Here is a 41,471-nt window from a genome sequence, read left to right as displayed (position 1 = left end):
AAAAATGTGCCTCAAATTTTAAGACTGAGATGTGCGTATTTAAATAATGACATCAAGCTAGGTGTTTCTACTTAGTCAAAAAGTGGGATGCTCCCAATTGTATATTTCAATCAATGGCGCAAAAGCATCAAATTCTTTCGCGTTCTTGGTTTCTTCCCTGGACTTACCTACAGGCGATCGATCTAGGTAGCTGCTGAGTATAGCTTGGCGATATGTTGTGTAGAAATTAGGTATAGCCTTTCTCAAAAAGATGAGGTATGACTGACAGCTTATATGACCACTAAATCAAGAGGGCCCAAGCCCAACAACGTACCTCACTTTTTTGGGAAAGGCTATAAAAAAAAACCGAAAATCAGATATAGTGCGAAACCATTTTTCTTGTGATATGTTTTGAGAGAAGGGCAAGTTTACGAACCAACAGATCAGTCCTTACCCGTAGAAAAGTATTAGGGCGGGCTTTGGCTCTAATTTATGCAGGAGATTTCTCTATTATGTTGCAAGAAAAACGTCTCAAGCCGTGGACTGTAGTTCGATCGCTTCCGAATGTGGAAAAGGTGGTTGTGGGTCAGTTTCGTAGTTGGTCTGATGCAGACGGTCACTTGCAAATTCTGAAGCGGATGGTTCCGGCCGACCGGTTAACTGTTGTGTTCGATCCGGTAGTTCCAGCGTAATATTGCTGCTTAGGAATGAAAATTAAATAACTTACATTTTTGATTGTTCTTGTGGGATGGGCGTCCCGCCCGTCCCGGAAAGACGGGCGGGACGCCCATCCCACAAATATGTGTAAATTATTTAATTTCTATTCCTTAGTTTAGTAGCGTGCGATCGCTCGCGCGAACTCAGCGGTCGCCTCTTTTTTTGAGCTAATAAAAATTTACATAAAAAAATACATAAAAATTGCGATCGCACGCGCGGGCGATCGCAACTAAAATCATTAGATATATTGCAAAAATACCTAAGACGGGCGAGACGCCCATCCCACACACAATTTTTTTGCTTGTGGAATGGGCGTCCCGCCCGTCCGAAATTTTGATTAAAAAGACTCAGGCAATCTTGTTTATTGTCGTTAACTGCGACGAATTTCAGTAACTTGGTCGGCAACATCCAAAATTGCTGGCGGCATCGAGGGCCCAGTCAAAATAATATCCAAATCGTGCGGCTTGTTGTCAATCAATGCGAGCACTTCTGTCTCCCGAATCAAACCTAAATTGACCGCCAAACTCAACTCGTCGAGAATAACTAAGGCGTAACTGCCGGAGAGCACCGCATTTTGAACGTACTCCCACAATTGTGCGATCGATCGCGTTTCGATCTCATCTAAATCCGCATTCTCAATGCAGCGGGGCAAATCGCACCGCACCCAATCTAAATTTTGCCCGAGTCGCACGGGATGTTGATGCCCTTGATTGATTCCCCCTTTGAGGAACTGCACTGCCAACACCGGAGATCCCTGTCCTGCAATTCTCAGGGCTTGAGCCATAACATTTGTAAAAAAGCAGCGGTGCGGGCCTGTAAAAACTTGCACCAGCCCTTTAACTGTGTAGGGCAAGCTGTGGGTCAAATTGAGTTTAGGGGTTTGTAACTGAGCAACCATAGGGCAATATTTAATTAGTAACTAAGTCTTGACTGCTGCTCCGAGCTGCACGTGGCTGGAGCCTGCTTAACAATATATAGTGTACTTGGCCGATCGCAGATCCGATCGAACGCTAGATATACAAATTGTCAAAAGCTAGCGGCAGTAGCATTCGGAGCCGTCAATTAGATTTTGAACTCAAGCAAGCACTTGTGCAGAAGCCTGCTTTTTTAGCGAAATATAGCAGGGAAGCCGACAGTTATGAAGTTATAGATCCAAAAACCCGGGCGATGAGAGTCTTGGTGGCTCCAGGATTGTCAATAAAAGGTACAGATCGCATAGAATTTGAATGTCGTGGCACTAGGAGCAGGCACTGTGAGATTGGTGATTCTGGGAGGGCCAGGAGCGGGAAAGGGAACTCAAGCACAACTATTGTGCGACAATTTGAGCATTCCTTTGCTTGCAGTAGGGGACATTCTGCGTGCGGAAATCGCAGGTGAGACAGACTTGGGCAAGTTGGCCGTGTCTTATGTGGAAAAAGGCGAGTTAGTTCCCGATGAAATTTTGATTCGATTTATCGGCCGCCGGCTGCTGCTGTGGGATGTTTTTAATGGCTGGGTGTTGGAGGGATATCCGCGAACGGCTTTTCAAGCTGAGGAATTGGATTTTTTGTTAGACGATTTGGCGCAGGAGCTAGATTGGGCGGTTTGGTTGAAGGTTCCGACTGAGGTGTTGCTGAGTCGATCGATCGAACGCGATCGATCGGACGATGAACCGGAAATTTTGCAGCGCCGGCTCGATTTGTACGAGGAACGCACTATGCCGATTTTAGAGTATTACGAACATCGGAACAAGCTGTTAACTATCAATGGCGATCGATCTCCCGAAGAAGTGCAGCAGGATATTCTTAAAATGGTTAATAGTTAGTTGTTAGCTGTTATTTGTTATTTGTTGGCAAAAAACCAATGCCCGATGCCCAAGGAGTGTCAAGTTAAGACTGAAAGCCTTGAGAAATCTAGTTGTTACCTCAGTCTAGATCCCCCTAAATCCCCCTTAAGAAGGGGGACTTTGAGAAGGTTCCTGTCCCCCCCTTCTTAAGGGGGGCTAGGGGGGATCTAGGTTTAATAGTTAAACCGCAGTCTGTAACTGGCTTAGAAGTTAAATTGACACCAATTCCCAATTCCCAATTCCCAATTCCCCATTCCCAATTCCCCATTCCCAATTCCCCATTCCCATTTTATGTCCATAAAACGTGCCGACGGTAGACAACCAAATCAACTTCGTCCGATTAGTTTCGATCGCGAATTCAACAAATTTGCTAGCGGTTCGGTGCTAGCAAAAAGTGGCGATACTCAGGTACTGTGCAGCGTTACGATTAAGCCGGGAGTGCCTAGGTTTCTGGAGAATACCGGAAAAGGTTGGCTGACGGCGGAGTACCGAATGTTACCAGGCTCTACACCGCAGCGACAAGAGCGGGAGTTTATGAAGTTATCGGGGCGCACTCAAGAGATTCAGCGGTTGATTGGCCGGAGTTTGCGATCGTGCTTGGATATGGAACTTTTGGGGGAACGAACGATTCTTGTAGATGCTGATGTGTTGCAAGCGGATGCTGGGACTCGCACGACTTCTATCAATGGCGCGTTTGTGGCTGTGGCTGATGCTTTGAATAAGTTGGTGCAAAAAGGTGATTTAGTGCGATCGCCTTTGATTCGCCAAGTGGCGGCCGTGTCTGTGGGACTTTTGGAAGGCGAGCCGTTTTTAGACTTGAATTATCTGGAAGATGTGGCGGCGGAAATTGATTGTAATGTGGTAATGAATGGAGATTTGGACATTATTGAAATTCAGGGAACTGCGGAGGAGGGAAGTTTTAGTCGGAGTCAGTTAAATCAAATTTTGGATTTGGCAGAAACTGGGATTCAGGAATTGTTGGAGGCTCAGCGACAGGCTTTGGTTTAGTAGGAATTACGCATGGGAGTCCAGAAACCGGGTTTTTTTGAGAATACTTCGTCGCAGTCGAAAGATTTGGTAAAAACCCGGTTTCTTTGGTCGGAGTGCGCGATACTAAATCTGGGCAAATTTATCTTCTTTATGACTCGGCGGTTGAAACCGCGTCTACACAAACGAAGTCCGCCTCCGCGGACTAAGAGGGTATTTGTATATCTAAAACTCAACTTCATCGCTCTTACCTCTGGCTTTTCGCACTTTCTCAACTTGGTTCGGTGCTTCCATTGCATTGAAGAGTCGAATCGCCTCTTGAAACGGAGTCTGACTCTTTTCGGCATCACCCATCTTTTGGTAAGTTAAGGCACGCTGATAATGAGCCTCAGCTAGATCGCATTTTGCGCCGATTTTCTCTAGAAGTGCGATCGATTCTGAATGATGGGAAAGCGCTGTTGTAAAATCGGATTGTTCTCGATAAAGCTCTGCTAAACCACTTAAAGCTTTAGCCTTAACCTGAGTGTAGTGAGTTTTTTCGGCAAATGCGATCGCTTGGCGGAACTTTTCAAAAGATTTGTCGAATTCTCCTAAATTTTTATAAGTTAGACCCATAAATAATAAGCTATATCCTTGACTCCAACAACAGTAATCTATTTGATCGATTACTACTTCTGCTTGTTTTACATAACTCAAAGCGCTCTCTTTAAATCCTAAAAATGAGTTTAAAAATGCTAAGCAATATAAATAATCTTTCTCATTGTTATATAAACCATGTTCTAAATCGTTATAATTCTTACAAATAAATTGTATTTTTTGAAAAAAAAACCTAGCTTCTTCAAGTTCCCACAAATCAATTCTACAAAGCCCTGTATTAAATAAAGACCAAGTTTTCAACCTTTTTGCATAAAAATATATTGAAGAACTTAAATCTGTAGATAAAAGGGTTGTTTCCGCTGCTTTGAATGATAAATTGTGACATTCTATTGCTGCGTTTATATTTCCAGTTAGCCTGTGTAAATCCCCTAAAGAACTATACAGACCGATCAGTATACGGTCGTCTTTAACTTTGTTAATAATTGAATTGATTGAGTAAAGCATTGGTTGTAACAAACCCAATCTATAAAACGCAGCCCCCAAAGATTCTCCATCTCTCCAACTGGTATCTCTTCTGCTGACAATTACATAGCCAGCTTGCTCAAAGTCATTAATTTCTACATAGTGATAGTAAGACTCAAAAGCCCTCAGTCCATCTTCTAGAGTTTCAACTGTCTTAACACTGTCCGTCCAAAACTCTGCTGCTTTGCGATTTGCATCTTCCCAATCTTCACTTGCTCTCAAACGTGCGATCGCCTCTTCCCGAATCATCGGATGCAACCAATATTCTCCATTATTAAACTCTACCAAAGAGCGATTTCGCAAAGATTCAATCACCCGTCTGCGCTGTCCTTCTGGCACATCCCACAACAAACACAACAATCCCTCAGTCGGGACAGTCGGCACATCCTGATAGCGATAGCATCCCAAACGGCAGAGGAGTTGATAAGCTTTTGAGCCAAGTTCTTGGAGGCGATCGAACTGAGTAGTTACTAAGTTTTTCAAGTCAGTCTTAACCAACAGATCGCCACTATTCTCCCCCCAATAACCTACCATATCTCCATCAAAATCTTCTCGAATTGCACCGCAGAGGATACCCATTACTTTGGCATTTCCTCCATAGGCTTTGTGCATCGCGTTCAGTATGGAAATATCTATATTAATATGGCGATTCATAAAAAATTGCTGCCACGCTTGCTCATCCAATCCGGGCAATAAATAGCGAGCAACATTTACATCAGGTTCGCACAGACGAACGCGGCTGGTTATGAGCGTCACAGACTGCACTGTTGGATCGGCCAAAACTCGCAATAGTTCAACATAGCGGTGATGGGGTTTAATAAATCTGCCTTGTCCATCTAGTGCGGGTTCTAAGTTATCAATTAACACGCCTATTTTGCGAGTTTGAAGTTGCCATTTTAGCCGCCGCAACATCTCCCAAAACTCTCGCCCTGGTTCTTCATCAAAGTCTTGTTTCAGCCATCCTTCAATTACACTATCGACAAGTTGAATATTATCTTTTTCCTTGGCCATTGGGAGGTCTAGCACTAAGTCAAAACCCTGAGAGTTGAGATATTCGTGGGCCAATGTGGTTTTGCCGACACCGCCGGTAGCTTGGATGACGATGATTTTTGCGCCTTGGTTGATATGGGTGTTGAGGGAGGCGATCGCCCCTTCGCGTCCCACAAAATTCTGGTTTGGTATTGAGGGATGTGCCTTTGCCGTAGACACCACAGGTAAATCTGTTTTCTGAATTTGGCTGGGTTCAGCAATTTCTTTCCAGTTAACACCTACAGCTTCACAAATTGCAATAAAGGCATACCGGTCAATGAAAGATTTTCTTGCCCAAAACCGTCTCAGTGTCGCTTCTGAGGTTTTGGCAGCTTGTACCCATGTTAAAGAATTTTTCTGCCAGCGTTTCTTGCGTCTAGCTTGGTCAACAATTTGTAGCCCATCTTCTGATGCCTTCAGAGAATCAACCATACTTCACCATTACCCCCAACAGTGCTCCGATTCAATTGTAGCTCAGTTTGGTTCAGGAACAGAAGCAGTGAACTATTTACTGAGCTATTTACTGAGCTAAAAAGATGAGCAAAACTGAGACGCTAAGCCAATTTGTATCTGAGATATTAGAAATCTGGGAAGCAAATAGTGGAAGGACCTGGACAATAACGAAGAGCGATTAATTGCCTTGGATTGAGAATGTCTCGCACATTGCTCTTTCCAATTCGGTCGATCGAACTTTCCCGCTTGCATTCTCTATTAGACTGATAGTTTTCTGTAACTTGAGAGGGCATCTACCATGAATATCTTCAAAAATACAATTCTTTTCGGTGCTACTACAGCAACAATTTTCTTAGGAACTACTCTCCAACAAACGGCTATTGCTGGAACTTTAAATTTGGGTTGGAATTATGCGATCGACCCCAGCAATGACAGTCTTGACAGCGATGGCAGGGGTGGAATCACCGCAGGAGGAACGATATTTGAAATTTATGGTATGGCGGTCAAAGATGATGTATCTACCAATACTATTTGGGTAGCTATTAGTGCCAACTTACCACTGACGGGAAAACCTACTGAAGAATTTGTGAATGGCTATCGAGTTAGTAATCGCAATATTGGTTTCGGGGATTTGTTCTGGGATTTTTCCGGGAAAAGAAACTTTAAAGCTGCCAGCGATAGCAATAGCCTATTTGGGATTCGCTTTACGCCTAATAATGATTCAAACGCAGCAAGTACGGGTGTCTACAGTGGGGTAAAAGCAAAAAGTGTTGTGGCACAAAATGCAGGTTGGTCTAATTTATACAATCACAACATCAACGGCATCTTTCCACGAGTCGGTATGGATGCGAGGATGGGAGATTTAGCCTGGAACGATTCTTATTATAGCCCTTACTTCACGCAGGGTTCTCACAGTCAACCAGAAACTTTAATTCCCAATATTATAGAATCCGGCACTAAAGTTGGCGACATTACGATGGTTGGCGATGCAGAGTTGGCAGCGGCTGGATTTGCTCTAGGTGTATTTCCAGCGCGTGGCAGCCAAACTATTGGGTTTAAGTTTGATAAATCTTTGCTGCCAGTTGATGATTATGTTGCTACTTTAATTCTTGAATGCAACAATGACGCGATCGCTCTCGAAGGAAAAACCGAACCACTTCCACCTCAGGAAGCAGTACCAGAACCTTCTACTTTATTGGCGACATTTTTAGGATTTGGTGCGATCGCTACTTGGCGCAAGCGCAAGCAAAAGTTAGCGGTGTAATTTTGCAGTAAGGGCGTCCCGCTTGTGTTTCCAAAGCAGTTAAAAAGCGCGATCGCCCTTTCCTCCATCCGCCTCCCTCGTGGCACGGGCGTCCCGCCTGTGCAATAGATTGGTTCAAAAAAGAGTGATCGCCGATAAACTGTTTATGGGTTTTGCTAATTTACAATTCTGCTGTTGAAATATTGAGCGATCGCCCTCCTTCATTCCCCAGACTGAATCCGACTCCTCACCCACCGCCTAAACCCTCGAATCATCGACGTTTCCCCCACATTTTTTTGCGTTTCCACAAATCCCATAATCTCAGTTGGCGACAAAAAAGGAAAGTGAGGAGAAACTTCCCGTTCTACATATTCCTGACCTTCTAACTGATAGAATATCAAACGCGAACCGTCATAACGCCAAACCTCGGACACGCCCAAACTCGCATACAATTCCATGCGGTTAATAAAACTGCTAGTGATGTCAATCTCGATTACTAAATCAGGCGGCGGATATTCATTTAAGTCAATTTGCTCTACATCTCGGACAACTCGCTCATTTTCGATATAGTAGCACTGATCCGGTTCTAAACCTTTGAGCAAATCTTCGCGCTTGCAAGTTCTCGAACCCAGGCTGCGAATTTCTACATTCAATTCTTCAGTTACTGTTTCTACAAAACGTCCTAAAAATTTTTTGTTACCTTCATGCGAGTCTAAGGGAGTCATGATTTCTAAAGTACCTCGATCGTAATTCAAACGAATTCCCGCTTGTTCTGCTAGTTCGTTTACGAGAGATTCGTAAGTTTGCCAGCTAATATTTTTCAGCAAAACTCCCGAAGTTTGACTTTCAATTAGGGTGGCTGTCATGGCTACCTGCTTGCTTTTTAGCTTATTTATTTAGTCCTCGACATACGGGCGGTCAGAAACCGGGTTTTTGCGATATACTTCGTCAGAGCTTGCAAAAACTGCAAAAAACCCAGTTTCTTGGATTTTGATACGTCAGTCTGATTAGATTTTAGCAAAACTCAGCTTAATTGTCGATCGCACTTTTTCCACTTCCATGAAATGCGATCGCCCTTTTTGAGCTATTGTAAAAACCGACTTTGCGATCGCCGATTTATACCGCCAAATACAATTTTCTTTAGTCCGCGGAGGCGGACATCGTTTGTGTAGACGCGGTTTCAACCGCCGTCTAATCTTTCCAGCCGCTGACGCTGGTAAATCCAAAATCCAAAATCTAAAATTCAAAATCTAAAATCCAAAATCGGTTGACGGCGGGCCCCCTATGCGGCTACGCTGTGAATTGAGAGGTTGCTTTGCTTGCACAGGAGGCAACCCGCGTCGCCCGAAAATCTAGTTGCACTGCCCAAAGCTGCGCGAACAGCTAAGGACAGCATAACCGCCAAACTGGTATCAGCAGTCTGGAGGCTAACGGAGTATCTTAACATTCTCTGTGGCCGCCCTGCTATCTGTTGAATTGCGGGGCGGCTGGATTTTTGGGTTTTTCTAGAAAACCCAAAGTCAGGAGAACATAATATGTCACAGGAATTCGTGCCCGACGAAGACTCATCCGATTGTCCAGATTCGGATTCAGGGGCGGTATCGGAACAGGATATTCTGCTGGTAACGCTTGTGGGTTCGCCCCAGGGTGTCCGGGAAACGATTCTTACTTTGTACCGATTGGGATTTGCTGAGGTTGGTGACTGGAGTCCCGTACAACGCGCGGCAAATGCTGACCAGGTGATGAGTGTGCTGATTCGTCGGAAAGTGCGATCGGACAGTAAGCAGTCAGGAAGGTAAGCTGGGAGGTTGAGTGCTTTGATGAAGGAGGCGATCGTCTCCTTCATTAACCCACACTTTAAGCCTTGAAATAAAACCGAATTTCCCAACTATCTCGAAGAAACGGAGAAAAACTAATGCAGAAGTACATTGTTTTTCAGGCTGAGTCAGGTGAAGATGAAGGCTGGAGACAGAGAAAACTTCAACACAGCCAAGCTCTAACTTTTATCATTGCAGAAAACTGGGATTCTTCTCAGGAACCGATTCCTGAACCGGGATATCGCCCTGTAGAATTTGTGCGGGTGGAGTCAGAACACGATCCAAACGAGCACGCACATAATACTCATTATCGTGTCAGTGATTGGGAAGTTGTGCGGGTGCAAACATATACGCCTGATATTCCAACTCCGATGAGCGATTATGATGTAATTGTGATGTGTTACTGTCGGTACAGTCCGATCGATGCTCCTCTGAAATCGATGCCGAAACGAGAAGTATCGATCGATTCTTTTGGTGGCGATGAGGTGGCTTACAAGCAATACCTGGAATCGGAAAAGAGCAAGAATTATGCGCCGTCAGGTATCAAGTCTTAGGGCTGACGCATGGGGGCCAGAAACCGGGTTTTTTCGATAATACTTGGTTGTGATGCGTAGATTCGGCCAAAAACCCGGTTTCTTTGTCGGAGTGCGTAAATCCTGTGAACTTTCGGTGTAAGTTAACTGGACAAATCCGCCTCCTGAATGCCACACCTTTACTAATTGCGATCGGGCTAACTGCTGACAGTATCTTCACCCAAATTATCGAGAGATTCTTGCAGCGCATCACGTCTATTCCGAACCCAATCGTCATTAGGAGCGATGGCTAAAGAGCGATTAAACATTTCCAGTGCTTCTTGCCAATTTTTGAGTGCTTCCTGTCTTTCAAATAATTGTTCTTGCAAATCACCCAGACTTTGCAGCTCATTCCCTTTGTTGTTGAGAGCATTGATATAATCCGGTGCAATAAGTAAAGCAGAATTCGAGGCAGCGATCGCATCCGAGTAAGACTGTTTGGCAGCCTCAAATTCACTTAGCTTTGCTTGCAAATCACCCAGACTTCCCAGCGCAATCCCTTTGTTGTTGAGAGCAGCGATATCATCCGGTGCAATAAGTAAAGCAGAATTATAGGTAGCGATCGCATCTGAGTAAGAAAGTTTGGCAGCCTCAAATTCACTTAGCTTTGCTTGCAAATCACCCAGACATTGCAGCGCAAGCCCTTTGTTGTTGAGAGCAGCGATATCATCTGGTACAATAAGTAAAGCAGAATTCAAGGCAGCGATCGCCTCTGAGTAAGACTGTTTGGCAGCCTCAAATTCACTTAGCCCTGCTTGCAAAGTACCCAGACTTAGCAGCACACTTCCTTTGTTGGTGAGAGCCATAATAAAATTCGGTGCAATAAGTAAAGCAGAATTAAAGGCTGCAATCGCCTCTGAGTAAGACTGTTTGGCAGCCTCAAATTCACTTAGCCTATATCATTTGGCGCAATTTGTAAAGTAGAATTAAACGCAGTGATTGCCTCGGAATAAGACTGTTTGGCAGCCTCAAATTGACTTAGCTGTGCCTGTAAATCACCCAGCTTCAGCAGCACACACCCTTTTATGTTGAGAGCAGCTATATCATTTGGCGCAATTTGTAAACTAGAATTCAAGGCAGTGATTGCCTCGGGATAAGACTGTTTGGCAGCCTCAAATTGACTTAGCTGTGCCTGTAAATTATATCATTTGGCGCAATTTGTAAAGTAGAATTAAACGCAGTGATTGCCTCGGAATAAGACTGTTTGGCAGCCTCAAATTGACTTAGCTGTGCCTGTAACTCACCCAGATATCGCAGCACAGACCCTTTGGCGTTGAGAGCAGCTATATCATCCGATGCAATTTGTAATGCAAAATCATAGGCAGCGATCGCCTCACAATAAGAAAATTTGGCATCCTCAAATTGACTTAGATATTTCTGTAAAACACCCAGACTTAGCAGTGCATTCCCTTTGCCGGTAAGAGCATTGTTATGATTCGGTGCAATAACTAAAGCAGCATTGAAGGCAGTAATCGCATCTGAGTAAGACCGTGAGGCAGCCTCAAGCTCACTTAGTTTTGCCTGCAACTTACCCAGATCATGGAGCGCAATCCCTTTGTTCTGCATACAATAATTATCATCTGGTGCAATTTGTAATGCAAAATTATAAGTATTGATCGAATCTAAGTAAGAAAGTTTGGCCGTCTCAAACTCACTTAGCTGTGCTTGTAAATCACCCAGACTATTCAGCGCAATCCCTTTGTTCTTGAGATAATTGATATCATTTGGTGCAATAAATAAAGCAGAATTAAAGGCAGCGATTGCCTCTGAGTAAGACTGTAAGGCAACCTCAAACTCGCTTAGTTGTACCTGCAACTTACCCCTAGCGACTAGCACAATTCCTTTATTGTTAAGAGCCTGGATATAATCCGGTGCAATAAGTAAAGCAGAATTAAAGGCAGCGCTCGCATCTGAGTAAGACTGTTTTGCAGATTCAAACTCACTTAGCTGTGCCTGTAACTCACCCAGACTTTGCAGTGCATTCCCTTTGCCATTGAGAGCCCAAATATAATCCGGTGCAATAAGTAAAGCAGAATTAAAGGCAGCGCTCGCATCTGAGTAAGACTGTTTGGCAGATTCAAACTCACTTAGCCGTACCTGCAACTTACCCAGACTATGGAGCACATTCCCTTTGTTGTTGAGAACCCAAATATAATCCGGTGCCATAAGTAAAGCAGAATTATAGGCAGCGATCGCCTCTGAGTAAGACTGTTTGGCAGCCTCAAACTCACTTAGTTGTGCCTGCAACTCACCCAGATATTGCAGCGCACTCCCTTTGCTATTGAGCGTAGCATCCTGATTTGGAGTTATGATGAGATCACGATCGTAAGCTGCAACTGCCTCTAAATACTCTTGTTTTGCCTCTGCGTATCGAGCCAAGTTAGCATAGTAATTGCCCTCCGATTCTGAAATTCTGCCAAGCCTAAAATCACTTTTAATCCACAACTCATCCCTAACACCTAGCAGCGACTTGCATTCCCCATAGCGACTCTTTCCCAAAGCTTCATCAAACACCTCTACCCATTCCTTCACACCCCGCTCCCAATCCAAGCGATTAGCATGAAAAATTGCCTCAGCCCCATCCCCCACTTCCCGATAATGCCCCTCCAAAACCTCATGAGCCCTGCGAGTTTTCTGATTATCTCTTTCCGCATCCAAGCGCCGCAATAAATCATGAATCCGATACCAATTATCCCCCCGCTTCTCCGATTTCCACACAAACGAAAAACCAGTCAAAACCTCAAAATTTGCACTACTTGCCTGGAAGTGACAACCCGCCCCCAATTTCACGTACAAATCCTCATCAAAAGCGCGACAAGCACTCAGCGAATGCACCGCCGATCGCACTTCGCGATCCACATACAAAAGCAACCGATCCATTAACTCCGCAGTCTTATTTTCCAACTTCGGAATCCGCGCAAAATCCGACGCCAGCAACTCAATTCCCCGCCTTCTTTCTGCCAGCACCACATCCGCGCACAAACCCAAATAAAACGGATGTACTTGCAAATCCTCGCAACTCTCATCAGGATTGACGCTGGCATATTTAATTACAGCATCTGCCAAATCAGCCTTGTCAATCTCCACTTTGTGCAAGTAATCCCTAGCATCGGGGGGCGACAAATGCCAAACCAATTGGGCATCTATATAATCTTCGGGAATCGGAAACTTCGACGCATTCGGCCACCGCAGTTGTGTGACTGGACAATCTCGCCCCGCCACAGCAACCACAATCCCCAATTTGTAATCCAATGCCCTCAACAACCGCCGAAACCACTCATCTTGATACCAAAAAGTTGCACCTTGAGAATTGCGTTTTTCATCCCACATTTTCTCGTGAGTATCGAACAGCATCACGAGGCGATCGGGTTTATTTCTGCTAGCCATTGCCGCATTCAAATCCCCTGCAAACAATTTTGGTAAACAGTCGATTAACTCAGTATCAATATCTTTACGGCGAATTTCATCAGCCGTTTCGTCGCTGACACCCAGGCGCGTTTGAATTAATTTCATCGTTCGCTTAATGCCACCGAATTTATCGATTAATTTCAGCCCCGCCGCCACTTGCGACACCACGGGAAATCCGGCAAAGGTTTCAACTACAGGTGTCAAAAAATCAATTAAATCGTTGGGAAAAAGTTGGTTGAGAGTTGCCTCTGACTCGCCTTTGTTCAGCAAATACCAAAAGCAAGCAAAGTCATAATTAGGCAATTTAAATTTATATTTCTTGGCTGACTCTGCGATATTTCGCCGCAACATCAGCAAGCCGTAAAATCTATCTTGCGGTTTATCTTCTTTAATCGGTATCAATCCGAAATCGTGTCTGACTACGGGGATGGGAGTGTAGGTTTTGGGTTTGGCGTGCCAGACAAAATCGGCAACTTCGGCGGCTTTTGCTTCTGGGAGTGCGCGCAATTGTTGCCAAACCTGCGGCGGAAATCTTTTGCAGCAGTGAAACTCCAAGTGTTTGAGGAGCAATGACTTGCCGTTGCCTCCATCGCCGAAAAAATACAAAATTTGTTCGCGGGGCTGGTCTTCGTTTAAATAAAAGGCAAATCGGCGGGTAAATTCGTGTCTGTCTGTGAAGAGTTGCAGTTTGCGATCGTCGCTGATTTGGATTTCAAAATCTTCGTCGTCTATTGGCATATTTGTTCGGATGTGGTGGTAGTTTAGGTTTTGCCGATTGGTGTCAACTTAAGCCTAGAATACTTGAAAAATCTCGCTTCTAGCGTAGTCTAGATCCCCCTAAATCCCCCTTAAGAAGGGGGACTTTGATCGCGCTTCCGGTTCCCCCCTTCTTAAGGGGGGTTAGGGGGGATCTGGGCCTCGTCGTCAGTCTGACGCACCTGACAACTTGTTGATTGAAGTGTGACACGCAGGGTAAGTCTTATCTATTTTAGCCGATCGACAACTGCTCTAATTATATCAACAAAAATTAGATAAAATCATTCGTTAGGGCGGTGCGTGAGTCCAAATAGTTTTATCGTGTGGATTTATAAATTTCTAAAGCTCTCACACCCTACAGATTAATTATTCGGAATTACTCGATATTTCAAACTCAAAGTATTTAAGCCTGATTTGATAAATTATACTGTATTTATTTTTTAGATTTGGGACGGGCTAGAAGCCCATCCCACTCATTGTTTTAAGGAAAATACGGGACGGGCTAGAAGCCCATCCCACTCGTTTTAAGGAAAATATGTTCATTGGATACCTCGGCCATCTTCCCTCAAGATCCGTGACATCCCGTACATTGCTAGTTGCCGAAGTGCCTTCGGGTGAGGTTATCTTAGACAAGACGCGATCGCAATCACAGTTATGGCATCTCCAAACAATCAAAATTCGGCGGATTCATCTCTGAAACAGTCTCTAGAGGCTGGGTTAGCTGCTTTGAAACAAAAAGATTACCAAAGCGCGATCGCCCTTTTAGAATCCGTCAGCCAAACCGCAGCAAATCAACCGCCCGGAATCCGCGCCCAAATGGGATTAGTCGTGGCATACAAAGCAACCGGAAATCTCAAAAGCGCGATCGCCCTTTGCACTTCCCTCACCAACATCCCCAACACCCAAATCAAAACCTGGGCCGATCGCACTTTAAAAGAATTAACCCCCCCAAAACCCCCAGAAACTCCCCCAGAAACCGGCTTTGTCGCCTTTGATTCAGCAACGGAATCGCGGAAGGAAACGCTTAAGGGCGCTCGACCAACCGCAGACAAAAAAACCGGATTTTCACCCTTAGAGCCGACTAACGCCCCAGCAAACACCAAATCCACACATATTTCACCGCCACCTCCACCCCCCAAACCGCCGATTCACCCGACACAAGAGGGCGAGCACGGGGACACCGCCCCTACAACAACCGCAACCGATACAGAAACTAGCGGCGAAAACAGTTCCGGTTCCCCAACAGATATCCCCGGATTCGCCACCCCAGATACCTACGAACTTACTTGGCGCCAAGCGGGGCGCACCAAAAGTCCGCGCCCCCTCAAACCGCTAAAGTTGCTGAATTTTCGGATCGAAGCAGTTGGAAGTGCGATCGCCCTATTTTTCCTAGCCCGATTAGTCCTACAATTCCTGCTGACAAACATCAATGCTCTATTAGTTCAGCTTTACATATTTACTAGATTGCCAATTTTTCAGCCAATTCAGCTTTTTTACCGAGATCCAACTCCCTTCCTCCAGATTCTTTTCGGATTGCTTTTGGCATCTTCTCCCTGGCTGACAGACGCCCTGCTAAAACTTTTTTGCGGTATCGAAACCCTGCGCGGCTCAGTTTTATCCAAGCACAGCAAGGAAGCGACGCGCGTACTCCGCAGTTTTGGCACCAAGCAAAATATGCCAACGCCTGTACTGAAACTCTTACCGCTCAATGTTCCTGTAGCTTTCAGTTACGGCTGTTTGCCCCGTTTTGCTCGGATTGCTGTCAGTCAAGGGCTGTTAGATCAATTGACGGATGATGAAATTGCCACTATTTTCGCGCGGGAGTTGGCGCATATTTCTCACTGGGATTTTGCGCCGATGTCGCTGGCGATGTTGGTGCTTCAGATTCCTTACCTTATATATTGGCAGACTGCATACTGGGGCGAGCGGTTGTGCGATTTAATGACGATCGACTTTTTGCGTCGTACTGTGAGAGTTGTCACCGCCGCAATTTCTGCTACCAGTTACGGAATTTATAAATTACTGCGTTGGCCGATGTTGTGGTTGTCGCGCCGTAGAGTATATTTTAGCGATCGCACTTCCGCAGAAATTACCGGCAATCCCAACGGTTTGACGCGAGCACTAACTAAAATTGCGATCGGCATTGCTGCAAATATTGAACAGCAAAAACAAACTAGCTTTTTCCTCGAAAGTTTCGATTTGTTGTTACCCGTCGGCGTCGCACAAGCTGTAACCTTTGGTAGTGCTGCATTACGCGCGCCCCTAAAACAGATTTTGTTGTGGGATGTCACCAATCCCGATCGCGCTCTTTTGACAATTAACAGCACGCATCCTTTGATGGGAGAGCGTTTCAAGCTGTTGGAACTCTACGCTCAATTCTGGAAACTGGAGACTGAGTTAGATTTGGCGAGTCTGTCGCCGGAAAAACCCAAAACAGGAAAATTATCTCTGTTTAAATCCATACTCGAATTTAAAGACTCAAAACTATTTTTACAAGGTGCGCCGTTTTTTGGGATTCCGATGAGTCTGGGGATTGTTGCACTGCTGTGGATGGTTAGCTGGCTGTTTTCCAAGACGAGTATTTGGCAATTGGATTGGCTTTTGGGCGATCGATCGATTCTTTGGGGCTGTTTGCCGATCGGATTTTGTCTCGGTACTTTGATGCGGATTAACTATTTTTTCCCCGACATTACGCCACGAGAAACCACTTCACCAAGTTTACTAGAAATTTTGTCAAACTCGAAAACTCTACCGCTAGATGCTCAACCTGTGCGCCTTTCCGGGCAACTTTTGGGTAGACCTGGTATTGACAATTGGCTGGGACAGGATTTGATTTTGCAAACGGCGACGGGTTTGGTGAGGTTGCACTATGTTTCGATGATTGGCCCGATCGGCTCTTTGTACCCATTTTTGCTCAAACAGACGACTCGCCCTACCGATTTGATCGGAAAACCGGTTGTGGCGACTGGTTGGCTGCGTCGGGGTGCTACTGTGGCGATCGACCTAGAAACTCTCCGCAGTCAAGAAGGACTCGTTAGTGACAGCGGACATCCGATTTGGTCTGCGATTTTGGCCTTTGCTGCTGCTGTTTGGGGCGCGTACATCATTATCCAAGGCGGAAGATGAGACAAGGTACGTTGTTGCGCTTCAGCGCTCTTGTCTATATGAAAGAGCGCTGAAGCGCGACAACGTACCTTTATGGAATGTGACGGACAACCCCCAGCCGGACAACTGTCAACTGTCAACCCTTCGTAAAGAAAAGTTGCTTTTTTGCCGACCTTCTGTTACATTTGTTTACATGAATCGGATTGAACCAAATAGCGCAATAACTTCAATTGGCTAAAATCGATAAGGCATTGCGTAAAAATTGTCAACCTCCCAACACAGCAAGTTCAGCCAGCCGCCTGTCGGCTGTTTTTTTTCGACAGCGAATTTAGCTCTGCGGAATGAATTCAGAAAAGTGATTCAGATACGGTTTTCGTTCAATACAGCATGAAATCTTGCTAAATAACTAGCTCTGTTACCAAGGCTGTGATACCTTTAAAGAATGGTCGGACGCTGCCGGGCCCGATTTGAGGGATACCGGGTAAGTGAGTAGTCCTCAACATTAGGAGCGAGATTAGAAGTGAGGTAAGATTACTGGCTGAAAAAATGTTAGCGATTTTCTCCCTCACTGTATTAGACTGAATACTGGCATTCCGATCGCTCGCAATTGACATCCTTGGACATAAATTTCTACACGGCGCTGGCTATAAACATTCTGAATCAAAACCGGAAGCAAGTAATACAGAACAGCCAATAGCCTAAACATTTGAGTGATGACTAAAAGTTTACACAACAACCTGAGATTTAAAAGCTCTCTGCATTGGCGGTTCAGTTCCGGCACGATCAGAGTAAATCATCTTTTTGTTCTAAAAGGTGGGGGGAGCTGTCAAGGTTGGTGGGAGGAATGTGCAAATTCTGTGGTTATGCGGTGTTTCCCTGCGGTCAATATTGATTTGACTTCAGGTAATTTTGTTCGAGCAAACTAATTAAAATCCCAATCTGGAGGAATTTTTCATGTCTATTCGTCTTTATGTTGGTAATCTACCGAAGGAACTCGATCGCCTAGAATTGCAAGAAGTTTTTGCACCCGAAGGCGAATCTGTTACCACAAAGGTAATTACAGATCGCAAAACTGGTAAATGCAGAGGATTTGGCTTTGTGACGGTGCTAACCGACGAACAAGCAGATCAAGTTATTGAGAAATACAACGGCTTGATGTTCAAAGAAAACCCCCTGAAAATAGAGAAGGCCTTACCCCGCTCTAAGGGTAAATCTGAGAAGGGCGAAGACGATCAGCAACAGTCATCATCGCCTGCTGCCCCGCAGTTGGCATCATCGTCGCCGTCGCAGCCAGTCCCTGCACCGCAGCAACAGCAGCGCTCGGCTCCTCCTACCCAAGGTGGAGGTGGCGGTTCTAGCAAAAGCAATCGCCGTCGCGGTGATAACAACAAGTCTCGCCGCAATCAGTCAACAACAACGGTTTCGAGTGCTGATTCCGGTTCGGTGCAGCCAGATCCGCGCTGGGCGAGCGCTTTGGAAGAACTCAAGCAAAGATTGGTGGAAGCTCAGACTACTAATTAGTCGCAAGGGCCCACTAATTGCTGCTATCTCTCGACTGCGGTTGAGTGATTTGAGTTGGAAGTGCGATCGAGAATTGGTCAAAACAGCCGAATTCTCGATCGCACTATTTTATAAAAAAAGTTCGGCAAGCGGAAAACTCTGAGTCTTTAGACCTGAGATGAAAGTGGCACGGGCGGTTTTAACCGCCGTGAATTTTTCTTAATTCTTAACATTTTTAGCAGTGTAAAAAGGTCTTTTGCCGTTACACTCTCTTATTGGGATGGATACACAGGTGTAAACCTGGGAAGCAAATGCCTACCATATATTAAAGGTACGCGGGGACTCTCGCGTTACCAAGGGCCCGAGCCCCTTAAACGCTTGAGGAGCTTGCCCAAAGGCAAGGATAGCAGCCCGCCATTTTTTGGCAATAGGATTGCGCCCAGGAACCCTAGCAATAGGGATATTAAGAACGAAATTTCTTAAGAATCTCAGTCGCGAAGAGCGCTGAGAGTGTCAATGCAAAAAACCTCTACTCTAATATCTAGAAGTTTCTTCGGGTGTGTCGCCTCGGTAAATCTTTAGCATTCAAGCGCAAATCTCCTGGCGACGCACCCTACAGAAATTTTTGATTGAGCGATTGAGCGATTGATTCATCAATACTTAATCTTTCCCTCAATCCGCTATAAATCATGTTTATTCGCCCTCAGAAAATTCGATCGTCTCAATAAAGTCAAAAATCTTGTTCATAATGCCCTCAACCTCCGACTCAAGAGAACCCAATTCATCCTTAGCCTGATAAACTCGCTGACAACTTACCGTGTAGCAAAAATCGTCAACTATAAAAGCCATAAATCCCCGGTAAGCATCCACTTTAGTAGCTGCGGCATCTTTTTCTTGCACGCTGAGAGTTGCACTCCCCGGTAAATCGACCACTGCAAAATAAGCTTCTTCATCTTCTAAATATTCAGTGTAGAGCAACTTAGAATCAGCAAATTTAGCGAGAATTTGATGGTCAATAAACTTGTTAAGAAACGAAGTAAGATAAGCCCATTCGCCCGCTGACTCGATTAATTTTTCCACTTCGCTAGCCGTCTGGAAATAATCAATTTTCAGCAAAACACCAAAGCCATCAGAAAATGCAACATAGCCTTCTCCATCATCAATCCTACCGCCTCGTTGCTTGTCAACTGGAATTGAGACAGTAAAATTGCGTTTAGCAGACAGGTACAACGGCTCCTCTTCTAAATCGAAATCAGCCTCTTCGATTTCTAGGTGGGAGTATGCAGCAATTACATCCCCGATAATTTCTTCGGCTTCCTCATCGTCTACACCTAATACTTCTTGAAATTCCTTGAGAAAATCCCGGTGCTTCTTCGACACTTGATCGTCTGCGACAAACATTGCTGTGGTGATGGCAAAAGTATCTAACACCAACTCATCTGGCAGTGATTCACAAGCCGTATTAAATAATCCTCCCAAACCATCTTCCGCGATAATATTTGCCAAATGTTGAAACATTTCTGACATATCATCTTCCGAGAATTCAGCAAATATTTCTGAATCCCAAAGTATGCTTTCTAAGATATCTGCATCGGCGTCAGGGGAATTAGCCTCCGCTGCGACAAGTGCGATCGCCGCGACGGATTCCTCTAAACTCAAGGTGATTGAGGATTTATCTTTTGACTTGAATATTTTAGTAAAGTTGCTCATGGTTTTTGCTTGGCTAAAGAGTTTAGTTTTACGTTTGGCCTGGAGCATCTCATTTTTGCAAAAAAGATTTTTTGACAATTTGGTATTAAAATTAGATGCGCGCTAGCTGATTACCAAGGACTGCCAATTAGTGTAAATCCGGCCCAAAATTTGGGATGAGATAAATCTGAATTTGGTACTTGTCCGGCCCGAGTAAGATCGATCGCCCTTTTTTGACTCCCCACCAACTTACCATCTTTAATCGCGACCTGTTTGCGAATCATCGCCAGTTGAGCTTGTCTGAGGGCTTCAGCCTTAATGGGAGTCGATCGCAAATTACGATAAAACTCAGTCATCAGCCCCAAAGTCGCAAAATCATTAACTTTCCACAAACTCGCCAAAGCTGATTTTACACCGCTGCGGACTGCCAGTCCAGCAAAACCCATTTCTGCTGTATTGTCGCCGATCGCAGTTTCGCACGCACTCAACACCAATAACTGTACTTGCCTGCGATCGTACCACTTCGCCAACCGAAATTTATCCAGAGCCAAAGAGCGGTTCCACAGGTCAATTTCAGCCTCCTTGCGTCCGTTTTGATGTTGCGGGAAGCTGGCGTGAGTAGCTAGGTGAACAATCTCAAAAGCCTGTTGCTGCCGCCGCTGTTTGGTGAGATTTTCCACGGTAAAATCTTGATTGAGAAAAAAGCGGCCGCGCCACAGCGGTAATTCACCAGCATTTTGGCTGTTGCTTGTGGTACCGGCGATCGCAGATAATTCGATCGGCACCGCAGGCAACTTTGGTTTATTAGTATGGGGGAATTGGGAAGCACCCATCGCTAAAACTTGAGCGTTTTTTAAGCTTTCATAATTAGTGCTAGTCAAGCTGACACTGGGAATTGAGCCGAGGCTGTACTTTTCTACTAAAAAATGTTCGCCATCGTAGAAAGCTGCTATGGGCAATTGTCGCAAACCTGCATCGAAGGAAAAAACTAGCGTATCTATATTTAATTCTGCTAATTCTTTAGAAATTGGCTCAACAAAGAAATCATAAAGTTGCTTCGCATTTGCCAAGTCTTTATCTTCAAGACTATCTGGATTTGAGATATTTTTTTGAAATTCATTTACGATTTTATTCAAGTTTACACGATTGACTTTAATAGATTTCAGAATTGGAGGGCCTTCGGGAACTACTAATATTAGCGACAATGATTCGAGACTGGCGAAGGCATAAACGATTACGGCTTGTTTTCCGGTTTCTGTCTTAATTGTTTTCAGAGTTTCTCTGATATACTCAACATTGACTCTTTTGTCAGTAAAATCTTCTTTAAAGTAGTTTTCATAGTCTTGTTCAAAGAGTTTATCGATTAAGGCAATAGCCTCATCAGCATTGCCTTGATCTAAAGCTTGTTCAACGCTAAATCTGCTAATTTCTAAGGGAAAAAGATTGGGAATATTTGCGGGTGGGGGAGTTTCGGCTGCTGGAGTTGGTGCTGGAGTTGGAATTGGTGCGGGTGCTGGAGTTGGAATTGGTGCGGGTGCTGGAGTTGGAATTGGTGCGGGTGCTGGAGTTGGAATTGGTGCGGGTGCTGGAGTTGGCGGCGGAGTAGTTTCGGGAATGCTTGCCAAGGAATTAGGCTCGATCGCCTCAACGGGTGGCTCAATAGTAGGCGCAGGAGTAGGAGTTAAGACTATCCAGCCATCGGGTTGTTCTGTAGCAGAAGAACCAAGTTCGGGCGGTTTTTCTGGCGGGTTTTCAGGAGGCGTTATTAAAGTAAGATTCGGTTTTTCAACGGGCGGTGGTGTGAGGGAAAAGTTGTTCTTTGGATCAGTAAATGCCCAGTTAAAAGTGCTGCTTCCTGTTTCAGGATTTGGGGTGATAGTGGTTTTTGCTCCTAATAAATTGCCAATTAAATAAGCTAAATCTTGTTGCGGATTTTCGCTTTGGGCGGGTGCTACTGCGGCTGGGGGAATGGGTGCGGGAATGGGAGAGAAAGAGGGTGCAATTACAGGTGGAATTGCTGCTACAGGCGGATTGTAAGGCGATTGTAGGGGTGCGGGTGTTGGATTGGGTGCGATCGCACTTGGAGGTGCGATCGCACTTGGAGGTGCGATCGAGCTTGGAGGTGCGATCGGGGCGGTGAGTTGGGCGATCGGGGGAATTGTGGTTGCGGCGGGTATGCGATCGATCGCGCTTGGTATTGTTGGAAGTGATGGCTGTGTGCGGGTTGTGCGGGGCGGCAGTGTGAAGAAATTGGTGTTTAGCAGTTCTTGGATGGGGGAAAGGTCGATCGGCGGGGGTTCGGGTGTTGGGGATGGGGTTGGGGTTGCGATCGAGATTGCGGGTGTTTGGGATGGGATTTCGGGTGTTGGGGTGGGAGTTGCGATCGGGCGATCGGGTGTTGGGGTGGGAGTTGCGATCGGGCTTTCCGGTGTTGGGGTGGGAGTTGCGGCGGGGGATAAACCCTGTGGTGGCTGGCGTCTGGGTATAAGTAAAGGTGCGGGAGTTGGTGCGGTTGTTGGCGCAGTCGCTGGAGTAGTTGCAGGCGCAGTCAGGCGCAGTCGCTGGAGTAGTTGCAGGCGCAGTCGCTGGAGTAGTTGCAGGCGCAGTCGCTGGAGTAGTTGCAGGCGCAGTCGCTGGAGTAGTTGCAGGTGCAGTCGCTGGAGTAGTTGCAGGCGCAGTCGCTGGAGTAGTTGCAGGCGCAGTCGCTGGAGTAGTTGCAGGTGCAGTCGCTGGAGTAGTTGCAGTCGCAGGAGTCGGCGTTGCTGAAGGAGTCGGTGTAGGTGATGGCTGAGGCTCTGGGGTCGATCGAATTTCAATCTTTTCTGTATCCTGTTTGTATGTATAAAAATATCTATTACCAGACAAAATTTGTGAAGACGTGCCATTTCCCCGAGTAATAGCACCAGCAGTTCCATTAGTTGTTGAATCGCCAACAATAAAAGGCGTCAGTCCATTACCGCCGTGACGCAGCAAAATTGTACCGCCTTTATCCCCAGCATCTCCAGCAGACGAAATGCTAGCAGCAACCCCATTTCTATCTGAAAAAGAATTGATTGATCGAAAAAACTTTTCAGTCCAAACATAGATATCTCCACCTCTACCATTACCCATGCTCTGACTGTCAATTTGATTAACAGTAATATTGCCACCAGCATTTAGACTAATATTTCCACCATTAGTAGAGGAACTAGAATTAAGATTCCCCGTTTGAATTGCTCCCTTCTCACTGTACAAAGAAATTCCCAACGGAGAAGTAATATTTTGCGTGGTAATATTATTAGTTGTAGAAATATTGATTGCGACAGTCGTTCTTGTAATATCATTTTCAATTTTGACGCTGTTGAGAGGAGTCACGTTACCGATAGGAGCGAAAAATTGAGCCATTCCCGTATCAGGTTTAACCGTCAGATTGTAAGGCCCGTCAACTGTAGACTTACAAGTAATATCACCTGTACCAGAGATTTTTACAGACAGGTCATTCGCCAATCTTAACGGAGCATTAAATGTAATATTATTGCGGTTAGTCTCGATATTTCCCGCCGCAGTAATTGATTCCTTTGCCGTGAGATCGATATTGCCACCAATCACATTAGTATTGGTAGAAAAAGTGCGGGAATTGATAGTAGAAGTCGCCATAGTTCCTTTAGCATCTATGGCTACATTTCCACCTCTACCATTGGCTGCCGCAGTAAAAATTGGGCCAGCAGTTGTGTTAACATTACCGCCGCTTTGAATGCGAAGATTACCACTATTAGCGTTAAATCCGCTTAATAATAGAGCGCTGCCAATTCCGCCTGTATTGATATTGCCGGTGGCTTCGAGGGAAATATTACCGCCATTATTACCACCCATTGCATTGATCAGTCCAGCAGTGGTATTGATCGTAGTGCCACTTTTTAGAGTAATATTTCCACCATTATTATTACCTACAGTAAACAGATTTTGAGTATTTATAGAACCATTACTATTAAGATTTATTGAACCGCTTTGTTGCTGAGCTTGTGACGCAACAATAGTAGTAGTAATATTGCCGCCAGCACTTACATTAATATTACCACCCGTTTGAGTTGTGAATGGGGGAGAAGCAGGTACATAAGCACCGGCAACCAATTGATTTGTATTGATATTACCATTGGTATTAGTAATGTCAATATTGCCACCTTGTGATTTAGACTCGGTATTTGCACTACCAATGCTTATATTTTGATTAGTATTAAATAATGTGATATTACCACCATTTCCCCCAGAAGAACGAGAAAAAATTGGATTACCCGGTGATATTTGAATACCATTTTGAGCTTGAACCGTAATATTTCCACCTTTGCTGTTTTCACCATCGGCATTGAGCGAATCCAAATTGATCGAACCACCACTCTTGAGACTTATTGCACCACCTTCTTGCCTACCAGTCGTAGAAATTTGATAACCATTAATATTGCCATTAGCCTCCAATCTGATTACACCACCGTTATTATTGTCAGAATTGGTTGATATCTGTGTACCACTGAGATTAATATTTCCTGTTCGACTTAAAATAGAAATATTGCCGCTAATCCCTACGCCATTATTAGTGACTCTAGTATAAATTATGCCAGTTGTAATATCATTTTTAGCTTCTAGATAAATAGAACCTCCTTTTCCGAATGTAATTCCTGTATCTAATTTGTAAGCAAAATTATCTGGTTGAGAATTTTTATTATGTAAGCTACCACCATTAAGATTTATGCTTCCTTCTGTACTTACGATCGAAATATTGCCACTATTGCCACTTGTCCCGCCCAAGAGAAGAGTTATTATCTCAGCAGTAGTAATATTATTCTTAGCTTGTAGAGTAACGGAACCGGCATTACCATTATTTGCTCTACTGTCTAAACCTCCAGCACTGGTATCGATGGAGCCTCCCGTGCTAGTAATCGAAATATTACCAGAGTTTCCTGTTTTGACATAACCAGTGACATATTGATCTAGTGCTGATTCTAAACTAGCAGTGACAATATTTTGTTGAGCATTGAGTGTTATATTACCAGCATTGCCATTATACGAATAACTAGATAAAGTGCCAGCAGTAGTGTTTATGCCTCCTGCTGTGCTGGTAATAGTGATATTGCCTGAATTTCCCCTGCCTAATGCACCGAACCATTTAGTATTAATATCTGTTGTAATAATATTACCGAGAGCCTGTAAAAGTACGGAGCCACTGTTGATTTTATCAGTTGTAGATAACGTACTAATAGTTCCGTTGAAAAAAGCATCTCCATTTTTTAATTGAGTCGTCGAACCAGTTAATACTACGTCTCCTTGAGAATTAACTGTCACTTCTCTTACACTTATCCCTTCACCCGTCAACAACTGTGGCAAAGATGTAACTGGCAACACCCAAGTTTGAGGCAAACTACCAGCCATAGATTGCGGTTGAATCTCCAAACTTAACAGATTTCCCGGTTGGCTAATTCTGACTAAATTCTCACCCGGAACCGCAGCAATCGTAATATTGCCTCCCGGTGCAGCAAGTTGTCCCGTACTCACAATCGTGCCGCCCAACAAAGTTAAACTCTGTCCCTGTTTCACAGCCAAACTACCTAAATTGATAATTGCTCCCGGCTGTAGATTTGTAAAAGCAAAACTGTTCGGATTTCCGACTAATTGTGCATAATTATTCGCGCCAACTGCACTAAACCAGTTATTGCCGAAACCAATTCCTGTAGCAGTAGTCGCGGTGAAAGAACCGGGAACATTTAAGCTGGAATTTGCACCGAAAACAATCCCCGCCGGATTCATTAAAAATAAGTTGGCATTGCCGCCCGTAACTTGAATTAAGCCGTTAATTATGGAAGCATCGCCGCCGACAACTCGCCCTAAAATATTGCGGATGTTGGAATTTGAGATAAAGTTAGCAGTTTGTCCTTGAGTTAAACCAAATTGTTGGAAACTGTGAAATAGATTTGTACCGTCGCTGGATTGTTGGCCGCCTTGGATGTTAAATTGGTTGCCACTGGGGGTGATTTGAGTATTCGTGCCGTCAGTGTCGGGGGTGATTTGGGCTGTGGCTATTTGGGATGGGGTGAAAAGTCCTGTTTCCCAAGTTGCTAAGGTGCTGAAGGAGAGGAATGTTAGGAAAAATAGATTGTTTTTGTCCGCTGATTTCATGGTTTTTGTTAGTAGATGATATGATGATAATAAATTAATTGACAATCAATATCAGGACAATCCTGTAGGGGCGGGTTCGCCGAAATATATGATACCCAACGACAATTATAAAAACCCGCCCCCACCCAGCCCAAAAATTAAGAATACATTGAATTTAACCATGTGGCGGGGAGGTTTTTGGGGGTTATTGGTTGGGTTGGGGCGGGTTTTTGAGATAGTTTGTGAGTGACAAATTCGGTGGCGAACCCGCCCCTACGAATTTGGGCATAAAATACGATAAAGAATATTTTATCACCATCCTGTAGGGGCGGGTTCACCGAATTATATGACACCCAACGACAATTATAAAAACCCGCCCCCACCCACCCAGAAATTAAGAATACATTGAATTCAACCATGTAGCGGGGAGGTTTTTGGGGCTTATTGGTTGGGTTGGGCGGGTTTTTGAGATTGTTTGTGAGTGACAACTTCGCTGGCGAACCCGCCCTTACGAATTCTGTTTTTAAGATCGTAAATTCATCAATAATACATTTTTACTGTCTAATTTAATATTGATTCTCTTGGAATTGCAAAACTTTTTAGATGGGTACATTTCATCGGTTTCCCACTTATACGGATTGTTGATAATATATTCCTGAATTTTGGCAAACGTTGTCTCATCGCGAATAATATGTTCGTAATAACCCCTTTGCCATACCTGGATTCCTGAAACACGGCGTAGTTGATTGATACGACTGGAAGAAAATGTTTTAAAACCTCTCACAATTTCCGATAACCCATGACGTTTATCCTGATTTTCTATGATGATGATTCCATGAAAATGATTCGGCATAATGACAAAAGAATCTAATTCTATATGAGGATATACTGTCTTGAGATTAAACCAATTAAAGTTGACTACTTCACCGTAACGGCTTAATAGCATATTTTGTTCTTCAATGTCACCTAATATACACTGACGTTGCCAAATACAAATTGTCACAAAATATGCACCAGGTTGGCTGTAATCATATCCGGGGAGACGAATAGAACGACGATGATGAATATTGGGATTCGAATATTATATCACCATCCTGTAGGGGCGGGTTCACCGAAATATATGACACCCAACGACAATTATAAAAACCCGCCCCCACCCAGCCCAAAAATTAAGAATACATTGAATTTAACCATGTGGTGGGGAGGTTTTTGGGGGTTATTGGTTTGGTGGGGGCGGGTTTTTGAGATTGTTTGTTGGTGACACAATTAATGGCGAACCCGCCCCTACGAATTTGGGCATAAAATACGATAAAGAATATTTTATCATCATCCTGTAGGGGCGGGTTCACCGAAATATATGACACCCAACGACAATTATAAAAACCCGCCCCCACCCAGCCCAAAAATTAACAATACATTGAATTTANCAGGGAGGTTTTCGGGGGTTATTGGTTGGGTGGGGGCGGGTTTTTGAGATTGTTTGTTGGTGACAGAATTAATGGCGAACCCGCCCCTACGAATTTGGGTTATTGCGACATTGCAAATTGACCGATAATTCATCTCCAAATCCATTACTATTTCCTTTGTTCTCTCCTCTGCACATCTTGCAACTGCTTCCCTATTTTTTCTACCATCTGCACATCTCCCAAAGTTTGATATCCCTCTTTTGCCAACTTCAAATACTGCATCGCTTCCAGATTCTCCCTCATAGATGAATAAACTTCTCCCAAACCGTAACGCGCCTCAGTTAGCTCTTCGATATCGTCCGGTTTTGCTCTACTAATCGCCTTTAAATAGTAGAATTTAGCCTGCGGCATTAGTTGCGATCGCCCTTGATACATTTCTCCCAACATCCGGTAGATGGGCGGTGTCTCAACTCCCGCTGCTGGTAAGCTTTCCAGGATTTCTATTGCTTCGGCAATCAAGTTCGCGCTACGATAAACTTGTGCGATCGCCAATTTCTGACTCGCTGCATTCGGTACTTGTTGCTCGATCGTCCGTACAGCCTCCTTAACCCCTTCAACCTCCTTCTCATCCAACAATCGAAACTCTGTATCCCTCTCCCCGAGAGGACTTTCCGAAGAAACCCCCGTATTCGCCTCCACAATCAACCTGTACTTAAAACCCGGTTTCAGCGCCGGTTCCCCCGGATACACCGCCTCAGTACCGTTAACCGTCATTTCCCAATTTAACTTCGCTTTATTTTCGAGGATGCTCAACTTATAGCTAGTCGCACCCGCAATCGGATTCCAGCGCAAAATTGGCTTGTTTCCTAACAATTTCGTCCGCCTCGGACTAATTATATAAGGAATTGGCGCCTTGTTCCAAACAATTTGATCGTCGCCGCGATCGGGACAATGAATTAAATTTTTATTGCAGTCATCCTTCGACTTTTCGCTAGCCCATAAACAGCTATTTAATTGATTTTCACCCGCTTTAATTGACTTAATTTCTGAATCTGCACATTGAATCGTAATTTGTCCGTTTTGTGCAGTTTGCAGTTTGTCGCCCGGATAAATTGGCGTACCCGCGCTGGGGCGAACATTTCTGCCATCTTGACGCTGTAGCTGCACTTCCCCGCTAATATTCAGGATTTGTCCGTTGGGTATTCTTGTCGTTGCTGCAATTGCTGGGGAAATTATCAGGTTGTTGGCGGATATTTTGGATAAATTGGCGCCAATACCGAAGTGGAGATGAGGCAAAATATCGATCGCAATCAACGTAAATGCGATCGCGCTTGCACCCATAACAACAGTCGTCTGTTTTTTCATTGACTTTTTCCTATTATTGGTAAACGTTCCTTTGCCATTTGGATACATTCATCTTGTTCTGGTATGCTGGGATTGGCAGATTTCAGTGTTTCTTGCCAATGTGTGAGTGCTTCTTGTGGTTTCCCTTTAGCTTCCAGTACCTGGGCTAAAAGGCATTGAGCTTCTGGAGTCTTATTGCTGAGAGATATTGCTTTTCTTAAGTCGGTTTCCGCTGCGTCGTATCGCTTTTGATTCAATCGCACCCAGCCGCGATTCTTGAAACAAGCTGATTTTACTCCATCAAATTGAGTTTGTTCTAAACACATTCCGATTACTTTTAAAGCGGATTCAGGTTTGTTTTTGATAATTAGCGATCGAGATATTTGAGCATAAGCTTCTGGAAGTCCTCGCCAGACTGCTTGTTTCATTGCTTCTCGCGCACACTCGTCTTCATTTAATTGATCGCACAGCAAAGATAAGTTATAGGAAGACTCGCCGTTAGTAGGATTGATTGATGCAGCTAGATTGTATGAAGCTTTCGCGATTAAAAATTGATTGTTGCGGTGGTTTTCCATGCCAAATGTGTTAATCGCAGATGCCAGATGCGGGCCGATGAGTGGATAGCCGATCGCCAAACCAGCTAAACTGATGCTGGTACGCTGCATAAATTTAGTTGGAATCGTAAATTGCGGGTGGTTTGGGCGATTCCCTACGGGATAGCTTCGCTTCACCGGGGCTACATCATCTGTCGGTGCAGCGAAAGGGCGATCGCACTTTAATTCTAATAATTTTAATCCCTCAAAAGTTGGATGCTGGCAAAGCATTGGTATGCCACTCGCGCCAGGAAATTGATTTTCATAGCGCAGTAAATCATTCTTAGCTTTTCGTACTGCTAAAAATAAAGGTTCTTTGAGGGCTAAATATCTAAACAAAGACTTCACAAATTCCTGAGCAATAAAATCCGGTATAGGCGCCCGCATCACAATCACTGATGGCAAAGAAATACCTTCTGTGACTAAATCTGCTGCTATACCCATGCTCGAACAAGAATTAAAAATTAGTAATTCCAATCCTTTGACAATAGCTCGTTTGAGACCTTCTTTAAAGTCTTGTACGGTGACAGTATTGTCTGCAACTTCTTGATTTATATATAGCAATCCGTTGGCACCATTGATATCGCTATCGCTGTGCCCCGCATAAAATAAAACTTGCCAGCCTTTGTCATCAAATAACTGGTTGCGTAACTCTTGGGAATTTGGTTCTTGAAGAAATTGTAAGTCGCAGCTATCGCCCAGATATTTTGTGATTTCCGTTGCATCTTTGCTGACATCAATTCCCTGGCTGTTGCCTAAAACACATAAAATTCTGCCTCGCGAACCTAGAGGTATTCCCCCTATCATTGCCTCTTGGGGAGTTTTTTTATATTCAGGGGAACTGCCGATAATTTCACAGTTATTGTAGTCTTCGCGAAACTGCCACACATCCCAAGGCAACTGCCAAATCTCAGAGTTATTGCACTCTAAAAATATTTCAACTAATTCGTCTCGATTGCTAATTTCTGTTCTGAGTTTTACCTCTATTTTTCTGTAAAACTCATCAGCACTCAACCACTTGTTCATCTCTTTTTTCAAACCTTCATATATAATATTAGGCTTGTCTTCAGAGATATTTGTTTTGCCCGCAGGCTTGATTTTGATTCGAGAACTGCTTCTGTGATGTTGGGTGGCGCGACAACTAACTTTCCACCTTTTGTGCAACTCGTCAACCTCAGGTGCTGGCAGCAAGCTTCCTAAATATTGAGCGACAGTTTCTCCTTGTTTTTTAAACTCCGCTGTCACGCAAGAAAAACCTTTTTGAAAATCCCCCGATCCCAAAGCCAAGATGACTGTACTGCTCATAAATTGGATGTCATTGCAGTTAATCAAAATATCATACCACAAAATTTTCTGTTATGCTATAATCATCTAAAGCTACTCGAATAGTAAAGCTTTCTTCTGGGTCTACGTAAAAATCCTTGAGCAAAATGCACTTGTTCTGAACAGTTGATTTTACTTCATGTAAATTTTCTCCTACATCAGAGATTAAGGACAATTTAATATTGGTTGGCAAGTAACGATCGCCGATCGCCGGATGCAACTGAACGTGAACTCTGACAGCGCGATCGCTATCTTCGGCAATCCCCACCAACAACGCAACAGTTGTCCTACCCAAACGCATTCCCAAATCAATCAACTTTGCCCGCACGATATCAGCTTCGGGAAACATATCGATACTGCTTTGATGTCCGCGTGAAGTATCTTGCGATCTGGAATTTCCACCACCTCGGAATACAAAAGCTGGGTTTTCATCAGGAAAAATGAGCTCTTCTAAATTTTGTTTGCCTTCCTCAAATTTCTGCCAGTTGGTTTCTGCAACATTCTTTAACCAATTGCGTAAATTAGATTTGACCGGATTTTCAATCTCAGTCGGTTCAGTCTCGGGCTGCGGATCGAATATCGATTCAACAGACTCCCAATCCGATGTAAATATATTCTCCAACCACTGACGCAGATCGACTTTAGATTCATAGATTCTTTCAAGGTGAAGCAAGAAGTCATCCAGAGGATGTAAATCTCTCAATACTAATTCACCTGAATCCGCTGTCGGAGAAAATCCCAGCAATCTTGCTTCCTTTTCATCCTCATCAATTTCTACTACAATATAACCAATACGTTCCTCCCTAGCTTCGGTAGGAACGCGGCAGATTTCAGGTAAATTTATACCAGAATTTTGATTGCCATTTTCTCCTTGTTTGTGTTCAGCCCTAATTGGACAACACTCAATTTTGCCCAAGCCTTTAACATATAAATCTGCCACATTCTCAAACAGGCGAATAACTGGATTCCAGCTATCGCATTGAGTTAAATCAGTTTCAATATCTAATATTTTAAAATAATCGGCAACTACCAACACAGCCAAAGTGTTGAGATAAATCTGTTCAACTTTTTGCGGGTGTTGGTGTTCGCAAGCAAATTGCCATGCTAGATGAATTGCCTTTTGGGTAATTGGCATTGGCAATGATTGGGTTGTAGTAGTATTGTTCTTCATTTCCCGATTTTAACTCCTTGTATGATTAATAGCCACTGTCTTCTCGAAATTGTTGCAAATGAGGCCGACATTTCTTTCGGTAAAAGCTATATATTGTAGGATAAGCACAGCCAAACTCCGTTGCTATTGTGGTAAAATCTTTACCAGATGATCTGCTTCTCAATATAACTTGACAAGTCAGATCTTTCCGCCCTCGAATGTACTCGTTTAATATTCCATCAGGATTAGTTTCGATCCAGTTTTTGACGTGTTCAAATAATTGAATACATTCGACTGTATGACTGTCATCCTCAGCAGGTAAAGTCTCTATTCGATCGATCGCAGTTCCGTCTTCTAAAACAAGTTGTCGATCGTCTCTCCTGCTATTTTCTCGATCTACCCTCACCGCCCAATTTTGCAGCCGTCGCTTCAAATAATAATTGAACCAAGTTATGACATTACCCCGATCGCGATCGTACTGAGTGCCAGTGCGGGATTCGCACAAATTGCTATAGAAAAACTCCCACTGTTCTTGGACAGCATCTTCATAGTAAGGTACCTTGTCTTTCCAGATCAGCCCCGAGTTTTTCATTTTAGTCACAAGCTGATTCAACAAACGTTTTAGCTTCCAAGAATTCGAGGCCTCCTCCCTAATTAGGGTGACAAGGCTGTCTAACTCTTGATAGAGAAGTTTGCGATCGCAATTTCGAGATTTTCCTGAGTCCCCAACAGGATCGGAGTCGTCGGATGAGTGGTCTTCCCCCTCGGAGGGGTGGGATTGATCGTTCATAGTGAAGTGCGGCCGCAACTTTGTTCCTACACTTATTTATCAGGGTGAGTTGAGTAGTTTTATGCGAAATTCTGAAAGTTTTTTGGGGCGGATGGTTGAAAGTCTTGCGGTGCGGTAGGTTTTGCTGTGAAATTAAATGTGAATTTTTGTTGAAACTTATGAACTCTCACCAAATAAACCCGGTTTTTGGGGTTAGCGCGTCAGAATTGAGAAACCGGGTTTCTGCGTAAAATCCGGTGGGGAGGCGAAAAATATCAGAGAAACCCGGTTTCTGGGCCTGGGCGCGAGAGGATTTACGCACTTTAACCAAAGAAACCGGGTTTTTACCAAATTTTTCGACTACGGCGAAGTTTCCGCAAAAAAACCCGGTTTCTGGGCCCATGCGTGAGTCCTCAATCGATCGCCCCTAAAACCCCGCAAACACCCATCCTTCCGTACTTTTACCCAGTGTTTGCCAAAGTTTACAAAAAAAACTTGAGATTTTTGCATAAAACCACCGAGCTCACCCTGATAAGTAAACAGGAACAACAAAAAGGCAACGAGGTCAAACCTCAAACCCCCAAAACACCCGTTGTTCCGTACTTTCACCCAGTTTTCGCAAAACTTTCAAAAAAAACTTGAGAGTTTTGCATAAAACCACTGAGTTCACCCTGATAAATAAACAGAAGGGAAATTACGAACTGCGATCGCACTTGTTGAGATTTATTCAAAAGTCGCATCGCCCGTAACTTCCCGATCGCACATCGCATTTCGCGAGACTTCAGTTTGGGTAAATGACGGATCTACGGCAGTTCGAGAGTGCAGAAGTGCATAAGTGCGATCGGGCTTGTCGATAGAGTCGCTTTGTCAATTTTCAGAACAGTTTGTATCTACCACACGAGGACAAAAATCATGGCTACTCCTAACAACTCATTCAATTCTGCGATCGTTCCCAATGTCAGTGCATTAGAAAGTGGTGAATGGTGGAGCAATAAAAACAATATTACATATAGTTTTGTAACTGATGATGAGGCTGTCAAACTCTATTCAAAAAAAGAGCCTGAGTTCAAGGTTTCCAAAATAAGCGATGCTCGAATAATAAAGAATGTCAAAGATGTCATTGACCATGTTTATAACCCATTTATTAATTCACAGATAACTCCCACTACAGAAAGAGTAGAAGATGCTTATTATGGGTGGGATGTCTTTAAATTATCTCCCTACAAAAAGTTGACACAGGCAGGCAATATACGGTTTATTCAGTCTGATTTTCTTAAAACCGAAAAAGGACTAGAAGAGAATAATACAGGAGCAGCAAATTATCCTGACAATCAGCAAAGCAATCCAGAATCATTAGGAGGAGATGTTTATTTTGGAACTAAAGTTAAACCAGAAAAGAATAAATTTTATAATCCGCCTGGAGGATGGGGTTATGAAACAATTATTCATGAAATTGGTCATACTTTGGGACTAAAACATCCTCATGAAGATGGAGCCATATTATCAGACAGTGAAAATAACTTGTCTAACACAGTAATGACTTATAACCATGGAGGAGCATGGCCAATTTCTTTAATGCCTTACGATCTTCTGGCATTACAAAAACATTATGGTGCCAAACCAAAAAATGAGGGAGATACAACATATATATTTTCTGAATCTGTTGACAAATACAAAGTGGGTACAGAGTATTATTACCCTAGTTTTGGTACGGTGATAGAAAGAATTAAAAGTACAATTTGGGATAGCCGCGGAAAAGATACATTAGATTTTTCTCAGCTCAAAAAAGGATTGGGAGATACTGGAAAAGACTATCGTTTTGAGATGAAACCAGGTGGTGTTATTACTGATAGAGAAAGTTTATCCCTCATACCATATTCAGGGACTGCTACATTTACTTCTTCTGAATCTATTTCTTGGTGGGATTGGATTTGGGGAGTTAGACCTAAAACTACAACAGTCCAACAAAATGGCAGCACTTATTCATATGGAACTTTTCTAGCTTACAGTTCCCAAGGATTAGATGCAACCATTGAAAACTTAGTGGGTTCGGAACGGAATGACTGGGTTACTGGAAATGTTGTAGGCAATCAGATTTGGGGAAACAAAGGTAAAGATTTAATAGAGGGCGATCTAGGCAACGATCAAATTTATGGTGGAGATCAAGACGATACACTGTTTGGTGGGAAAAGATTTGAAATTGCTCAAGCAGGAGATGTAACAGTCCAAGATGGAGCCAATACTAATAAAAATGCTCCATCAGATTATGTAAGCGGAGTTGAATTCAAACCACCTGTTTTGATTGATTATACTGGCACTGATTTTGACGGAAATGATGTCATATCTGGTGGAAATGGCGATGACTACATAGAGGGAGGTAATGGGAACGATAACTTAGCGGGAGATAATGACAATGATTTAATTAAAGGTAATACAGGCCAGGATAGTATTTCTGGTGGTAACGGCCAGGATACACTCGAAGGAAATGAAGATAACGACTTCATTAAAGGTGATGCTGGTGATGATCTAATTACAGGAGATCGAGGTAACGATAGCATTCAAGGCAATGAAGGTAATGACATAATTTATGGAGGCGAAGACAACGATATCTTGAGTGGTGGCAACGACCAAGACAAACTCTTTGGCGGCGATAACGAAGACATCCTCAACGGCAACGACGGCAATGACATTCTAAGAGGTGAACTCGGTAACGACATCCTCAACGGTGACAATGGAAACGACTCTCTATTTGGCCAAGAAGGAAACGACTCTCTCAATGGTGGCAACGACCAAGACATACTTTTTGGTGGCGACGATAAAGATATCCTCAGTGGCGGAAACGGTGACGACATTCTCGATGGCGGTAACGCCGACGACACCCTAACTGGCGACGCAGGCAACGACCAACTCTACGGCCAATCCGGCAACGACATCATCCAAGGCAACACCGGCGAAGACTACGCCGAAGGTGGCAGCGGCCGCGACTGGATGGAAGGCAACGAAGGCGACGACATCCTCTACGGACAAGATGGCAGCGACACCCAACAAGGCAACGCCGGTGATGACTTCATCGATGGCGGCAACGGTCAAGACTTGCTATTAGGCGGCACCGGCGACGACAGACTCTACGGACAAGCTGGCAACGACGTTCTGCAAGGCAATGAAAACAACGACTGGTTAGAAGGTGGCGACGGCCAAGACATCCTCGCCGGTGGTGCCGATGACGATGACCTCTACGGACAAGCTGGCGATGACTCCCTGTTTGGCGAAGACGGCAAAGATTTCATCGACGGTGGCGATGGCAAAGATTTCTTAATGGGCGGTGCCGACGATGACGTGCTCTTAGGTCAAGGAGACGATGACTCTCTCTTCGGCAACACCGGCAATGACGAACTTTTTGGCGGTGACGGCAATGACTTCTTAAAAGCAGAAGCGGGTGATGATTTGATTGATGGCGGTGAAGGAGTCGATCGCGTTATTTACGATAACTCCCCCAGCGGCGTTATTGTCAACATCGATGAAAGCCGAACCTACGACCACAACAAAAACCAACGCGCCCGCCAAGCCGTCAATCCTGCCAATCCCAGCCCCTATTACACCGACTTAGAACGCGATTTTGAAATCGATTCCGGTGCCGCAAAAGATGGTTTTGGCAACACCGATGACCTGACAAATTTAGAAGACATCAACGGTTCCCAATTTGACGACATCCTGATTGGCAACAGCAAAGATAATGACATCAAAGCTTTCGCAGGCAATGACATTCTGATCGGCCATCAAGGAAATGACAAATTTGATGGCGGACAGGGAATCGATGTTGTCAGCTACCGCCGCGATTTTAACGGTGTCAAAGTCAACCTCGAAACGGGTACTGCTACTGACGGTTCCGGTGCAAATGATGCGATTACCGGAGTCGAAAACGTTGTCGGTTCTGAATTCAACGATGACATTACCGGCGACAAAAACGCCAATACCCTGACAGGTGGCGGAGGCGACGACAACCTGTACGGTCTCGACGGCAACGACCAGCTATACGGCGAATTTGGAAACGATCGCACTTACGGAGGAACGGGCCGCGACAGTATCTTTGGCAACCAAGGACAAGACAGCCTGTACGGAGAAGCCGACAACGACTTTGTGTACGGTGGCGACGGCAGCGACTTCATAGATGGCGGTACTGGCGATGATTTTGTCTCCGGCGACAACGGCAGCAGCGACAGTGGCAGCGGCAACGATACCATCTACGGGAATACTGGCAACGACAGCCTGTACGGGCGTGGTGGCGACGACTACATCTACGGTGGCGCAGACAAAGACACCATCTACGGCGAAAGTGAAAACGACAAACTCTACGGAGAAGGAGACACCGACCTAATCTACGGCGGCACCGGCGACGACGAACTCTCCGGCGGCGATGAAAAAGACACTCTCATCGGCGAAGCTGGCAACGACACTCTCAGAGGCGATGCAGGCGACGACACCCTAGACGCCGGAACAGGCAACGACTACCTCTACGGCGGCACCGGCAAAGACACCCTGAATGCAGGCCTCGGCAACGACCAACTGTACGGTGGCGACGATGCCGACATCCTCCTCGGCAAAGAAGGCGACGACAACCTCTACGGTGAAGCGGGCGACGACACCCTCGATGCAGCCGAAGGCAACGACAACCTCTACGGCGGCGACGGCAAAGATATTCTCGATGCTGGAATCGGCAACGATCGACTTTGGGGAGGTCAAGGCGACGACACTTTATTAGGCAAAGCAGGCGACGACAATCTGTTTGGCGAAGGCGGCAACGACATCCTCGATGCAGCCGAAGGCAACGATTCCCTTTACGGCGGCGATGGCAAAGACATCCTTGATGCTGGAATTGGCAACGATTACCTCTGGGGTGGTCAAGATGATGACACCTTATTAGCCAAAGCTGGCGATGACTACCTGTTTGGGGAAGGCGGTAACGATTCACTCTTAGCAGCAGAAGGTAACGACAGTCTTTACGGTGGCGACGGCAAAGACATTCTCGATGCTGGAATTGGCAACGACTATCTCTGGGGAGGTCAAGACGACGACACCTTATTAGCCCAAGCTGGCGATGACTACCTGTTTGGCGAAGGTGGCAACGACTCACTCTTAGCAGCAGAAGGTAACGATTCCCTCTACGGCGATAGTGGCAAAGACATTCTCGATGCCGGAAGTGGCAACGACTATCTCTGGGGAGGTCAAGACGATGACACCTTATTAGCCCAAACTGGCGACGATTACCTCTACGGCGAAAACGGCAACGACAGCCTCAAAGCTGGCGATGGCAACGATTCCCTTTACGGCGGCGACGGCAAAGACACCCTCTTCGGCGAAGCTGGCAACGACTTATTGCAAGGCGGTTCCGGCGATGACTCACTTTTGGCAGGCGAAGGCAACGATACCCTGTTCGGTGAAGCTGATAACGACACTCTCTACGGCTTCGGTGGCGATGACATCCTCGAAGGCAACTCAGGAACAGACCGACTTTTTGGGGAACTCGGCAACGATACTCTGAATGGCGGTACTGAAAATGACACCCTCGAAGGCGGCGACGGTAACGACATCCTGGATGGTGGTGATAATAACGACAGTCTGTTCGGACAAGTCGGTGATGATACGGTTATCGGCAACCGGGGCGATGACATTGTTGACGGCGGTTTGGGCAACGATTTGCTTCAGGGGAATGAAGGGCGCGATCGCATTTACGGTCAAGCCGGCCTCGATACCCTGTTCGGTGGCGACGATAGCGACACCCTGTGGGGAGGCGATGACGCTGATATCTTGCAGGGAGAATCGGGCACTGATACCCTGTTCGGCGGTAGCGGCGACGACTCCCTCGACGGCGGCGAAGATAATGACAGCCTTTATGGTGAAGCGGGTGCAGATATTCTCGCTGGCAACAGTGGCGACGATATCGTTGACGGCGGTACTGAAAACGATACTCTCTCCGGCAATGACGGTCGTGACAAATTATACGGCCGCCAAGGCAATGACTTGTTAGAAGGCAATGCCGATAATGACGAACTGTGGGGTGGAGATAACGACGATACGCTGTTAGGACAAACCGGAGACGACCAACTGTGGGGTGAATCGGGCAATGACAGTTTGGATGGTGGCGAAGGAGGCGATCGACTTTTCGGTCAAATCGGCAAAGATGCCCTCTCCGGTAACAATGGCGACGACTACTTAGAAGGTGGCGGAGACGACGATAGCATGACTGGGGGTGCTGGGCGCGATCGAATTTTCGGAAATGACGGCAACGACTTCGCCGACGGCAACAGTGGCGACGACTACATCGACGGCGGCGCTAACAACGATACCTTAGCAGGAGGTGAAGGAGCCGATCGCATTTTCGGTCAAGCCGGCAACGACAGCCTCGAAGGCAACGACGACAACGACTTCCTCGATGCAGGCACCGGAAATGACCGCGTATTCGGCAACGACGGCGACGACGAACTCTACGGCCGCGAAGACCGAGATTTCATCGACGGCGGCCGTGGCAACGACCAAATCTACGGTGGAGATGCAGCCGACACCCTCCTCGGACAAACCGGAGACGACAACATCGATGGTGGTTCCGGCGCAGACTCGATTCTCGGCGCTGACGGCAACGACAACATCTGGGCCCAAGCCGGCAACGACTCGATTTATGGCGGCGCTGGCAACGACAACATTTGGGGCAACGAAGACGACGACCTGATTTTTGGAGAAGCAGGCCAAGACAAAATCGACGGCGGTTCCGGCTACGACACCATCGATGGCGGCGCTGGCAACGACGAACTGTTCGGCGGTACAGGCAACGACCAATTATTAGGAGGTGCCGGCAACGACAAAATTGATGGCAGCATCGACGACGACAAACTGTTCGGAGGTGCCGGCAACGACTTGCTATTTGGCAATCAAGGGCAAGACACGATTCTGGGCGAAGTCGGAGAAGACACCCTCTACGGTGGCGACGAAACCGACTTGATGGACGGCGGCGCGAGTAACGACTTGGTTGTCGGTGACTCCGGCGATGACATCCTGACAGGCGATTCCGGCGATGACACCCTCACAGGCGGCATGGGCAACGACTTGATGGGCGGAGGCAACGGCGACGACTTGATGTTCGGGGAATGCGACGACGACACGATGCTGGGAGGCGCTGGTAAGGACACCCTCGACGGCGGTTGTGGCAACGACTTGCTAACCGGGGAAGCTGGCAGCGACAACCTGTTGGGCAACGAAGGCGATGACAGTCTCGACGGTGGCAGCAGCAATGACACCCTCGATGGCGGTAATGGCAACGACTTCTTAAACGGCAACAGCGGTAACGACAGCCTCAATGGTAACGATGGCGATGACAGTCTCTACGGCGGCGAAGGAAACAACGTGCTCAAGGGCGCAAATGGTCAAGATACGTTGATTGGAGGCAGTAGTTCCGACATATTTGTGCTAGCACCAAGTTCGGGACTAGATCATATATTCTACTTCCAGGGCGATCGCGATTACCTCGGACTCACACAAGACCTCACCTTTGAGCAATTGCAAATCGTTCAAGGCGGCGAGAATTACACTAACGATGCCTTGATCAGCATCGCAGGCACCGGTGAACATTTAGCTTGGTTGAAAGATACTCAAGCCAAAACAGTTGACAGTTCTCGCTTTGTCTCCATCACTCCCGGAGGTGCGCTTCCGGTCGCTTTCAACACACCGTTGAGTATCGATATTTTGACTGGTCAACCTGTTGATAGCGATGATATTTTAGAATTGGTTAGTAGCGGTTCTAGCACTAGCTTATCCAGCATTACTCCTCCATCAATTAGTCTGCCAACCAGCACGACGACTGCACCGATTAGTCTATCAACCAGCACAACTACTGCACCAGCAAGTCTCAGCCTGCAACCATTGACAACAGGTACTAATCCCGCAATAGCAACTGCACCAATTAGTCTGTCAAGCAGCACGACTACCGCAGCAGCAAGTCTGATTCTGCAACCATTGACAACAGTTACTAATCCAGTTACTGCAATAGCAACTTCTGCGAAAACTACCACCAATGACATCTTGCTAAATGGTGGTTCAATTCCAACCATGAACAGTTTTAGTAGCATGGATGATGACATTCTCATCTATGACACAAAGAGCTTGTTAACATCTTTAACTAGCGCTCAAAGTCAGCCAATTCTGCCTTTGCAAGCGGCGAGTGTTAGTAGTTCAATTATCCCAACTGCGAATGCTGCTAAGGACAACAGCCTTTTAATTACTCCGGCTGCAAGTCCAATTAACCCGCTAACAAATAGCGATTTGACTGGCATTTCTAGCGTCAAGTAGTTGTAGGTTTGGTTGAAATCGAATACATTAAAAACCCGGTTTCTTGAAGAAACCGGGTTTTTTGCAGTTTGAACGAACAATAGTTCGGACAGTGGCAGTGGTAGGGTGCGTCAGATGTGAAATTCTGCTGACGGGGTGACAGGTCGTCTGAAAAGCATACAGGGAGATAACTCTAGACAAATCGCCTCAAAAAAGATAGGGTAAGAAAGCTTCTTACCCAAAAA

The 41,471-nt window shown here is 45.2% G+C and carries 25 protein-coding genes; 10 read left to right on the top strand and 15 right to left on the bottom strand.

Features of this window, described 5'->3' with window-relative positions; all coding sequences use genetic code 11:
- Positions 1-491 precede the first annotated feature (491 nt).
- Positions 492-671, top strand: coding sequence for a hypothetical protein (locus tag JGK07_RS30110; RefSeq protein ID WP_293148649.1), 180 nt, complete (start codon positions 492-494; stop codon positions 669-671).
- Between the two features lie 395 nt (positions 672-1,066).
- On the opposite strand, the gene JGK07_RS30105 is transcribed toward JGK07_RS30110, so the two are convergent.
- Positions 1,067-1,594, bottom strand: coding sequence for a P-loop NTPase family protein (locus JGK07_RS30105; RefSeq protein WP_293186826.1), 528 nt, complete (start codon positions 1,592-1,594; stop codon positions 1,067-1,069).
- A gap of 354 nt (positions 1,595-1,948) precedes the next feature.
- Between JGK07_RS30105 and JGK07_RS30100 the strand changes: the two genes are divergently transcribed.
- Entirely contained in the window at positions 1,949-2,500 is a 552-nt protein-coding gene (locus JGK07_RS30100) for a nucleoside monophosphate kinase (RefSeq protein ID WP_293186841.1), read from the top strand.
- A gap of 312 nt (positions 2,501-2,812) precedes the next feature.
- The gene (gene rph / locus JGK07_RS30095; RefSeq protein WP_293186827.1) at positions 2,813-3,529 is read left to right on the top strand and encodes a ribonuclease PH; all 717 of its coding nucleotides are present in this window, start codon (positions 2,813-2,815) and stop codon (positions 3,527-3,529) included.
- A 204-nt stretch (positions 3,530-3,733) separates the two neighbouring features.
- Here rph and JGK07_RS30090 read toward each other — a convergent pair whose 3' ends face one another.
- Positions 3,734-6,088, bottom strand: a complete 2,355-nt coding sequence (locus tag JGK07_RS30090) for a tetratricopeptide repeat protein (protein WP_293198560.1) — start codon at positions 6,086-6,088, stop codon at positions 3,734-3,736.
- 319 nt (positions 6,089-6,407) lie between these two features.
- Here JGK07_RS30090 and JGK07_RS30085 point away from each other — a divergent pair, with 319 nt between their 5' ends.
- Positions 6,408-7,373: a PEP-CTERM sorting domain-containing protein gene (locus tag JGK07_RS30085; protein ID WP_293186829.1), complete on the top strand. Its 966-nt coding sequence runs from the start codon at positions 6,408-6,410 to the stop codon at positions 7,371-7,373.
- 200 nt (positions 7,374-7,573) lie between these two features.
- Here JGK07_RS30085 and JGK07_RS30080 read toward each other — a convergent pair whose 3' ends face one another.
- Positions 7,574-8,218, bottom strand: coding sequence for a Uma2 family endonuclease (locus JGK07_RS30080; RefSeq protein ID WP_293186830.1), 645 nt, complete (start codon positions 8,216-8,218; stop codon positions 7,574-7,576).
- 141 nt (positions 8,219-8,359) lie between these two features.
- Positions 8,360-8,599, bottom strand: coding sequence for a hypothetical protein (locus tag JGK07_RS30075; protein WP_293186831.1), 240 nt, complete (start codon positions 8,597-8,599; stop codon positions 8,360-8,362).
- Between the two features lie 288 nt (positions 8,600-8,887).
- Between JGK07_RS30075 and JGK07_RS30070 the strand changes: the two genes are divergently transcribed.
- Together JGK07_RS30070 and JGK07_RS30065 are read left to right on the top strand one after the other, a co-directional pair.
- Positions 8,888-9,151: a hypothetical protein gene (locus JGK07_RS30070; protein WP_293220250.1), complete on the top strand. Its 264-nt coding sequence runs from the start codon at positions 8,888-8,890 to the stop codon at positions 9,149-9,151.
- Between the two features lie 116 nt (positions 9,152-9,267).
- The gene (locus JGK07_RS30065; RefSeq protein ID WP_293208784.1) at positions 9,268-9,723 is read left to right on the top strand and encodes a hypothetical protein; all 456 of its coding nucleotides are present in this window, start codon (positions 9,268-9,270) and stop codon (positions 9,721-9,723) included.
- 176 nt (positions 9,724-9,899) lie between these two features.
- On the opposite strand, the gene JGK07_RS30060 is transcribed toward JGK07_RS30065, so the two are convergent.
- From JGK07_RS30060 to JGK07_RS30050, 3 genes are all read right to left on the bottom strand, one after another.
- Complete coding sequence (locus JGK07_RS30060; RefSeq protein WP_293291194.1) at positions 9,900-10,547, bottom strand: hypothetical protein; 648 nt, start codon at positions 10,545-10,547, stop codon at positions 9,900-9,902.
- 83 nt (positions 10,548-10,630) lie between these two features.
- Complete coding sequence (locus JGK07_RS30055) at positions 10,631-10,816, bottom strand: hypothetical protein (protein ID WP_293291192.1); 186 nt, start codon at positions 10,814-10,816, stop codon at positions 10,631-10,633.
- Between the two features lie 47 nt (positions 10,817-10,863).
- Positions 10,864-13,887, bottom strand: a complete 3,024-nt coding sequence (locus tag JGK07_RS30050; RefSeq protein ID WP_293291190.1) for a hypothetical protein — start codon at positions 13,885-13,887, stop codon at positions 10,864-10,866.
- A gap of 672 nt (positions 13,888-14,559) precedes the next feature.
- Here JGK07_RS30050 and JGK07_RS30045 point away from each other — a divergent pair.
- The gene (locus JGK07_RS30045) at positions 14,560-17,031 is read left to right on the top strand and encodes a zinc metalloprotease HtpX (RefSeq protein WP_293243417.1); all 2,472 of its coding nucleotides are present in this window, start codon (positions 14,560-14,562) and stop codon (positions 17,029-17,031) included.
- A 933-nt stretch (positions 17,032-17,964) separates the two neighbouring features.
- The gene (locus JGK07_RS30040; RefSeq protein WP_293186837.1) at positions 17,965-18,531 is read left to right on the top strand and encodes an RNA-binding protein; all 567 of its coding nucleotides are present in this window, start codon (positions 17,965-17,967) and stop codon (positions 18,529-18,531) included.
- Between the two features lie 672 nt (positions 18,532-19,203).
- Here JGK07_RS30040 and JGK07_RS30035 read toward each other — a convergent pair.
- Positions 19,204-20,220, bottom strand: coding sequence for a hypothetical protein (locus JGK07_RS30035; protein ID WP_293243420.1), 1,017 nt, complete (start codon positions 20,218-20,220; stop codon positions 19,204-19,206).
- A 110-nt stretch (positions 20,221-20,330) separates the two neighbouring features.
- Complete coding sequence (locus JGK07_RS30030; protein ID WP_293243423.1) at positions 20,331-21,824, bottom strand: CHAT domain-containing protein; 1,494 nt, start codon at positions 21,822-21,824, stop codon at positions 20,331-20,333.
- On the opposite strand from JGK07_RS30030, the gene JGK07_RS30025 reads away from it, so the two are divergent.
- Positions 21,814-22,113 carry a hypothetical protein gene (locus tag JGK07_RS30025; RefSeq protein WP_293243426.1) on the top strand — a complete coding sequence of 100 codons (300 nt, stop codon included), beginning with the start codon at positions 21,814-21,816 and terminating at the stop codon, positions 22,111-22,113. The two genes, JGK07_RS30030 and JGK07_RS30025, sit on opposite strands and share 11 nt — an antisense overlap.
- Here the strand turns inward: JGK07_RS30025 and JGK07_RS30020 are convergent.
- From JGK07_RS30020 to JGK07_RS29995, 6 genes are all read right to left on the bottom strand, one after another.
- Positions 22,060-26,346: a filamentous hemagglutinin N-terminal domain-containing protein gene (locus tag JGK07_RS30020; protein ID WP_293291188.1), complete on the bottom strand. Its 4,287-nt coding sequence runs from the start codon at positions 26,344-26,346 to the stop codon at positions 22,060-22,062. The two genes, JGK07_RS30025 and JGK07_RS30020, sit on opposite strands and share 54 nt — an antisense overlap.
- Positions 26,347-26,848: 502 nt before the next feature.
- A complete protein-coding gene (locus JGK07_RS30015; RefSeq protein WP_293203589.1) occupies positions 26,849-27,328 on the bottom strand; it encodes a transposase in 480 nt (159 codons plus the stop codon).
- A 571-nt stretch (positions 27,329-27,899) separates the two neighbouring features.
- A complete protein-coding gene (locus JGK07_RS30010) occupies positions 27,900-29,096 on the bottom strand; it encodes a hypothetical protein (RefSeq protein ID WP_293243372.1) in 1,197 nt (398 codons plus the stop codon).
- Positions 29,093-30,973 (bottom strand): CHAT domain-containing protein, encoded by a 1,881-nt coding sequence (locus tag JGK07_RS30005; RefSeq protein ID WP_293226425.1) that lies wholly within the window; start codon positions 30,971-30,973, stop codon positions 29,093-29,095. The genes JGK07_RS30010 and JGK07_RS30005 overlap by 4 nt, the downstream gene beginning before the upstream one ends.
- 31 nt (positions 30,974-31,004) lie before the next feature.
- Positions 31,005-32,162, bottom strand: coding sequence for a DUF1822 family protein (locus tag JGK07_RS30000; RefSeq protein WP_293291186.1), 1,158 nt, complete (start codon positions 32,160-32,162; stop codon positions 31,005-31,007).
- Between the two features lie 25 nt (positions 32,163-32,187).
- Positions 32,188-32,931, bottom strand: a complete 744-nt coding sequence (locus JGK07_RS29995) for a hypothetical protein (RefSeq protein ID WP_293226420.1) — start codon at positions 32,929-32,931, stop codon at positions 32,188-32,190.
- 891 nt (positions 32,932-33,822) lie between these two features.
- Between JGK07_RS29995 and JGK07_RS29990 the strand changes: the two genes are divergently transcribed.
- Positions 33,823-41,247, top strand: coding sequence for a hypothetical protein (locus JGK07_RS29990; protein WP_293226417.1), 7,425 nt, complete (start codon positions 33,823-33,825; stop codon positions 41,245-41,247).
- Positions 41,248-41,471: the final 224 nt, after the last annotated feature.

This window comes from Microcoleus sp. PH2017_24_DOB_U_A (genome assembly GCF_020738205.1).
GTDB lineage: Bacteria > Cyanobacteriota > Cyanobacteriia > Cyanobacteriales > Microcoleaceae > Microcoleus.
This window is presented reverse-complemented; position numbering and strand designations above follow the sequence as displayed.

Bases quoted from the DNA above. Each gene is read 5' to 3' on its own strand.
- JGK07_RS30110 (WP_293148649.1), top strand. From the start codon at position 492: ATGTTGCAAGAAAAACGTCTCAAGCCGTGGACTGTAGTTCGATCGCTT.
- JGK07_RS30105 (WP_293186826.1), bottom strand. From the start codon at position 1,594: ATGGTTGCTCAGTTACAAACCCCTAAACTCAATTTGACCCACAGCTTG.
- rph (WP_293186827.1), top strand. From the start codon at position 2,813: ATGTCCATAAAACGTGCCGACGGTAGACAACCAAATCAACTTCGTCCG.
- JGK07_RS30090 (WP_293198560.1), bottom strand. From the start codon at position 6,088: ATGGTTGATTCTCTGAAGGCATCAGAAGATGGGCTACAAATTGTTGAC.
- JGK07_RS30085 (WP_293186829.1), top strand. From the start codon at position 6,408: ATGAATATCTTCAAAAATACAATTCTTTTCGGTGCTACTACAGCAACA.
- JGK07_RS30080 (WP_293186830.1), bottom strand. From the start codon at position 8,218: ATGACAGCCACCCTAATTGAAAGTCAAACTTCGGGAGTTTTGCTGAAA.
- JGK07_RS30070 (WP_293220250.1), top strand. From the start codon at position 8,888: ATGTCACAGGAATTCGTGCCCGACGAAGACTCATCCGATTGTCCAGAT.
- JGK07_RS30065 (WP_293208784.1), top strand. From the start codon at position 9,268: ATGCAGAAGTACATTGTTTTTCAGGCTGAGTCAGGTGAAGATGAAGGC.
- JGK07_RS30060 (WP_293291194.1), bottom strand. From the start codon at position 10,547: ATGGCTCTCACCAACAAAGGAAGTGTGCTGCTAAGTCTGGGTACTTTG.
- JGK07_RS30050 (WP_293291190.1), bottom strand. From the start codon at position 13,887: ATGCCAATAGACGACGAAGATTTTGAAATCCAAATCAGCGACGATCGC.
- JGK07_RS30045 (WP_293243417.1), top strand. From the start codon at position 14,560: ATGGCATCTCCAAACAATCAAAATTCGGCGGATTCATCTCTGAAACAG.
- JGK07_RS30040 (WP_293186837.1), top strand. From the start codon at position 17,965: ATGTCTATTCGTCTTTATGTTGGTAATCTACCGAAGGAACTCGATCGC.
- JGK07_RS30035 (WP_293243420.1), bottom strand. From the start codon at position 20,220: ATGAGCAACTTTACTAAAATATTCAAGTCAAAAGATAAATCCTCAATC.
- JGK07_RS30025 (WP_293243426.1), top strand. From the start codon at position 21,814: ATGCTTGCCAAGGAATTAGGCTCGATCGCCTCAACGGGTGGCTCAATA.
- JGK07_RS30020 (WP_293291188.1), bottom strand. From the start codon at position 26,346: ATGAAATCAGCGGACAAAAACAATCTATTTTTCCTAACATTCCTCTCC.
- JGK07_RS30010 (WP_293243372.1), bottom strand. From the start codon at position 29,096: ATGAAAAAACAGACGACTGTTGTTATGGGTGCAAGCGCGATCGCATTT.
- JGK07_RS30005 (WP_293226425.1), bottom strand. From the start codon at position 30,973: ATGAGCAGTACAGTCATCTTGGCTTTGGGATCGGGGGATTTTCAAAAA.
- JGK07_RS30000 (WP_293291186.1), bottom strand. From the start codon at position 32,162: ATGAAGAACAATACTACTACAACCCAATCATTGCCAATGCCAATTACC.
- JGK07_RS29995 (WP_293226420.1), bottom strand. From the start codon at position 32,931: ATGAACGATCAATCCCACCCCTCCGAGGGGGAAGACCACTCATCCGAC.
- JGK07_RS29990 (WP_293226417.1), top strand. From the start codon at position 33,823: ATGGCTACTCCTAACAACTCATTCAATTCTGCGATCGTTCCCAATGTC.